Source organism: Rhizobium sp. P1_E6, from assembly GCF_056405875.1.
Genome location: NZ_JBFUBG010000056.1, coordinates 1 through 40,887 on the forward strand (window position 1 = coordinate 1; position 40,887 = coordinate 40,887).

Annotated in this window: 45 protein-coding genes; 22 read left to right on the forward strand and 23 right to left on the reverse strand. The window is 61.1% G+C overall.

The window, feature by feature from the left end:
• Positions 1–996 (forward strand): CHAT domain-containing protein (locus tag AC1D35_RS22855; protein WP_477940173.1); only part of this gene is annotated, 996 nt, incomplete at its 5' end.
• Between the two features lie 16 nt (positions 997–1,012).
• Positions 1,013–2,266: a hypothetical protein gene (locus AC1D35_RS22860; protein ID WP_477853183.1), complete on the forward strand. Its 1,254-nt coding sequence runs from the start codon at positions 1,013–1,015 to the stop codon at positions 2,264–2,266.
• Positions 2,267–2,357: 91 nt separating this feature from the next.
• Here the strand turns inward: AC1D35_RS22860 and AC1D35_RS22865 are convergent, their stop codons facing one another.
• The 8 genes from AC1D35_RS22865 to AC1D35_RS22900 form a co-directional block, all read right to left on the reverse strand.
• On the reverse strand, positions 2,358–4,892 hold the full coding sequence (locus AC1D35_RS22865) for a hypothetical protein (protein WP_113310941.1): 2,535 nt from the start codon (positions 4,890–4,892) through the stop codon (positions 2,358–2,360).
• An 8-nt stretch (positions 4,893–4,900) separates the two neighbouring features.
• Positions 4,901–5,413, reverse strand: a complete 513-nt coding sequence (locus tag AC1D35_RS22870; RefSeq protein WP_113310940.1) for a virion core protein, T7 gp14 family — start codon at positions 5,411–5,413, stop codon at positions 4,901–4,903.
• Positions 5,406–5,900, reverse strand: coding sequence for a hypothetical protein (locus tag AC1D35_RS22875; RefSeq protein ID WP_113310939.1), 495 nt, complete (start codon positions 5,898–5,900; stop codon positions 5,406–5,408). The genes AC1D35_RS22870 and AC1D35_RS22875 overlap by 8 nt, the downstream gene beginning before the upstream one ends.
• Positions 5,881–7,980 (reverse strand): phage tail protein, encoded by a 2,100-nt coding sequence (locus AC1D35_RS22880; RefSeq protein WP_113310938.1) that lies wholly within the window; start codon positions 7,978–7,980, stop codon positions 5,881–5,883. Before AC1D35_RS22880 ends, AC1D35_RS22875 begins: the two co-directional genes overlap by 20 nt.
• Positions 7,973–8,608, reverse strand: coding sequence for a phage connector family protein (locus tag AC1D35_RS22885; RefSeq protein WP_113310937.1), 636 nt, complete (start codon positions 8,606–8,608; stop codon positions 7,973–7,975). Before AC1D35_RS22885 ends, AC1D35_RS22880 begins: the two co-directional genes overlap by 8 nt.
• A 240-nt stretch (positions 8,609–8,848) precedes the next feature.
• Positions 8,849–9,412: a hypothetical protein gene (locus AC1D35_RS22890; protein ID WP_477940177.1), complete on the reverse strand. Its 564-nt coding sequence runs from the start codon at positions 9,410–9,412 to the stop codon at positions 8,849–8,851.
• Positions 9,413–9,565: 153 nt separating this feature from the next.
• Positions 9,566–10,363 carry a methyltransferase domain-containing protein gene (locus tag AC1D35_RS22895; protein WP_113310935.1) on the reverse strand — a complete coding sequence of 266 codons (798 nt, stop codon included), beginning with the start codon at positions 10,361–10,363 and terminating at the stop codon, positions 9,566–9,568.
• A gap of 297 nt (positions 10,364–10,660) precedes the next feature.
• Positions 10,661–11,605, reverse strand: a complete 945-nt coding sequence (locus tag AC1D35_RS22900; RefSeq protein WP_113310934.1) for an AEC family transporter — start codon at positions 11,603–11,605, stop codon at positions 10,661–10,663.
• 124 nt (positions 11,606–11,729) lie between these two features.
• On the opposite strand from AC1D35_RS22900, the gene AC1D35_RS22905 reads away from it, so the two are divergent.
• Positions 11,730–12,623 carry a LysR family transcriptional regulator gene (locus AC1D35_RS22905; protein ID WP_113310933.1) on the forward strand — a complete coding sequence of 298 codons (894 nt, stop codon included), beginning with the start codon at positions 11,730–11,732 and terminating at the stop codon, positions 12,621–12,623.
• A gap of 283 nt (positions 12,624–12,906) precedes the next feature.
• Here the strand turns inward: AC1D35_RS22905 and AC1D35_RS22910 are convergent, their stop codons facing one another.
• Positions 12,907–13,851: a DUF3616 domain-containing protein gene (locus AC1D35_RS22910; protein WP_113310932.1), complete on the reverse strand. Its 945-nt coding sequence runs from the start codon at positions 13,849–13,851 to the stop codon at positions 12,907–12,909.
• A gap of 334 nt (positions 13,852–14,185) precedes the next feature.
• Positions 14,186–16,798: a helix-turn-helix transcriptional regulator gene (locus AC1D35_RS22915; RefSeq protein WP_113310931.1), complete on the reverse strand. Its 2,613-nt coding sequence runs from the start codon at positions 16,796–16,798 to the stop codon at positions 14,186–14,188.
• 152 nt (positions 16,799–16,950) lie between these two features.
• Here AC1D35_RS22915 and AC1D35_RS22920 point away from each other — a divergent pair, with 152 nt between their 5' ends.
• On the forward strand, positions 16,951–17,226 hold the full coding sequence (locus tag AC1D35_RS22920; RefSeq protein WP_113310930.1) for a DUF4242 domain-containing protein: 276 nt from the start codon (positions 16,951–16,953) through the stop codon (positions 17,224–17,226).
• Between the two features lie 375 nt (positions 17,227–17,601).
• Here AC1D35_RS22920 and AC1D35_RS22925 read toward each other — a convergent pair whose 3' ends face one another.
• On the reverse strand, positions 17,602–17,970 hold the full coding sequence (locus tag AC1D35_RS22925) for a nuclear transport factor 2 family protein (RefSeq protein ID WP_113310929.1): 369 nt from the start codon (positions 17,968–17,970) through the stop codon (positions 17,602–17,604).
• A 106-nt stretch (positions 17,971–18,076) separates the two neighbouring features.
• Here AC1D35_RS22925 and AC1D35_RS22930 point away from each other — a divergent pair, with 106 nt between their 5' ends.
• The gene (locus AC1D35_RS22930; protein WP_113310928.1) at positions 18,077–19,012 is read left to right on the forward strand and encodes an AraC family transcriptional regulator; all 936 of its coding nucleotides are present in this window, start codon (positions 18,077–18,079) and stop codon (positions 19,010–19,012) included.
• An 86-nt stretch (positions 19,013–19,098) separates the two neighbouring features.
• On the opposite strand, the gene AC1D35_RS22935 is transcribed toward AC1D35_RS22930, so the two are convergent.
• The 3 genes from AC1D35_RS22935 to AC1D35_RS22945 all read right to left on the reverse strand — a co-directional run bounded on the left by AC1D35_RS22935 (position 19,099) and on the right by AC1D35_RS22945 (position 20,137).
• The gene (locus tag AC1D35_RS22935; RefSeq protein WP_113310927.1) at positions 19,099–19,386 is read right to left on the reverse strand and encodes a hypothetical protein; all 288 of its coding nucleotides are present in this window, start codon (positions 19,384–19,386) and stop codon (positions 19,099–19,101) included.
• A 149-nt stretch (positions 19,387–19,535) separates the two neighbouring features.
• Complete coding sequence (locus tag AC1D35_RS22940) at positions 19,536–19,811, reverse strand: BON domain-containing protein (RefSeq protein ID WP_162748591.1); 276 nt, start codon at positions 19,809–19,811, stop codon at positions 19,536–19,538.
• Complete coding sequence (locus AC1D35_RS22945; protein ID WP_113297028.1) at positions 19,811–20,137, reverse strand: hypothetical protein; 327 nt, start codon at positions 20,135–20,137, stop codon at positions 19,811–19,813. The genes AC1D35_RS22940 and AC1D35_RS22945 overlap by 1 nt, the downstream gene beginning before the upstream one ends.
• Positions 20,138–20,442: 305 nt before the next feature.
• On the opposite strand from AC1D35_RS22945, the gene AC1D35_RS22950 reads away from it, so the two are divergent.
• Both AC1D35_RS22950 and AC1D35_RS22955 read left to right on the forward strand, forming a co-directional pair.
• Complete coding sequence (locus AC1D35_RS22950) at positions 20,443–20,652, forward strand: cold-shock protein (RefSeq protein WP_113297027.1); 210 nt, start codon at positions 20,443–20,445, stop codon at positions 20,650–20,652.
• Positions 20,653–20,774: 122 nt separating this feature from the next.
• Positions 20,775–20,945 (forward strand): hypothetical protein, encoded by a 171-nt coding sequence (locus AC1D35_RS22955; protein ID WP_477834813.1) that lies wholly within the window; start codon positions 20,775–20,777, stop codon positions 20,943–20,945.
• Between the two features lie 460 nt (positions 20,946–21,405).
• On the opposite strand, the gene AC1D35_RS22960 is transcribed toward AC1D35_RS22955, so the two are convergent.
• Positions 21,406–22,488, reverse strand: coding sequence for a MerR family transcriptional regulator (locus tag AC1D35_RS22960; RefSeq protein WP_113310925.1), 1,083 nt, complete (start codon positions 22,486–22,488; stop codon positions 21,406–21,408).
• Between the two features lie 444 nt (positions 22,489–22,932).
• Between AC1D35_RS22960 and AC1D35_RS22965 the strand changes: the two genes are divergently transcribed.
• Positions 22,933–23,364, forward strand: coding sequence for a GNAT family N-acetyltransferase (locus AC1D35_RS22965; RefSeq protein ID WP_113310923.1), 432 nt, complete (start codon positions 22,933–22,935; stop codon positions 23,362–23,364).
• Between the two features lie 215 nt (positions 23,365–23,579).
• Here AC1D35_RS22965 and AC1D35_RS22970 read toward each other — a convergent pair whose 3' ends face one another.
• Entirely contained in the window at positions 23,580–24,287 is a 708-nt protein-coding gene (locus AC1D35_RS22970) for a hypothetical protein (protein WP_162748590.1), read from the reverse strand.
• A gap of 288 nt (positions 24,288–24,575) precedes the next feature.
• On the opposite strand from AC1D35_RS22970, the gene AC1D35_RS22975 reads away from it, so the two are divergent.
• The 3 genes from AC1D35_RS22975 (at position 24,576) to AC1D35_RS22985 (ending at position 26,957) form a co-directional block, all read left to right on the forward strand.
• Entirely contained in the window at positions 24,576–25,334 is a 759-nt protein-coding gene (locus AC1D35_RS22975; protein WP_113297022.1) for an SDR family oxidoreductase, read from the forward strand.
• 138 nt (positions 25,335–25,472) lie between these two features.
• Positions 25,473–25,799, forward strand: a complete 327-nt coding sequence (locus AC1D35_RS22980; protein WP_113310920.1) for a hypothetical protein — start codon at positions 25,473–25,475, stop codon at positions 25,797–25,799.
• A gap of 339 nt (positions 25,800–26,138) precedes the next feature.
• A complete protein-coding gene (locus AC1D35_RS22985) occupies positions 26,139–26,957 on the forward strand; it encodes an arginase family protein (RefSeq protein ID WP_477940187.1) in 819 nt (272 codons plus the stop codon).
• Positions 26,958–27,082: 125 nt separating this feature from the next.
• Here AC1D35_RS22985 and AC1D35_RS22990 read toward each other — a convergent pair whose 3' ends face one another.
• Both AC1D35_RS22990 and AC1D35_RS22995 read right to left on the reverse strand, forming a co-directional pair.
• Positions 27,083–27,415 carry an HNH endonuclease gene (locus AC1D35_RS22990; protein ID WP_477940188.1) on the reverse strand — a complete coding sequence of 111 codons (333 nt, stop codon included), beginning with the start codon at positions 27,413–27,415 and terminating at the stop codon, positions 27,083–27,085.
• 43 nt (positions 27,416–27,458) lie between these two features.
• On the reverse strand, positions 27,459–27,662 hold the full coding sequence (locus AC1D35_RS22995; RefSeq protein WP_477853174.1) for a hypothetical protein: 204 nt from the start codon (positions 27,660–27,662) through the stop codon (positions 27,459–27,461).
• Between the two features lie 231 nt (positions 27,663–27,893).
• Here AC1D35_RS22995 and AC1D35_RS23000 point away from each other — a divergent pair, with 231 nt between their 5' ends.
• From AC1D35_RS23000 to AC1D35_RS23020, 5 genes are all read left to right on the forward strand, one after another.
• Entirely contained in the window at positions 27,894–28,337 is a 444-nt protein-coding gene (locus tag AC1D35_RS23000; RefSeq protein ID WP_477940190.1) for an SRPBCC family protein, read from the forward strand.
• 247 nt (positions 28,338–28,584) lie between these two features.
• Positions 28,585–29,259, forward strand: a complete 675-nt coding sequence (locus AC1D35_RS23005) for a VIT1/CCC1 transporter family protein (RefSeq protein ID WP_113310915.1) — start codon at positions 28,585–28,587, stop codon at positions 29,257–29,259.
• 93 nt (positions 29,260–29,352) lie between these two features.
• Positions 29,353–29,790, forward strand: coding sequence for a VOC family protein (locus tag AC1D35_RS23010; protein WP_477940192.1), 438 nt, complete (start codon positions 29,353–29,355; stop codon positions 29,788–29,790).
• A gap of 257 nt (positions 29,791–30,047) precedes the next feature.
• Positions 30,048–30,569 (forward strand): cytochrome P460 family protein, encoded by a 522-nt coding sequence (locus AC1D35_RS23015; RefSeq protein ID WP_113310913.1) that lies wholly within the window; start codon positions 30,048–30,050, stop codon positions 30,567–30,569.
• Positions 30,570–30,656: 87 nt separating this feature from the next.
• Positions 30,657–31,112 (forward strand): DUF4952 domain-containing protein, encoded by a 456-nt coding sequence (locus AC1D35_RS23020; RefSeq protein WP_113310912.1) that lies wholly within the window; start codon positions 30,657–30,659, stop codon positions 31,110–31,112.
• A 38-nt stretch (positions 31,113–31,150) separates the two neighbouring features.
• Here AC1D35_RS23020 and AC1D35_RS23025 read toward each other — a convergent pair whose 3' ends face one another.
• Together AC1D35_RS23025 and AC1D35_RS23030 are read right to left on the reverse strand one after the other, a co-directional pair.
• Positions 31,151–31,657, reverse strand: a complete 507-nt coding sequence (locus AC1D35_RS23025; protein WP_477940196.1) for a hypothetical protein — start codon at positions 31,655–31,657, stop codon at positions 31,151–31,153.
• A 31-nt stretch (positions 31,658–31,688) separates the two neighbouring features.
• The gene (locus tag AC1D35_RS23030; RefSeq protein ID WP_113310910.1) at positions 31,689–31,874 is read right to left on the reverse strand and encodes a hypothetical protein; all 186 of its coding nucleotides are present in this window, start codon (positions 31,872–31,874) and stop codon (positions 31,689–31,691) included.
• A 306-nt stretch (positions 31,875–32,180) separates the two neighbouring features.
• Between AC1D35_RS23030 and AC1D35_RS23035 the strand changes: the two genes are divergently transcribed.
• On the forward strand, positions 32,181–33,587 hold the full coding sequence (locus tag AC1D35_RS23035) for an adenylate/guanylate cyclase domain-containing protein (RefSeq protein ID WP_113310909.1): 1,407 nt from the start codon (positions 32,181–32,183) through the stop codon (positions 33,585–33,587).
• Between the two features lie 130 nt (positions 33,588–33,717).
• Here the strand turns inward: AC1D35_RS23035 and AC1D35_RS23040 are convergent, their stop codons facing one another.
• Both AC1D35_RS23040 and AC1D35_RS23045 read right to left on the reverse strand, forming a co-directional pair.
• Positions 33,718–34,023: a hypothetical protein gene (locus tag AC1D35_RS23040; protein ID WP_113310908.1), complete on the reverse strand. Its 306-nt coding sequence runs from the start codon at positions 34,021–34,023 to the stop codon at positions 33,718–33,720.
• 27 nt (positions 34,024–34,050) lie between these two features.
• Entirely contained in the window at positions 34,051–34,371 is a 321-nt protein-coding gene (locus AC1D35_RS23045) for a hypothetical protein (RefSeq protein WP_113310907.1), read from the reverse strand.
• A gap of 47 nt (positions 34,372–34,418) precedes the next feature.
• Between AC1D35_RS23045 and AC1D35_RS23050 the strand changes: the two genes are divergently transcribed.
• From AC1D35_RS23050 to AC1D35_RS23065, 4 genes are all read left to right on the forward strand, one after another.
• Positions 34,419–34,841, forward strand: coding sequence for a DUF2314 domain-containing protein (locus tag AC1D35_RS23050; protein ID WP_477853167.1), 423 nt, complete (start codon positions 34,419–34,421; stop codon positions 34,839–34,841).
• 384 nt (positions 34,842–35,225) lie between these two features.
• Positions 35,226–35,624 (forward strand): DUF1236 domain-containing protein, encoded by a 399-nt coding sequence (locus tag AC1D35_RS23055; RefSeq protein ID WP_113310905.1) that lies wholly within the window; start codon positions 35,226–35,228, stop codon positions 35,622–35,624.
• 133 nt (positions 35,625–35,757) lie between these two features.
• Positions 35,758–36,024: a hypothetical protein gene (locus AC1D35_RS23060; protein WP_113310904.1), complete on the forward strand. Its 267-nt coding sequence runs from the start codon at positions 35,758–35,760 to the stop codon at positions 36,022–36,024.
• Between the two features lie 407 nt (positions 36,025–36,431).
• On the forward strand, positions 36,432–36,962 hold the full coding sequence (locus AC1D35_RS23065) for an AAA family ATPase (protein WP_113310903.1): 531 nt from the start codon (positions 36,432–36,434) through the stop codon (positions 36,960–36,962).
• Between the two features lie 403 nt (positions 36,963–37,365).
• Here AC1D35_RS23065 and AC1D35_RS23070 read toward each other — a convergent pair whose 3' ends face one another.
• Positions 37,366–39,315 (reverse strand): adenylate/guanylate cyclase domain-containing protein, encoded by a 1,950-nt coding sequence (locus tag AC1D35_RS23070; RefSeq protein ID WP_113310902.1) that lies wholly within the window; start codon positions 39,313–39,315, stop codon positions 37,366–37,368.
• Between the two features lie 1,158 nt (positions 39,316–40,473).
• Here AC1D35_RS23070 and AC1D35_RS23075 point away from each other — a divergent pair.
• Positions 40,474–40,809 carry a hypothetical protein gene (locus AC1D35_RS23075; RefSeq protein WP_007823108.1) on the forward strand — a complete coding sequence of 112 codons (336 nt, stop codon included), beginning with the start codon at positions 40,474–40,476 and terminating at the stop codon, positions 40,807–40,809.
• The last annotated feature ends 78 nt before the right edge of the window (positions 40,810–40,887 follow it).

Sequence of the window (40,887 nt, forward strand, 5' to 3'; positions counted from 1 at the left end):
GCGCCGGCCCGCTACGTCGACGACTGGGATCTGATTTTCAAGGAAACCGGCGAGGACCTGTCGGACGAGCTCGCCTATTCGGCCGAAGAAATCCGCAAGGGGATCGTCGAGTGCCTGAACTATGTCGGTACGCTGGACAATATTCATGTCCGCTTCAGCCTTCTGACCGACGCGGCAAATCCCTCCCATCCCTTTGTCTACGTTCCGTTCGAGCTGCTCTACGATCAGCCCAAGGAGAATTTCGTCCGGTTTCTTTCTCCGGTAGCGCGCCGCATCTGCCTGCAGAAGGAATCGTTGATCGCCACACCTCTGGCCAGCGCGCAGTCTTTTTCCGGCCCCGTCCTGTTCGTGAAGTCGGATGCGCATGGGGTGCAGGAACTGCCGGGCGTGAAGTTCGGCGGCAGGCCACAGTTGGTGCTGCCCAAGCTTGCAGCGCTCGACGCGGAATTCGAAGGCATAAGGACCGCCCGGGAAGAGGCCGAGCTGCCGCATCCGGAGCTGCTTTTGCTGCAGGCCGGTCCGCTGGATGCATTGACGCAGCTGCGGGAAAAGATGGCCGCGCCGCTGCAGGATGCGCCGTGGCAGATCCTGCATTTTGCCGGGCACAGCGTTCGTGCCGACGATGGCACCGTCTTCCTGGTTTTGCCCGGATCCGCGCCGGGCAAACTGGCGATGCTCGAGATCGGCGCGTTTGCGCGCTGGGCGAGAGAATCCCAGCTGCGGCTCGTCGTGCTGTCATCGTGCCAGAGCAGTTCGCCCGATGCGGTCTTCAGGCTGGCGCAGGCCGGTATCCCGGCCGTGATCGGGTTCCGCTGGGAAGTGGACGATCAGGAGGCCTCCTACTTTACCCAATGCCTCCATCAGGAGCTCGCCAAGAACATCGCGATGGCGCGCGCCTTTCACCATGCTGTCAGCCTGACCCGGACGAATTATCCGAGGAGCCCAACCTTTGCGTCCCCCATGCTGCTCGCCCAGAATGAGGAGTGGACCGTATGATCCCAAGGAGGAGACCGTGTCGTTAACGACTCTGCTCGGCTTCAAGCAATCCATCGACAAGATCCGCTCGGCGCCCAGCCAGCCGCGTCTGGTCGAATGGTTCGAGAATGATCGCGTCACGCATGACGATCTGCCTGCACGGGTCGACGGCCGGGCGTTCGAGCCGGGCGGGTGCTATTTCGCGCTTCGGCTGGCGGGCCTGCATCTCACGGACTCGCGGCGTTATGCGCAAAAGGTGCTGCCGCTCTGCGTCTGCCTTGCGGAGTTCAACCGCGGCGGCAAGCGGGAGACGGTGCCTTTCTCGCTCGGGCCTGACACGATCAGGCAAAAACTGCAGTTGACGCAGCCGGATGCCGGTGACGAGGACAAACCCCAGTCGGGCTGGGTCGAGCTTCGCGATATCGAAATCATTCCGCCGACGCCGGTTTCCCAGGCCAATGTGGAAGCCTTTATCGGCGTCTATGCCGTTCCGGGCGACGATATTGCAAAGACGCTCTTGAATGTGATGGGAACCATCAGCCAGGCTTTCGGCGGGGCGCTGTCGCCGGCGCTGGCGGTGGCCGAAAAAGTTTATGACGGATTTACCTCCCTGCTGGGCGTGAAGGAGGTCACGCCGGCGGTCGAGGCGCTGCATGGAAACCTGCTGCGCAACAGCGGCTATCTCCTCGTGTCAAACGCACCGGAGGATACGCCCCTCAAGGGCAAGCTCTTCGTTTCGAAGGGAAGGCTTCGCCATGGCGCGGATCCGGTTTCCAGGCTGGTCACGGAGTTCGACTATTGCCTGGTCAGCGTGCAGAGGCTCGATTCACTGGTGGAAACCACGGGCACGGCGCCGGATCTGTTCGGTTCTCTCTGGCAGGAGGTGATCGAGGGTTTCGGCGGCGATCCGAGCGCTGCGGCCAATGCCTTCAAGAAATTGCAGCGCGCCGTCTACGGATCGGCGCAGCTGATCCCGCGGGATCGCGACGCGCTCATTGCGGGCTATCTGGTGGAATATCAAAAGGCGGCGCAGGTCTTCGGCGTCGAGGTAGCGACGGCGGGTGCATCGCGCGGCGGCGAACTGGACAGTGTGATGAGCGCGGTCGCAGAGTTTCCGACGATCTATGAGGCTCTCGTCGGTGGCGGCCAGGATCTCAATGAAAAACAGAAAGACGAGCTGAGATCGGGATCAACCGTCTGGAAGCGTGCTTCCGAATTATTTCCGTCGCTCGCGGAGCAGCCGACAGGGCACGTGTCCGATCGGATCGTCCAGGCTGTCCTGGCGAGTTAGCCTGACCTCATCGGCCAGAGAGGTTCAATCAAGGCCCCGGCTGAGCAGCTGCCGGGCAATGCACAGCAGCCGCGTGTCCTCATATCCTACATCAACGATTGAGAATAAATGCTTCATATCCATCCTCAATCTGCTTGCGCGTCGGTCTCGGCTTGCCCGGCTCCGTCAGATCCGCCTCGATCGCCATCCTGAGATCCCGCGGAATATCCTCGTACTGCACCGCAATATCGAAACTGGCGTCGTTGGCGCGGCTGTTGGCTTCGAAGATGTAGCCTGAGGTCTCGCTTGCCGGCAGCCCGCGGCCGTGGCTGGGCATGCTGATGACGATCGGCAGGAGCAGGCGGTTGATCATTTTCTGGACGTCGCTTTGCTGCGGGTTCTGGCCGTTGTTGATCGTTTTGAACTCGTCCATCTGGTCCACCAGCATGGTCTGGAACAGGGCAGCGCGGCGGGGGGCTTCACTCGATGAGAGGAAGCCGGCGTTGTTCAGGAGGCCGAGACCTTCGAGCTGCGGGCGGGCGAGTTCGAAGGCGGTGGTGAGGTCGAGGCTTTCGAGGCGTGCCTTGCGCTGGTTGGTTGCAGCCATCTGTTGCCAGCCGGTGACCTTTTCCCAGTCCTTGTCGGAGAGTTTTGCGCGATACTGGAAGGCGTCGATCTGCGCGAAGGCGGCGGGGTCGTTGGCGAACTGCATCTGCAGATCGTAGAGGGTGTGAAGATCGGTGGTCGGCTGGCCGTAGGCGCGGACTTTTTCCTTGTAGTCGAGAAGCGTCGACATGCCTGTGGGGCCAATGGCCTGGCGGATGTGGACCGGCAGTGCCCTCGGGTCGAAGTTGGGGTCGGCGATCACCTGGTTGTTGGCCCATTCCTGCATCTGTACGCGGTTCGCGTCCACCGCCTTTTTCTGCGAGATGCAATAGGATTCCAGCTGCGCGGCAGTGGCGGCGCGCAGGCTGGGATCGGTGATCCCGTTCAGGCCCTCGTCGATCGCTGCAAGGCCGTCGGGGTTGTAGTTCGGCAGGTTCATCGTCTTCTCGTCGACGATGCCGGATGTGCGGAAGCCGATGACCTGATTTGCAGCATGGGCGGTCAGCGCGGTTTCGCCCGCACGTCTGGGATCGGGGCCGAGCACGAGAATATTGCCGTCGGCATCGTAGCCACGGAAGAAGCCGATATGGCCCTTGTCTTCGTTGTTGTTGTTGTTGCTGTTGCGAGTGCCGCTCGTGGTGCCGGCCTGCTGTGCCGTGCCGAGGACGACGAGGTCGCCCGGGCGGGGCGTTTCGGTCGGCAGGCCGAAGCGCAAGAAGGCTTTGGATGCGAGCGTCGCGGCTTCGATGGCGGTGCCGGCAGGGGCTGCTGCGCGCAGAACGCGTGTGGCAAGCGTAGCCAGCCAAGGCTTGAGCGAGGGATCCACCGAGGGGCCGGCGGCGTTTTTCACGAAACCTGCGAGTGCCACGTCGTCCTTCGCCTTGCCGGGGAAGGCGAGCGTGCCTGCGACGGTGCGGAAATCTTCGGGGCCACTCGGCTGGCGGGAAGGGGCCGGAGGGGCAGCGGTCTGAGCGCCGGTGGTCTGCGAGGCCGTGTTCTGTGAGACTGCGGTTTGAGATGCTGTCGTCGGCGAATTGGCCGGACGGGTGCCCGCGGTGCTGTCGCCGGCGTCCTTTACCTCGAGGCTGCCGGCCTGTCGGCCACTGGATTTTGTGCCTGCGCCGGCGGGCTGGCGGTTATCTGTCTCGCCGTCGGCCGCCTGGGGCTCGGCCTGCGCCGAACCGGGCGAAGCGCCTGTGTCCGGCGCGCCGGTATAGGTCGGGGGAAGGCCGGCGATGATGTCGGCGGCGTTGCGCTTGCCCTTCTCGTTGGTGACGGCAGGTTCCAGTGATTTCAGCAGTTCGGTCTGGTCGGCGGGCAGCAGGCCGGGGGCCGTTCTGGCATATTGCTCGGCCTTGATGGGGCTTTCGTTCGCCATTCGCAGCACGACTTTCTTCGTCGTGTCGGAGACATATTGCGCGCTCTCCCGGGCGAGCTTTTCCTTGCTCCAGCCCTGCATGCGGCCCTGATGCTCGATCTCGGTGATGCCTTTGTGAATGGCGGCGGTGACCTTGGCCGGGTCGTTATAGACGGCGACGGCATCCTCGGCCGAGGACTTGATGCTCTTTTGGGATGTCTCGGCAAACCAGGCCTTGCGCTGGTCGAATGTGTGGCGGATCGTGCTGTCCAGCAGGGTGCTCATGCTGCTGCGGGTGGCCTCCTCATAGGCGCGCGCCGCACCGGGCCTCAGGCCCTTGCCAAATTCGGCGCGTTTCTGCTCGGCGAGCTTTTCGAAGGCGGCGCGGCCCTCAACGGCGGCGCGGCCGGTCAGCGTCAGGAAGCCGTTCTTGCCATGAAGCGCCTCGCGCTGCCAGTCGCCCAATTTCGTTTGGCGATCCTTGGCGGCGTTGGCATTGTCCAGCTCTTCGACCGTCACGACGGCATCGGCCAGCGTGCCGAGGCCGGTGGCGGCATTCTGCATGCCGCGGCCGATGGCGGCGCCGAAGGCCTCGGCATCAGCCTTGACCGTGAAGCCCTCGGTATATTCCGGGCGAAGTGCTACGTGCTGCTGCGTATCCTGATAGGTTGGAACGGTCGGCATTCATCACCTCACTTGAAATAGCCGAGGGCCTGGCCCTGCGTATAAACCTTGCCCGAGCCGCCGAGGATCGTTCCTACGGCATCGAGGTAGCCACCCTTGACGGCGGCATCGGCGCGCATGCGGTCGAGCTTGGCGCTCGCCAGCTGGTTGGTGCCCTGCATCCTGTAGCCATAGGCTTCGCGATAGGCATTGGTGCGCACGTTCAACGCATCGATCTCGCCCATTTTAGCCGTGTCGACGATCGTATCGAGCGGTGAGCCGAAGGTGAGGTCGACGCCGTTTGCGGCCATCGCCGCGCGCTGGCGGCCTTCGAGTTGCGAGGTCTGCAGGCGCTTCTGTTGCTCTTCCTGCTTGCCGCGTTCGATCGCGTCCTTTGCCTGCTTGTCGGCAATCTGGGCATTCATTTCGGCGACCTGGGCGTTGTATTTGTTCGCCTCGCTGGTCGCCTTTGCCTGCTGCACCTGACCGGCTGCGCCGAGAAGCGTCGAGCCCAATGTCAGTGCAAGACCAAGATCACACATCGGTCTCTCCCATTTCAAAGAGTTGGCCCATTTCGAAGAGCCGGAATGGATGCCCGTTGATCTCCACAGGCTCGAAAAGCCGGAAGCCCAGCCATTCGAGCCAGCGCAGGGAGACCGTGTTGCGCGCATCCACGAAGTTTCTGATCACGGCATAACGGCTCAACAGTTGAGCAGGCCAATCACGTGAGATCCGAAGAAAGGCACGGAAGTTTTCCTCCACCGCATCCGTGCCGAGCAGCCAGGGCGCGCCGATGCCGGTGAGGATGTTGATATCGCCGACACCCCACATCACCTCGGGCCGGCCATCGAAAAACGCGGTCCAGGCGAGCGACGAGTGGCGGTAGGAGAAGGAGAGCGCCGAGATCGGCGAGCGGCCCGAGGCGGCGAAGACTTCGTCGCGGTCGGCGGCCCGCATTCGCGCAGCAATCTCTCTGATATGGTCGGGCCTCGCCGGCATGATCGCGATCTCAGCGGCCAAGGGTGACATCCGGCATGATGGAGAGGATCGTCATCGGCAGCGGGTCGAACTGTTTCACCCACATGGCGCCGCTGGTGTTCCAGTCCCAATAGGGGGTGATGGTGAGATCGCCGGTATAGAGGCTGATCGCCTCGTTCCAGTTTTCGTTGCGGCGCTGCTTGTATTCCACCAGCACATTGCTGTCGCGTTCGCCATCCTGCGGCCCGGTGAAGATGCCGCGGGTGTTTTCCACCCGGAAGGTCACTTCGGAGACGGATTTGGTGCGGCCCTGCACGGTGCCGAGGCCCTGCACCTGGCCGACATCGAGATCGAGCGTTTCGATGGCCGCCGTCACCGGCAGGCCGATATGGATTTTCGAAGCGGCGTTCTGCAGCCGCACGCTGCCACCGCTGACGGTCAGATTGCGCACCACATTGCCGTCGGCAAGCGCCACGACGGCTTGACCCTCGAGATGACCAAGTCCGGTGATGGTCGCGGCGGGCGGACCCTGATAAGTCAGTCCGCAATCGACGAAGAAGGCATCCTCGACAGCGTCGAAGGCGCGGCTGTGCAGCCGCTCGATATAGCGTTTCCGGGTGCCATTGACCGTGCGGCGCACGATGAAATAGGGCACATCCTCGCCATTCTCCTCGATGACGGTCACATCCTCGAAGAAGGCGTCATTGCCGGGGCCGCTTTCATGGCGGGTCCAGGCCCAGACATCCTGCTCCTTCATGTAGGTGAGCGACACCAGTGCGCCGTCGTCGAGCACGACCCAGACCACGGAGTCGGGCGCCTGCGCATAATCCCAGGCTGATATCTCGCGGCCCTTGAAAAGGTGGCGGGCAAGGATGGTCAGGTCCTTCCCGACATAGCTGTCCTGCGTATAGTCATAGGAGAAATCGCGCACCACGCCGCCAAGGCGCTGGGCAAAGAGCACAGTATTGCCGACGACGATCGGCTGCACCTTGGCGGCGCCACGATAGCCCTGGTTATCGAGCTTGATGGCGGAGGGCGAAATCGCATCCGCGGTCGAGCCGCCGGTGACGATCCATTCGGAACCCGATGTCAGCAGCAGCAGGCCGCGCACCGAGATCATCGAGCGGATCTCGTTCACCTGCCGGGCGCGGATGCGGAAGGTCACGGCATCGCTTGCCTTGGCGGGCGAGGAGACGCTGAAATTTTCGTAATTGGCGGATTGGCTGAGCCAGACGGCCTGCGGATCGCTGGAGGTCGAGGCGAAGGCGAGCCGCTGCTCGATGAAGGTCACACAGCGCGGATAATTGCCCGCCGCATTGAAGGGGTTGCGGCCGGTTTGCGGCGTGTCTGAGAGGTCGGGCGTGATGTTCTCGTCATCGAAGGTGAGGCCGGTCGTGCCGCCGACATAGCCGAAGATGCCGTTATCATCGCGATAGACGATGTAGCGCGCCGCGCCCGTGACGGCGGCCCAGGCGACACGGTTGATGCCGCCCTGGATGGCGAGGTCGTTGACGGTGGCGCCGGCATTGGAGGGCAGGCTTTCCTCGCCGCTGTCGGCGACGGAAGAAATGCAGTAGCGGTATGTGGTTGCCACATAGCCGGGCTTGCCTGATGTATCACCGGGCTTGGTGACCGAAGGCGTGCCCGCCGGCGGATTGATCAGCGGCTTGAACAGGACCGTCGTCAGCGTCCAGTTATTGTCGGCCAGCCGCCCGAGCTTTCGCACGGGGTGATTGACGTGGCAGAGATAGAGCACATCGGCTTCCTGCACGAAGACCAGATCCTGCACGTCCGCTGCCGTATAGGCGGTCACGACCTCGTAGGGAGCGGCGCCGGTCAGCACCAGCCCGCCATCGCGGAAGATGCGGATATATTGGTGGCCGAATTCCAGGATATAGGTCTGCTCGGTATTGAACTGGAAGCGGATCAGCCGGGCCTGTTTCGTGCTGTCCTTGATCTCGTGGATGAATTGCAGCCCGGCCCGGTTCGACACGCCGCCATGCGGGTGCACGAAGACATTCAGCGCCGTGCGCAAGCCGCTTTGATACTTGGTGAGATCGACGCGGGCGCCAAGTGCCGGCGAAAGCTCGCCTGCGGTGAAGGAGGGCTGGTAAGCGCGAAAATCAGCCATGGGCGCGCACCGCAATCAGTTCGCTGACGAAATTCTCGCTCGTGTGCCTCACCTGATTGGCCTCGGCCTGTTCGGCGGCGGCCCGCGTGCTCTGGGCAATCGCCATCGCATCGGCGCGAATTTTCGGATCGCGCGTCAGCGGCATGGCAAGCCGCACGGCCAGATGCCAGGAGAGCGCTTCGACGAAGAGCGGCGAATATTTCGTCGGGTCGGTCAGGCGGCAGGTATAGCGCAGGAGCACCGGCGAGAGATCGCAATAGAGCCTGTCGCCTTCGAGCGCGTAAGGGTACTGCAGCTCGCGCCCGGCCTCGTCGAGATCGGGGTTCAGCGCTTCGGGCGTCGCGGCGGCATCGGTGGAATAACGCGGCCGGATCCAGCGGATCTGCAGGCAATCGGCCGGCCGCGCATAGGAATGGCGCCAGACCCCCGGCTTGTCATTCTCCAGTTCGCCCAGCGACAGCGTCTTGCCGGCGGCCTGCCAGGAAAAGGACTGCAGCAGCACATCGCGCGTCTGCGCATAGAACTGATTGCAGGCGCGCGCTTCGGCGCTCTTTTCGGTGAGATCGTTGATATTGTCCTTGCCGATATTGGAAAGGGCGAGATTGCAGATAGAGACGACAGTAGCCATGAACCAACCTCTTGAGTTGGGCTAGGGCTAGCGTGGGGATGGTTGTTGGGGTGAAGTGGCGCTACACCTTCACCGTGACGACGCGAACAGAAGAGCCCGCCCCAAAGCCGCCGGCGTGGGGAACTTAACGTGCCGCGACCGTTTTCCACATCCTTGACCTATCGGGAGAGCGAGACGGTGCCACAACTTTGTCCCTCCCAGAATCGTTTCGCCCAAACGGCATTGGCTGGCTCCCACCTATCAGGAGTCGCCAATCATACTGCAGGTGTACTTGCTGTAGGTGCCATAGTCGGTGATCCAGCCGTTGTCTTCGAAATACCGGTTCTGGCCAGGTCCGGAAATGACCGTCACATCCTTGCCGGTACGCTGCAGGATATTGTCATGCACCGTCTTTGCCGTTTCCGGAAAGGRGAAGCTGTAATAGAAATCCGACATGCAGCCGCCGCCGGCATTCAGGGCGTAGATCGGCAGGCTGAACTGGTTGAACCGGCTTCCGAAATATTCCCCGACCGTGTTGACCACCACCGCTGGTCCTTCGTTCGAGATGCAGGTCGCCGATATCCCGCTTTCCATGGCCTTCAGGCTTTGCCTGGTCGCGTCGGGCAGGGCGAGGTTGTTGATGAGCATTTCCTTGTCGTCGGCATTGTAGGAAAGTCCGCCCTCGGCAAAGGCGCAATTGACAGGGTCGGGAAAGAGTGTTTCCGCCCATTTGTCTACGGCAATTCTTGACGTCGGAAGAAGAACAGTCGTCGAGAAAAGCATTGCAACTGACATGCCGTGAAAATTGAAAAGCAATGACAACATCTATATTCGCCCCTAACCCCACATGCAGGTTGCATGGCAGGCGCGAATTTTCAACATGGATTTTCCTGCAAAATCTCGGCAACTGATTTCCGCTGCGATGGTGCTCCAAACTTGTCGGGTGGCTGACCTGGCAATGAAGGAGAGACAAGCCACTCACCCCGCATTGCGGCTCACAAACAACCCCGTCTCCTTACCCACCTCCAGTACACCGCCGCCCGTGCGAAACGCCTCCGAGATCGCCGCCCGAAAAGCCGCAAGCTCTTCCTCGCTCGCCCTGTCCCCCGGCGGATAGGATGTCAGCGCCAGGAACACATCCTCCGGCTCCGTTATCCGCATATGGGCCGGGTGCTCGGTCATCGTCACATTGCCGAACTGCGCCTGCATCAGCCGTCCCGCCGTCTCATAGCCGAAGGCGGCACCCGCGGGGTCGTAGGGCGGGCTGCCGAACACCGTCGTCAGCTCGTACATGCCCCGCATGTTGTTGGCACCATTGGTGGTCACTGCAAGGTGACCGCCCGGTTTCAGCACGCGGTGCATTTCGGCAATCGCCTGCGCCTGATCGGCGACGTGGTAGAGCATGTGCATGGCGACGACGGTGTCGAACGTCCCGTCGTCGAAGGGCAGGGCGGTGGCGTCGGCCTGCTTTCCGGTGACTTCCGCGAAGGCGAGCGAGCGGCAGCGATCGAGTCCTTCCTGCAGCATGCCGGGGGAGAGATCGGCAAGCGTGAGATGCAGATCGTCGGGCAGTTCGGTTGCCACGGAAGCCCAGAACCAGGCGGGGCCGCAGCCGATATCCAGCACCTGATCGCCTGACTTGAGGGGAAGCTGTCTTGCCACCCAGGGAAACCAGCCGGTTTCGGCGATCGTATATTCGCGGTTCAGGCGCCCGCGCGCGGCAAGCTTGCGGCTGTCGCTATATTGCTCGTTATTGCCTGTGGTGATGGATGACATGGCTGGCCCTGCTTCCCTCAATGTCAGATGGAATGAATCCGGCGGCTGATCCTGCATCTTTGCCGCGAGTGGGGCAATTGCGATATCTGGCCTTTGACGGGCGGGCGGTTGCCGCGCTCAACCGCACCTGCTACCTCACCCCTCAGCCATCGCCGGCCTCGAAGGAGAAACAGTGAAGAACCCCATCTTTCTCGTCATCGCGAGCCTCTTCATTCTGGTGGCGATCGCCGGCCTTGCGATCAGCTCGGCGCGGCTGATCGGCCTGTTCGGCTGAGCAGTGACAGGGAGCGGCTGCGTCTAGACCTTCCCCGCAAGCGCCAGATAGGCCGAGATCGTCAACACCGAAAGCACCGTCGAGGCGAGCACGACGCGGCCGGTGAGGCTTGCTTCGCGGCCGTAGAATTCCGCCAGCATGAACGGGCCGGTGCCGGTCGGCAGCGCTGCGAGCAGCACGGCGGTATGGGTGGCGGCCGGCGGCAGGTTGAGCAGCGGTGCGGCGATCAGCCAGGTGACGACGGGCTGGGCGACCAGCTTCAGGCCGACGAGAATGCTCGCAGTCGTCGCCCGGGCGCTTGCTTCGCCGGCCCTGTTGCCGGCCAGAAACAGGCCGAGCGCGATCAGCGCGCAGGGTGAGGCTGCCCCGCCCAGAAGCTTCAGGAAGGCATCCATGGGAGCGGGGAGCGAGACACCCGAGAGCATGACCAGCGCGCCGAGGGCGGGGGCGACGAGTAGCGGGTTTTTCGCCAGCGACCGGGCGGTCTTGATGGCGATATCGCGCCGCCGGGTTTCGGATTGCAGGCCGCCTTCGATGAGGATGATGGCGACGGCGAAGAGCACGCAGACGGTGAGGATGGTCGAGATCAGCGTCGGCGCCATGCCGGTGTCGCCGACGAGCGACAGGACGAGCGGAAATCCGATGAAGCCGGTATTGGCATAACTCGCGTTCAGCCCGTCGATCGCGGCATCGGCGAGATGCCGGCCCTTGGCGACGCGCCAGCAGAGTGTGGCGCCGAAGATGACGGCGCAGCCTGATGTAAACGCGATAATGAAGCCCGGCTGCCAGATCTCGGCGGGCCTGGCATTGGCCATGATGTCGAAGAGCAGAGCGGGCAAGGCGAGGTAGACGACCAGTCGGTTCACTTCCCGCGTGGCATGTTCGCCGAGCGCCCCGGTCTTGCGGGCGATCCAGCCGGCGAGGATGAGGGCAAAGATCGGCAGGACAATCGAGAGATTTGTCAGCATTTAAGGTAACTCGGCGCGATTCTTGGCTGGGGCGATCGATGCCTGGCGTGATCATTGCCTAACGTCCCGGATCAAGATAATCCAATGTCATCTTGAGCACTGATTGATACTTCTGGGGTATCGAATGGACACTCGCCACATGCGCATTTTCGTGGCGCTGGCCGAAACGCTGCATTTCGGCCATGCGGCCGCACGCATGAACATGAGCCAGCCGCCCTTCAGCCGGCAGATATCGGCGATCGAAAAGACGCTCGGTGTGACGCTCTTCGAGCGCAATTCGCGCAATGTGGCGCTGACACCCGCCGGCCAGCATTTCCTTGCCGATTGCCGCGTCGTGCTCGAAGGTTTCGATGCCGCCTGCCGGGATGTGCAACTGGTCGCCAGCGGCATGAAGGGCGAGCTGAAACTCGGCTTCATGATGCATGCCGCCCATAGCGTCATCCCGGCGCTGGTGCGGCTCTACTCCGAGGCGCGACCGGATGTACGGCTGATCCTCGAAGAGCGCATACCCACCGATATCGAGGACATGCTGGCCGAAGGGAAACTCGATGCCGCCGTCACCTTCGGCGGTGGCGCCGCGCCGCATCTGAGAACATTGCTGCTTGCCCGCGACCGGTTGTGCCTGATTGCACCGTCAGGCCATCGGCTAGCCGAGGCCGATAGCATCGGCCCGCAGTCGCTGTCGGGCGAAAAGCTGATCGCCGCGCCGGCAACCGTGGCGCCGACGCTGCGTTCGGCAATTTCCCTCTACTGCGCCGGTGGCGGCGTCATCCCGCATTACGCCTTCGAGCCGCGCCTGCAGCACACGATCATCCGGCTGGTGCAGGAGGGGCTCGGTGTGGCGCTGATCCCGCAATCGCTTTGCAGTGACCTTGTGGAGGGGGTGGTGTCGAGAGCGCTCGACGCTGCGCCGGAATTCGATGTCGTGCTCTGCGCCTCGCGGGCTGCCAGGAACCCGGCCGTGCCGCAACTGTTCGAGGTGGCGGCTGGCGCGGGCGGGCGTCGAGGAGAGGGATGATGTTTTCGGCAGGGGCGCCCTTTCGATTTTTCGGGATTGGGCCCCTGCGATTGAAGGATCCGCCCCAAACCCCTCCCCATACAGGGGAGGGGCCTAACCTGCCGCGCCGCTCCTGCGCTCTTCACCGTTTCAGGATAGGCGAGGCGGTGCCGCCCCTGGTCTCTCCCCTTTTTGGGAAGGTTGGGGCGGTGTTTTTGACTCCACGTGTCCTCGTAAACCGGCTTGATGAGGGGAAAAGGTTCTGGCCGCCGCCTCGCCTCTCGATTTCGCGTTGCCGAAGCGCTCAGAATTTCACTTCGACGGCGGGAAAGAAGGCGTCCTTGGGCGGATCCTTGTCGGCGCATTCCGCGCCATTCACCAGCGCACCGCCGCTATCGCTCAGGATTTCGCCCTCGTGATCGCTCCAGACCACGATTGCCTCCGGCGTCATTCCCGAGAAATCAGCGTCGGGACCGGGCGTCACCTTGCCTTCGGCATTTCCATCCCACCAGAAAAGTTTTGGCGCAGGTTTGCCGCCATCGGGCTCGGAGCCTGCCAGGACGAGATATCGGCTGCCGACCCGCGCAATGTCGCGCACGCCACGGCCGGTCGTTCCCGCTCCATCGGAAAGGTCCATCGTGACGACACGGGTAATTTGCGCAGATCCCGTGTCGCCAGGTCCCAGCTTGACCAGCTGCAGTGGATTGGCGAGCTCGAGCAGGATGGCGCGGTCATCGGGCACCGGCCCCCGCAAGCCGATCAGAAGATGCCCGTCGGGCGTTGCTGCCAGACCTTCGATGTTGACGCGGGTTTTCAAACTGTCTTCGCTGCTGCCGAGCGCCTTGGCCATGTCCGCACGAAGATTGCGATAGACCTCGCCCGAGTTGGACAATGTCCCATCGGCCGACACGCTGGTGGCAAATAATTCCTTGCGCTTTTTCTTGTCTTCCCCGCTGCTGTTCAGCGAATGGGATGTGAGCCAGAATATGGTGTCGCCGATACGGGCGCTGCCTTCAATGTCCGTCACGTCATCGACCGCGAACTTGGAGACCGGTTCCGGCTTTCCCTGCTGATAGATCATGATTGCAGAGAAATCGTCGCTTGCGACCGCTACATGCGACGCATCGACCAAGGCTGCGGCCGAGGCCTCGCAGATGCCACGATATGTGTGGTTTCCTGCATTGACCGCCAGCGGGCCGGCGAGCGAAGAAAGTACGGCCAAAAGGATCACGCGGCTGCTATTGCTCATGCGACAAGCCCCCCGTCTCGACGCCTAGCCTCCCGGTTAGGTGGCAAGTCGGAAAATAAACTCTCTCGGAAGGTGCATGTCAAGATAATCTTTAATAATTAATCACGGATCGACTGTTGTGGTTGCTGCAAAATTCAGTTCTGCCTTTTCAATTATAGACCGGTTTGATTTTCATAAATAACATTCATCTTAACGAGTTCTGTTCTGCATGCGTCACGATCAGAATAGCTTTGCATGGCCCGCCAATTTTCAAGATGAAGTATATTTATTCTTGAGAACATTGTGGGAGCTTCCTCTGAAGTGCCGGTGCGGGCAGGTGGCCGGAACGCGTGACCTATTGCAGCAACCCCAGCTTCCGCCCTTCGGCCGCCGCCTGGCCCCTGGATTTCGCGTTCAGTTTGGCGAGGATCGAGGAGATGTGGTGATCGATGGTTTTGGCCGAGACGAACAGGCGCGCGCCGATTTCGGCATTCGAGCGGCCCTCGTCGATCAGCCGCAACACGTCCATTTCCCTTGTCGTGAGGCCGGCGGCGTTGGCCTGGGTGCTGGCCCTCGGGCCGCGGGTCGCAAGCCGACCGTTGCGCTTGCGGATCATGTCCTTCACATGGGCAACCACGGCGGTGGCGTTGAGTGCTTCCAGTAACGTCAGGGCACGGTAGAGCGCATCATTGTCGCCGTCGAGCAGGGCAAGTGCTGCGAGATAGGGCGCGCGGCGGTCTGTCCAGATATCGGCGGCTTCCTGCCATCTGCCCTTGAGCATGGCAATCACGGCAGCGTCGCCCTCCATAGTGTCAGGCGCAAGGCCGGTAACGCCCAGAATATGCGCCCAGAAGCCGATCATCGAACCTGCCGCATCGTCGCTGCAGAGTGCGGCGGCCTGTCGAAGACCGGCGAGTGCCTCGTCCCGGTCGCAGAGGCCGAGCCAGGCGCGCTCGGCCATCAGCGCGGCATAGGCCGACAGGCGCTGGAATTCGAAGGTGTTTTCGAGGAATTTCGTCATTTCCTGCAGCAGCTCGTCCGTTGTTTCGCCGCGCCGCGTTCTGAGTGTCGCCAGCGCCACGAGCGAGGGATAGCGGGAAAGGGCCGGCGCATTCTGGTTGTCGACGACGGCCTGCGCCGCCGCTCCTGCTTCCTCCCAGCGGCCGAGGAAGGTCAGCAATTCCGCAAGCTCACCGCGCATATAGTCGCGCCAGGTATCGAGATCATGCTCGATGCAATAGGCAATACCGCGCGTCAGCACATCTTCGGCCGCAGTCGTGGCATGGAGCTGGATTTCCACCCAGGCGCGGTTGGTGAAGGCGCGCGCCGCATGTTCCTGGAAGCCATGGTCGAGGGCGATTGCCAGTGCCTCTTCCAGCGTCTGCCGGGCGCGATCGGGCTCGCGCCAGCAGATTGCGGTGCCGACATTGTTCAACGCGTGGCAGAGCACCTCGGGCCTGGCGATATCGTCCGATGTCACGAGCGCGATGGCGCGCTCGCCGTAAAGCGTCGCCGTCTCGGCGTCGCCCGCCAGCATGCCGAGCTGCGAGAGGTTGGAATAGGCCATGGCAAGCTCGGCAGGCGCTGCTGCCTCTTCCAGCGCTTCGACGGCCTCGCGCCCGAAGGCATCGGCGCCCTTGCGATCTCCGGCGAGATAGCTCAGCCGAGACAGCCAGCGCAGGTTGTCGCCGATATGCCTGATATCCCCCAGGGTCCGATAGAGCGCCAGCGCGCTGGTCTGCGCCGCGATAGCCCGTTCCATCTGGCCGATCAGGTGGCATTCGAAGGCATAACCCTCATAGAGGCAGGCGCGCTCGGCATCRCTGAGGGCGCCTGCATGGGCGAGCGCCAGTTCGTAGTGGCGCACGGCCTGACGGTGGGCTCCGAGCCTTCCGGCCTCGCTTGCCGCCTTCGGCGCAAGTTCAGAGATCGCGGCTGCGTCCTGCGCCTCGTTGGCATGGTGGACCATGCGCGCCACGGACGCATCGCCGCTCTGGCGGAAATAGGCGAGCGCCTTTTCATTCAGCGCGCGGCGGCGAAGCGGCGGCAGCGATTGCTCGATCGCCTGACGTGCAATCTCATGACGGAACATGAAGAGGCCGCCTGCCGGCACCAGAAGCCCGCAGGCCGTACAGGCCTCCAGTGCCGATCGCGCAGAGGTGCCGCAGATCGCCTCGATCAGTTCGGGGGCAAAGGCATCGGGCGAGGTGGAGGCTGCCCAGAGCGCCTCTCTGTGGGCCTCGTCAAGTATATCGGCACGCGCCAGCACGGCATCGCGGATCGTTGTCGGCAGGTGGTCGCGGCTGAGAGGCGGCAGGCAATCGCTGCCCGCGCAATCCACGAGTTCACTGACGAAATAGGCGTTGCCGCCGGTGGCGGAAAAGATCGCCTCGCCATCGAGCCCCTTCGGATCCGCAAGCTCCAGTACGGCGGCTTTCGACAGCGGCGGCACGGCGATGCGCAGCCAATGGGCCGGCGGGATGTCGGCCAGCAGCCGCCGCAGCCGCGTCTGGCCGGGCGTGTCGTCGTTTCTCGCCGTCAGGACTGACAGCAGACAAGTGTTGCGGATACGCCGGCCGATATAGCGGATCAAGTTCAGCGTGGCGTCATCGGCCCAGTGAATATCCTCGATGACGAGCAATGTCGGCTGGCGCTCCGCCGTCAGCAGGTCGAGCACTTCGGAGAAGAGGGAAATCCAGTTGCCGCCTGAAACCCGCGTCAGAGTCCAGCGCGCTTCCCGCGCAATATCCCGCCAGGGGCCGAGCGGCTCGGCCGTGCCGAAATTCTCGCAGGCGCCGGAAAGAACCCGCGTGCCCTCGGGAACGGCACGGGCGAAGGCTGCGGCGAGAGAGGACTTGCCGGCACCGGCTTCCCCTTCCAGGAGGACGACCCTGCCATGGCCGTCGGCGGCATCGCGCAACAACGACTGCAAATGATCGAGATTGGGGGCGCGCTCGATTAGCCGCATGGCGGATTATTGCCAGCATCGCTGCCGGCTGGAAATAGCAGCGTGTCAAAATAGGGCAGGGAGGCGCAGAAAATGGGGAGATATCCCGATGCGGCGCTCTGTCGCGCGGCATAGCGTCCGTCCCGTCACTACCACGCGAACAGGAGGTCGCCATGCCGAAATATCTCATCGAGCGGAACGTTCCCGGTGCAGCCAAGCTCACACCCGAGCAGCTGAAGGAGATTTCCGCCACGTCCAACAAGGTCGTTGCCGGCCTCGACCGCCCCTATAACTGGATCACCAGCTATGTCGCCGGCGACAAGATCTATTGCGTGCACGAGGCCGACAGCGCCGAAACCGTCTACCGCCACGCCCGCGAAGGCGGCTTCCCGGCTGATCTCGTCACCGAGATCGCCTCCGAGATCGGCCCCCAGACCGCACGCGCCTGATCACCCGCGCCGGTCGTTTTGCGAGGGGCAGCGGCCGGCGCTTACCTCGTTCCCTCCTCGGGTTCGGCTCGGGGAGGGGATGGGGGAGGAAGGGAGCACAACCCGCTAGAGCATTTCCGTTTTTCTTCGAATCACGAAAATACTCTATCTCTTTGTTTTCACGCAATTCCGTACGCAAAACCGCTACACACTTTTGCTGGAATTGCTCTAAAGACCCTGTTGATGACGAAGATTTCGGTGTGATGTCCCAGATGCCACCAATGGCAGCTACAGGGCCCTTTGCAGACCTTCCTGGATCGCCGACGCAAATGGCGATGAGGCTTGCCAACCTGAAACAAAAAAGGTTGCGTCAGTCCGGCGACCCCATCTCAATCTTCAAAAGAAGCCTGCCATATAGACGAACCTTCCGTCACTGTCTGCGCGCACGAAATTATACCCGGTAGCCACCTTCGTTCCGTCCTTCCTATGCATCGACCAGATCGCCATGAGTTCGCCATGGTGGACGAAGAGCTTGTCCGTATTGAAATACGTTCCTGGCATCTTTTGCTGAAAACCGTCGATATGCGCTATCAGCCCAGCGCGGGTCTTGCCTTCTCCGCCGGGGTTCGTAAACACCAGATCATCGGCAACGCTCAGCTTGAGAAGCCGCTCGCGTTCTTCGTCAGCCATTGGAGCATATGCGGCCAGATATGCGTGCCAATGTTGTTCGAGCCTTTGCGTGGTCATAATAGATTCCTTCGTCATTCAATCTCTCGTTCACCGCGTTGACGCGGCATGGATCACATTTGTAACGTGCCAATTTTACACGGTCGATAATTCAGACCCCGGAAGAGTTTACCTATAGTACAAAATGGACCCGTTTCTTGAACTGATAGGGCTGTTACGACCTCGCGCCACCTTATTGGGCGGCGGTCTTGATGCCTTTGGACGATGGAGCCTTTCCTTTCGCAAACGGGACGATCTTCTGTTCTGCTGGGTCGAGCGCGGCGAGTTCCAACTGATACGCCCTGACGACGCGCCCGTTCACATCAGGCAGGGAGACTTTTTCCTGATCCGGACCTTCACCCCGTTCACGATGACATCGGACCCATCCATCCATCCTATCGACAGCGAAACGGCGGTGGCGACTGCGGGGAGCAAGCGCCTGACGCTGGGGGAAGGCGTGGACCGACCTGTGACGCTGCACGCGGGCAAGTTTGTGTTCGACACAGTCAATGAGGACCTCCTTGCCGGCCTGCTTCCAACCTTCGTCCACATAGCCGAGGAGGACAAATCCCTGGATCGAGTGCGAGTACTTCTGACGATGAACGAGAACGAGGCGCGACAACCGGGTCCCGCCAGCGAATTCATCGTCACGCGGCTGGTTGAACTCATTCTGGTCGAAATACTGCGGGCGAAACCGCTGCATGTGGACGAAGACCAGGCTGGCCTTCTTGCTGGACTGAGCGATCCGATCACGATGCAGGCGCTGTCGGCGATACATAGGGACGTTGCCTACGGCTGGACCGTCGCCGGACTGGCGAAGCTATGCGGTGTATCGAGGTCTACGTTTGCCACCCGGTTTCGCCAGGTCGTGGGAACTGGACCGATCGAGTATCTGATGCATTGGCGGATGGCGCTCGCCAAGGATCAACTGGCCCGCGGAGCACGTGGGATCGGCGAGATCGGATTGGCTATCGGCTTCCAGTCTTCGAGTGCGTTCAGCACTGCATTCACGCGGGAGGTGGGATGTTCGCCCAAGCGTTTCATCGGTGTTGCGGCGAAACTCGGCCCTAAGCGGTCATAGCGAAGTCGTCCGGAAGATTTCGGTGGGCGCCCTCGCTCAAAGCAACCGCTGTTGCGCTCCGCGCTGACGGCCCGGCGGTGCCAATGTCAGCAGGAACCCGTACGGGCAGATGCCGTGGCGCCGGGAGATCTGGATTGCAGGCGGGAGAGCAGGCGCAGCGCTGCGGAGACGGCGAACCTGGCGGATGCCGGATCGGCGGCGGAGATCTGTTGGCGGCAGGTCTTCAGCCGTCCCGAAACCTCGCCGATTTCGGCATGCAGCGAAGTATTGCCGGCAGCCGCCGCGTCGGATGAGGCCGTGTCAAGATGGACGACCAGCAGCTCGATGACGGCGAGGCGTTCTTCCTGCGGCATGGATTCGAATTCTATCGGCATGTCACAACCTTATGGAGGGCCTTCTCCAGAGGCGCTATCCAGAGAAAAGATGTGCGAGCCGGCGACGAACACTCACCCCGTGACATCGCCGATATCAGGCAATTACGGTTGCGACCCTGCCGGGGCAGTCCAGGCAAGGCCAAGTCAGGTCAGAGCGAACAGGACAGCTCGTTGAGAACGTGCCTCACGCCGTCGACGCCCCGCGCCACATCGGCCGCCCGGTCGATCTCAGCGTAGAGCGGCACCCATCCTGCGAGGGTGACGTCACCATCCTGCGCGGATACGAAAATATAGGTCGCGTCTATACCGCCTGCGCGGTGAAGGGATGCCGACACCTCGGATTCCAGATCGGCCGCATTGGCCGGTCTCGAATGCACGAGATGCAGATGCCGTTCCCGCACGGGCGTATCTGTTCTCTTGCGCATCATACTGCCGTCGCGATGCCTGCCTGCGGCAGGCCCTGAATGGCAAAGCGGCCCTTCACATAGGGATCGGCCGCGCCGGAATAATCGCCGGCGTTCTGAAGCGCTGCCATGAGGATCGTTTCATGGCGGATGCCGCTTTTCAACAGCGAAAGGATCTGTGCTGCAGCGTGCACGAACAGCTTCGGTTCGACTGCCTGGTCATATCCGGCTCGATCGAGCACGCGGGTCAGCAGGTTCATATCGTCGCTATCAAGGACGATTTCGCTCGGTGAAGACACCAAGACTGGGGACGCCAAGACTGGATGCGGCGGGATCGCGGAAGACATTCAGTCCTCCTTTCGGTCGGGGCCAGGGTGTGAACGCCCTTAACCAACAGCGCCCGTGAAAATGCTGCTGACAGGGCCAAGATGCGCCCTTTTTACTGCTGCTACAATAGTCGACAAAATTAATAAAAATAAAATATACCTTGTTCTGAACACAAACACTCCCTATGTTCAGGCTATCGAATTTGCTTCGTCAGCTTCGTTTCTGCGTAAGATGCGCATTGGCTAATCTTTCCTCTCAAGCTCGACCATTTATCACCTGCACGTCGCGGGGATGGTAATTCTTTTGCGATTGAAAGGAAATCGTTATGAATACTGGTATTGTAAAGTTCTTTAACTCGGCCAAGGGCTTTGGTTTCATCTCGCCGACAGACGGCTCGCCGGATGTGTTCGTTCACATTTCGGCTATCGAGCAGTCCGGCATGTCCGACCTGCGCGAAGGCCAGTCGGTGACGTTCGAACTGGTGCGCGACGCCCGGAGCGGCAAGAACGCAGCGCAGAACCTCGCTTCTGCATAACAATCGGCTCGCACCCCCGCTTTGACCACGGATGTACTGGCACTGCGGACATGCGAACCCTGGAAAGGTCGGGCCAGTCCCGGCCTTTTTGTTTTCAAGCCGGCTTGTTCAGGAGAAAAACAATGACGAAAACAGATGCTACGATGCTTCTCAGACGTGCCATGCGCCAGGTGGCAAACACCAGCGGCGGCGGACACTTGGGCGGCACCAATTTCGGTCAGGCGCTTGACGCAAAGACATCTTCCGCCAGCGGCAAGAGCGACAAGGCTCGCAGGCCGCCACGCGGCAAATAACAGCTTGGCGGGTGAGAACCCGTCCAGTCGAAGGCGCTCAATCATACGAGGTGATTGGGCGCTTTTTTTATGGGTGTTTTTTGACGAGGTCATCCCGTCTCTCGCCCTTGCCAGGGCGCCAATGTCACGGGCTCGCTCGTCACCGGCCTGCTCAGCACGAAATGGTGGGACGGGTCAGGGCCTTCATCAATGGCTGCCTCCGTCGTGCCTGCATCGGAGCGGTGGCGGATGCAGAGCAGGTGCAAATCGAGGAGCAGGCGTGAGGCCGCAGTCGGAAGCGTATGTCGACTGTCGTTCGCAAATAAAGACCCCGCCCCAAACGCCTCCCCACAAGGGGGAGGAACTTGATTTGACGCGCCCGCATTCCGTATCTTCGACGCTTGGGGGAGGAGTTGAGGCGTTGCCCGAGGTTAGTCCCTCGCCGTTGTGGGAAGGGGTTTTCAGGCGAGAGCGGCACCCGTCACATCATCGGTCGAATGAAGATGCCGCCGAATTTTCCGTCTGCAGCCAGCGCGAAACTCCATTCCAGATGGCCGTTGTCGAAGCTCACGTCGTAAACATCCCAGCCTTCCGCGGTGACGCCCTTGAAGGATATGTCCTTGAGCGACCCCATGCGATCGAGATCGGCCTTGATCATTGCAGCTTGTTCGCGTGCGAGGGCGGCGAGCGGCGGGCTCATCCGCTCATAGTCGGGTTCGCCGCGCTGGTGCTGTTCGATGACCTGCTCCAGCAGCGCCTTGCTGTTTTCCACCGGCTGCTTGTCGCGGATGCGCGCGGCAATCGCCTCTTCCAGATCGGTCGCGGCGCGTTCATCGATACGGGATGCTGCCTGTTCATAGCCGTTCTGGTGCAGCACGAGGCCGGTGACAGTGCCGCTTTCATTGCGGGTAAAGGTGATCTGCGCCTGCACCGCCCTGTAGAAGAAGCGGTCGATATCTTCGGCGAAGATCTCGAGTTCCGGCTGGCCGGTCAGCCGCGTGAAGATCCGCCCGTCGCGCAGGCTTACCGCATAGGCCGACGAACCCAGATGGTAGTGTCCGGCATAGTCGGCGTAGAGCGCCGGGTCGATCTTCTGTTCGGTGCGCGGCCGTGCCTGCTCATAGCGGCGCCAGGCGATGGCATCGGCTGAGGTATCGGTCATGTTGGTATCCTTTGCGAGCTTCAGCAGTTCATCGATCGACAGAATGTCGCCTGCGGCCATCTTCGCCCGCAGTGCGTCGACGATGGCGAGGCTGCGCTGCGTGCGGGTCAAATGGTCCTGCAAGGCGAGGTTCTGCATGGCGAGCACGCGGTCGAGATCGGTCGCGTGGCCGGCGAGCAGCCGGGCGATGTCCTGCAGGCTGAGCCCCAGCCGCTTCAGCGCCAGGATCTCGTTCAGCCGCGCAATTTCCCTGGCGCCATAGAGCCGCCAGTTCTTTCCCGTCCGCGGCGGCCGGATGAGGCCGGTCTGCTCGTAGAGTCTCAGCGCACGCACCGTCATGCCGATGCGCGCGGCGCATTGCGCCGCCGTCAGCAAGTTCTCTTCCCGTCCCTTGGCGTCCATCAAGCCTCCCGCGATGTCTCGGAACCCTTCTAAGCTATGACGCTGGGTCCGGCTCAAGAGGTTTTTCGCGGGTTTTTTCGGTTTCGGCTTGATGCCTGCCAGAGGGTACTGGGGATGCCGCTGGAAGCGGGTCAACAGCATCGGTCCGAAAATCTTCGGAAAAACCTGAATGCACAGTTTCAAGACGCACGGCGCTCTGGCGCGCGTCGGAAATTGAAGCGGACAATATCGCGGGCGCCAGCGGCCAGGTTTCCTTCGGAGAGGTTGCCGGTAGTGTTGCGGGACGGGCAAGGCTCAGGTGATCGTGACGAGAAAATATCGGTTCATGGGTCGCTGACCGATGTTGGCCAGAGGAGTCTGTTGCAGGACAGGGTGGGGTAAGTACGCTACGGCAAATCCATGCGTAAATGAGGTTGCGATCAAAATGGCGGAGGCAAGCGGGCGATGAAAATGCAGCTGCTGCAGGTGCAGGACAGAAACCAGTGGCAGGTGTATCACGCGATCAGACGTCACGTTCTCTTCGAACTGCGTGGCCAGGCTGACTATGATGAGGGTCACCCGGACGAGCATCGGGAAAATCATCTTCCTCTGCTGTTCATCTACGACGATGTCCCCGTTGGCACTGTCAGGCTGGATATCGGGCTCGTGGGTACCGACCCCGGAACCGTGCGCCTCGTCGCAATCATTCCGCAGTATCAGCGGCAGGGAATTGGCAGAGCCATGATGCACGCGCTTGAACGGCTCGCCGCCGACAAAGGCATCACGCGGTTGGAAGTTCACGCCGCACCGGATGCGGTGGCCTTCTACGAAAAGCTTGGTTGGCTGGTCGTCGATGCGGACAGAGCTGTTCCGCTCCTTACAAAGCAGATTTCCTGAAGCGGCATCTGCGCCGGAGCCGCCCTTCGCAAAGCAAGGCGAAAGAGATTCGAGTCGTATATCGGTGGCACCACCCGAATGGACGCACGGCGCTCTGGCGCGCGTCGGCGCGGCGAACGGGAATTGCAAGGGGAAAGAGATTATCCTGCCCATGGGAAACCCACGACAGGTGCAATCGATCCGCCGGGTATGCAGCCCGGCGGATCGAGTGGCCGTTAATTCCCTGTCGAGGTCGGGGCGGAGTAGGACAGGGATTCACGGATCTGGTCGATTTTGCCGTCGGCCTCTCCGACGCCGAGGATGGTCTTGGCTTCATCGAAGGCTGCCGGGCTGACCTCGCCGCTCCGCGTTGCTGCGGCCAGCGCATCCTCCAATGCCGCGTCGCCGAGTACCGGATCGTCGATTGCGGGCTCGATACCGTTATCGAGTTCAAACCGGGCATAGGCCATGGCGTAGGCGGCGATCGCGGTCATCCGCGGATCGGACGTGTGCATATAGGCCTTATAGCTGCGGTTGAGGGAGTTCAGGCCCGCAAGCTGCGAGGCCGGGTTCCTTTGCCTGATATCGGCTGCGGCGTTTTTCGCGGACAGCGATTTCACCTTCGCCTCGCCGGATTTGCCCTTCGCTCTGCTTCCTGACTTCGAACCGTCGCGCGATGATTTGCCAGTCTGGGAACTGCCAGGCTGGGAACTTCCGCTCTGGTGGCCGCGATTTTCGTGACTGCCGCTTTGTCCGCCGCCGTTACCGCCACCATTGCTGCTGCCGCTACCGCCGCCGTTGCCTCCGCCATTACCGCCGCCGTTGCCGCCACCGTTTCCACCGCCCTTTGCCATGGCGGCGATATCGAAGCCGGTGGTCGTCAGCGGGCTGGAAGCCATGATCATCGAAAGTGCAGCTATGGACGCAAAAGTTGCGATACGCATCCGTCTCTCCTTCGCAGGGCAGGTTTCACAGAAACTCATGGGATCGCCGACCCGGGAAGGCGACCATCAGGATGGTGACGATGTTAGGTGCGAATTGCGGAGCGTGCATCGGACCGAGGTCCGGTATCCGCCGGACCATGGTCCTAGAGAACGACAGATGGTTAACAGGTTTCGCCGCCGGGCCGTTCGTCGGGTGCCGCCGGCCGGCGGGTGCCGATCCGGAATCGGGTGGCTGCCGGTTCCCTTATTTCCTACCCCTCCATGACCATCAAAACAGGAGGTTTGGACATGGAACTCAACGACAAGGTCATCATCATCTCGGGCGCAAGCAGCGGCATCGGAGCGGCCGCTGCCCGGCTGTTTGCGGGGAGGGGCGCAAAGCTCGTGCTCGGCGCACGGCGGGCGCAGAACCTCGCGGAGCTCGTTTCCGAGATCATCGAAATGGGCGGCATGGCCGTGTCACTGGTCGGTGATGTGCGCGACGAGACCTACGCGCAGGCGCTGGTCGACCGGACGCTCGATGCCTTCGGCAGGCTCGACGGCGCTTTCAACAATGCCGGCATCGTCGGCGAAATGGGCGCGTTTTCGGAGATGAGTGCGACAAACTGGGACGCCGTGATTTCCACCAACCTGACGAGCGCCTTCTGGGCACTCAAGGCGCAGCTACCCGTGATGAAAGCGCAGCGCAGCGGTTCGATCGTGTTCACCTCGTCCTTCGTTGGCTACAGCAATGGCGGCTTGCCGGGGATGGGGGCTTATGCGGCGTCGAAGGCGGGCCTGATCGGCCTCGTGCAATCAGTCGCCGCCGATTACGCGGCCGATGGTATCAGGATCAACAGCCTGCTGCCGGGCGGTACAATCACACCCGCCGGCGGCGAGAATAACCCCGAATTCCTCGACTATATCTCCGGCCTGCATCCGATGAAGCGGATGGCCGCCGCCAAGGAGATCGCGCAGGCAGCGCTCTTCCTGCTGTCGGACCAATCAAGCTTCATGACCGGCAGCCCGATGATCGTCGACGGCGGCATGTCGGTTCGGCTGCTTTAGCAGACGTGGCCTCGGGCGGTGTTGCACCGCCCGAGGCGGGGAATTTCGCTGGTGTCCCAGGGGGTCACCAGCGCTTCACGCCGCGCTCGATTCCTGACATATTTCCAGAGAGACAGCCAACGTCGTGGATATTGCCTCATGAACTCGCAAACACCTGAAAAAAGCAAGATGCGCGCACCGACCGGGTCCGTTACAGGGCTTTGCTCTGCGTCCGCCACCATGTTTGCAGTAGGAATGGCCTTTCTGAGTTACTGGGGGGTGTATGATCAGGGGCGCTGGAATCCAATCGATTATCTTGTGATGATTGTCGCTATCATCGGGTTTGCGGCACTTGGTTGCGTGCCCTGGATTGTGACCACACCTGTCGCCGAGGACGAGGCAGACAAAGTCGCCGTCGCCAGGCGAGCGATGGCATTGGGGACGGCGTTAATCTGGACGGCCGTCTGTCTTACCGTATTTTCCTGAGTTGCCCTGCGTGACCCAATACGACCGCAATGGATCCATTTGAAGCGATAGGGCTTGCTGAACTGTCGATGCCTCGCTGGACGACATCGGCATGTGTGGTCAGTCCGAACTTGATCTGCGGCAGGAAGGTCGTCTCGATGACGAATTCGGTGGACATGGTCGTCAGGGCCGGCAAATCGCGCGCCTCCGGTTGCGTTCGATCGGATGCCGAAGAAATCGCGAAACCCGGTAGCAAATTCCACCAACCCACAAAGGCTGCTTTGCGCCAAAAGAAGGCCTCCTCGCTTTGCGCCAGAGAACCAGCTAGAAGACCACGAGATATGTTCGGAGGTGTTGGCTTTGGCAAAACTGACTGAATATACTGTGTTTCAAGGGCGGGCAGGCGATCACAATGATCTGGCAATACCCGGCGCGTGGGCGATAGGCGAAGAGCTGGCGCGTCGCTGCGGCGTTTCCCCTGATGTCATCGGAAGACCGGAGCCTGCGTCGAACATGGGTTGGCGCGAAGAGCTGGACGCAGCCCTGCCTACGCTCAAGGAAATGCAATTGCGATTGGACGATGTCTTTGCCCGCGGCGGTATTTCCATCGCCGCCACGAGTCGATGTGCGGTCTCGCTCGCAACACTTCCAGCAGTGGCAAGGCATTATCCTTCCGCTTGCATAATTTGGTTCGATTCCCACGGCGATCTGAACCCACCGGAAGCCAGTATTTCAGGCTATCTCGGTGGCCTTKCACTTGCAGGACCCGTCGGCCTCTGGGATTCAGGTCTGGGAGCCGGTTTGCGTTTGGATCAGATCGTTTTGGTGGGCCAGCGTGACCTCGATCCTTATGAGCTGAACTTAATCACGCAACACCGCATTCCGCACATCAAGCCCGAAGACGACCTGGCGAATGAGCTTAGGAAAGCAATCGCCGGTCGTCCCGTCTACGTCCATCTTGATTGCGACGTGTTGGAACCGGGCATCGTGCCAACTGACTACAGATGTGAAGGCGGCCTGTCGCTCGATGATCTTCAGTCCTGCTGCGAAGTCATTGCAGAACATGAATTTGTAGGCATCGAAATCGCCGAGTTTCAAAACGCATGGGAGACTGACGGCCCGCCCGTCTCCCCGAATGCACTGCTCGACGCATTGCGCCCTCTTCTGGCACAGCGCTAGTCCTGGGGAACAACGGCCGTAATGGGCCGATAGCCGCCGTGCGGCAGGCATCGGCCACATAATCCCGGGAAATCACACAGTAGGGCTTTCCGCGCGGTCGATGATCAGTGGCAATACCATTTCCCTCACTCCCGCCGACGGTTGCTGCGCCGCGTGCCGTCATAAAAGCCCGGCGGCTTCTTCCTCACCCAGGCGACGAAGGTCTGGATGGTGGGATGGGCGAGGAGGGCCTCGACGGTCGGATAGGACTGTTCCAGCTCCRCCTCGCTGAACTGCGCATGGATCTGGCGGTGGCARATGCGGTGCAGGATCTGCGTTTCGCGTCCGCCGCGGCTCTTGGGCACGAGATGATGCTCGTCCCGCTGCTCGGTCGGCACGATGCGGCCGCAGAGCGGGCAGATATCGGGCGGCGGTGCCTGATACCAGGAGATGACGTCTTGGTTTCTCTTTCGCGCCATCAGGCAAGATTAGCCGCAAGCCGGACCGGCAGGCAACCGGCCATTACCAGCCGTCGCCGTGCTCGATCGCCTCGATGAACGCCTCGAAAGAGCGGCCGAGAACGCGGACTTCATTCAGCCAGTCTCCGGCAAAGACGAAGGGAATGGAGATATAATCGCCTCTGACGAAGCTATAGGCCGTCGGCCCGCCATTCGAGCCGATCAGCAGCTGGTCGTCGCATCCTCTCTCGCTGACCGTCCCGCGCAAGAGATAGGACGGGTTGGAGACAGGGCAATGACGTAGCGGGAGGTTGGAGGGTGAGGAGTGGCGGGAAGGCGCTCCCGGTCGTTCACGACCTTGGTCATCGTCGTGATTTTCGAAAGGTTGGTCTATGATCGCCGATAGGGCGGGAGCAAAAAAATTAATCGCAGTGTCGGATCGGCGAGACGCAGTTCGTCCTGGAGGCATTGCCAAAGTTCATACAAAGGGAGAATCATCATGCCGAGCACAATCAAACTTCACCGCGTCCTGGCGACCACCCCGGACAAGGTCTATCGCGCCTTCCTGGAAGCCGATGCCGTGGCCAAGTGGCTTCCGCCGAACGGCTTTACCTGCACGGTCCACCATCTGGMACCGATCGTGGGCGGAACACACAGGATGTCTTTCCGCAACTTCACGACCGGCCACAGCCATTCCTTCGGCGGGGAGTATGTGGAACTCGTTTCCGGCCAGAAGCTTCGCTACACCGACAGATTCGACGACGCCAATCTGCCCGGCGAAATGGAAGTGACGGTGACACTGACGAAGGTCTCGGTCGGGACCGAAATCAATGTGGTGCAGGCCGGCATCCCCGATCTGATCCCGCCGGAGGCCTGCTATCTCGGCTGGCAGGAATCGCTGCGCAATCTCGCCCGTCTCGTCGAGCCCGATATCCAGCAATAAGCATCCAAGCCAGGGAAAGGCCGGGTCTGGAATCTGTTTCAGGCCCGGCCTTTTCTTTGTTATCCCCTTCCAATCGGATCGGCGACAAGCGCTCATTGTCTGGGTCTTGATTCAAAGCAATGAAGAGATCCGCCACTTCGATCATAGTTCTCCGGTTGCGACCTGGCCCGTGCCGAAGCGCTATCCGATGCGACCGGAGGGCTGCCGGAACAGCAGACGATGATCTCTATGGTGCGGGAACCGTTCGATGAAACCGAAGGGGATCTTTTCTATCTTCGAAAATCTCGATCCCGGCGATGCGCTCGGCGAGGTGCTTTTCGGGCTGATCATGGCGCTGACCTGGACCATCGGTTCAAGGCTTGTCCTGCGCGAGGAAGGACTTGTCGTGCGCGACCTGGTGGTTGCGACAATCGGATGCAACGTTGCCTGGGGAATTATCGACGCCGTATTGTTCACGCTCGGTACGACATTTTTCAGGAGCAGACGTCTGCGCCTGTTTCGGCAGGTCAGGGCGGCCAGGGACGAGGGCGCCGCACTCGCAGTACTCGCGAAAGAATTTCCAGTCGAAGGGACGTCTCTCTCCGCAAAACCCGCCGACGCGGAGGCGCTTTACCGGTCGCTGCTTGCGCTCACAGGTCGCGCCGAGCCGGTGAAGGTGCCCTTGACGAAAGACGATCTGTCTGCGGCAATTGCCATCTTTCTGCTGGTCTCGGCCACCGCCCTTCCTGCCGTCATCCCCTTCTTTCTGATCGACGATGCCCACCGTGCCTTGAGAGCGAGCAACCTGTTTCTGATCGTATTGCTGTTTGTGACGGGCTATGCATGGGCACGTTTTTCAGGTGGCCGGCCGTTCTATGCAGGAATCACGATGACCTGCCTCGGATTGTTTCTGGTTGCAATCGCGGTCGCTCTGGGCGGCTGAGCGCCGTCTGAAAAAAACCGCAGGGCAATGTCGGTTTTCGGGAGCTTCATCCGTCATTTCCTTGATTGAAACAACATCCTGGAGATTGGAAACATGGCGCTCAAGCGAATGGACAATGTAGGAATCGTCGTCGAAGATCTCGGCGTGGCGATCGATTTCTTTGCCGAACTCGGCCTCACGCTCGAAGGGCGGGCGACGATCGAAGGAGAATGGGCCGGGCGTGTCACCGGGCTCGGCAATCAGCATGTCGAGATTGCCATGATGCGCACGCCTGATGGCAATATCCGGCTCGAACTCTCCCGCTTCCTCGCGCCCCGTGTCATCGCGGATCACCGGAATGCCCCGGTCAACGCGCTCGGCTACCTCCGCGTCATGTTCACCGTTGATGACATCGACGACACGCTTGAAAGGCTGCGCGCGCGCGGCGCCGAGCTCGTCGGCGAAGTCGTCCGGTATGAGGACGCGTATCGGCTCTGCTACATCCGTGGGCCTGAAGGGCTTCTCATCGGACTTGCCCAGGAACTCGGCTGAGGGCAATACGAAGACACATGGCGAAGAGGGGGCAATGACAGCGAGCGCGTCCATAGCCGGCAAGGGGCCCTTGGCGGATATCCGTCGCTGCGGCATTGGCCATTCCCATTTGATGGCCTGCCGGCTGCCAACAGCTTTTCATCGCCAACACGATAAGCGCATTCGCTCATCCGTGATCTCCTAGATCAAAGTATGATTTCGCCTGCCGGAATATCTGCCAGGATCGCTTCGTCGCTTGATGGCAGGAGAGTATTTCGATGAAGCAGATTATCGTGGTGTCGTTGGCGGTTGGTCTGGTGACCGGTCTGATCGGTTACAATGCCACCGCAGCCGGAGAGGCCGATGCCGCGCGCATGCCGGCCCTGGCTGAAATGCCTGGCGGTTACCGCGACTGGCCTGTTATCGCCGTGGCACATGAAGAGGGCAAGCTCAACGATATCAGAGCCATCCTCGGCAACGATGTCGCGATGAAAGCCTTTCGGGCAGGGGCCGCTACCTACCCTGACGGTACGATCATTGCGCGCCTGGCCTGGGATTATCACCCGCTGGAAGAAAGCAGGCAAGCCTTTGGCGCTCCCCAATCCTTCGTCGCCGGATCGCCCAAGAACGGCGTGCAGTTCATGATCAAGGACGCCAAAAAATATGCGTCGACCGGCGGCTGGGGATATGTCGAATTCGACAATGGCAAGCCCTCCGCCACGGCAATGCCCGAGGCCTGTTTTGCCTGTCATTCGATCGTCAAGAACCGCGACTTCGTGTTCAGCCGGTACGCACCCTGACCGGCTTATCTGTCCCGAAATCGATTATCCGCTATAAAGGCCCATGCCATCTATAAGGGCGTCCGGGCGGCGCAGTCGAGGTTGGATATGAAGCTCGCCGCTTGTCTTTTTGCCATATGCTCTTTGGGTAGCGCCGTCGCGACGCCGCTTATGGCGGCGTCCGCCCGCATCCCGGAAGCCAAGGTGACGGCGCGGGATTGCGGCGATTTCCTGGCGCAGATGCAGAAGAAGCCCGCTCATGTGTCATATGTCGGGTGCAGCTATGCGCCGGATCGGCAGGGCAAACCGCTTCAGGCGACATACCGCCTGTCCGGCCGGTACGCGGCTGCCACCGAAGCCTATCTCGCCAGGACCGTGGGTTTGAACCGTCTCAAGCGCTCCTGTTGCATATGGGATTCGCCCGCCCGCCAGTTCCGCGATTCAATCGGCCGCGATTTTCAGATCTCCATGGGCTCGGAGGAAACCTTTGTTTCCAGCCGCAGTGAGTGGCACCGGATCGGCGTGTTCGCGATCACGGTGGAGACGTTTACCGAGGAGATCTGACGAGCAGCCTCAATCCGCGGAACCGATGTGCCGGACAATCATTCGATCTGCATGTCCAGTTGCTGCGCAACGGTTTCGTAGTGGCGGGACGAGGCTGCATTCCCCTGTTTGGCATATAGCGCGGCGACTTCCCGGGCTGCCTTTGCGGCCGCGCGGAAAGCGTCGAGCCTGACCTGCGATTCCAGTTCCGCATCGCCGCCGATATCGCCATTCTTGAACTGGCCGACACGATAGCCTTCGTCGTCGATCACGCCGATGACGGGCATTCCGGCCTGCATGTCCCCATAAAAAGCGGGCCCGGCGCGATCGCCGTCGCGGCGTCGCAGCATTCCAGGTCCGGACGCCTTGTTATCAGCACACGCGCCGGTCCAGTATGTTGGACCTGTCGTCAGGGACACGGGAGACACGAATTCGCAATGGCTGGCCGGATCCTTGGACCATGTCACACCGCCCGCCGGCTCCTGCGCCTGCAGGGACGGCGCGTACCACAGGGATGCGACGACCGCCAGGGTGGATGCGATCCTAAGTAACTTTCGCTGCTGCAATTTTGTTATCCTCTTTTTGGGTCCGGCGTGATCAGGTTGGGAGTGGCTGCTGCCGCTGAGCGAGTGTCGTCTTGAGCCCTTCCGACGACCCCTGCGACTGTGCCAGGGTCTCGGCAGCGCGCTCTGCCTGCCATAGACCGAGGCTGAAAAGGAGCGCCGGAACGAGGATCAGCCAGATCGCAAGGCTTACAGCCTGTGGAAGCTTGAGTTTCCGCATCATCCCTCCCGGATCGGGTGCCCAGCAACCAATAAGCCGGCCAATAAAGTGCCCCCTGATATTGCCGTATCAATTGTACGGCGAGTGACTGATATCAACTCCACCTTGAAAAAAATCGGCATAATTGTTGCCGGTCAGGCACGCGCTCCCGATCGGCAAAGGATCAGTTCAGCACGCTCCGAAGCGACCGATCCGGCGCCGCGCCGCATCCAGGCGTTCCGATTTCTATCATGAGATTCCGTGATATAATTCCGCCCTGCCGGCGGCGTTATCATCCGTGGCGTTCCGTGCACGGAGACCTGTCTGATGAGCGAAGTGGACGTGCTTTTTACAGCCCTGCGACAGGCGGCCGACCCGCAGGCGGTCGAGTGCATCGAAAATGCGGTCAGGCGTGGTTCGGATCGCGAACTCAACCGCATCAATGCGCTGGCCTTCGCCGAGGCGCATCATCTCGACGAGGAGAAGGTGATCGCGGCGTTTCTGCATGCGGCCCGCATCGGCGCCTTCGAGATGACCTGGAATGTGCTCTGCCCGGGATGCGGCGGCGTGCTCGACACCGGCGCCAGCCTCAAAGCAGTCGACCGGGAGGCCTATCATTGCGCGCTGTGTGCGGCCGGATACGAGCCGACGCTCGACGAGATGGTCGAGGTCACCTTCACGGTCAGCCCGCGCGTGCGCAGGATTGCCGGCCACGATCCCGACCGGCTGTCCTCGCTCGAATATTACCGGCAGGTCTTCTTCAGCTCCGGCGTCGATCTGCCCGATGATCTCGAGGCGCGGTTTTCGCGCATTCAGCTTGAAATGATCGAGCTGGATCCCGGCGAGAAGGCTTTCGTCTCGCTGCAATTGCCGGCGCAATTCGTCATCATCTTCGATGCGGTGACGCATTCGGCGCAGTTCATCGATGTGCAGGGCGAGCCGACCGAGGAGCGCCAGACCCTGTCGATGGTCCTCAGCCAGGGCCATGCACCGAACGAAACGCTGACGCTTCGCCCCGGCCTGCTGCGGCTGACGTTGGAAAACCATACCGATCGCCGCGTGCTGCCGAATGTCTGCATCGCCGGCGACGAGCTGCACGATATACTCGGCCACAGGCGACCGTTCCTGACGGCCAAGCGGCTGTTGACGAACCAGAGCTTCCGCGACATCTACCGGACCGACACGCTCGACGTCGACCAGCGCCTGAAGATCACCAGCCTGACCTTCCTCTTCACCGATCTCAGGGGCTCGACCGCTCTTTACGAGCGCGTCGGAGATCTCGCCGCTTTCGATCTGGTGCGCACGCATTTCCGGGTCCTGCACGAGATCGTCGCCACCGAGGCCGGGGCGGTGGTCAAGACGATCGGCGATGCCGTGATGGCGACCTTCCCGAGCCCGGACCGGGCGGTGTCGGCGGCGCTCCGGATGCGCGAAGCAATGCTGCGGCTGAACGCCGAACGCGGCAGCGAGGATCTCCTCCTCAAGATCGGCATCCATGAGGGACCATGCCTTGCCGTCAGCATGAACGACCGGCAGGACTATTTCGGCCAGACCGTCAATATCGCCTCCCGCGTCCAGGGACTTGCCGAACCGCAGGTGATCCTGACAACGGAGGCCGTTGTCGGCAACGAGCAGGTTTCGGAAATATTGCGGGACAGCGGCATCACCTCGGTGTCGCGGATGGAGGAGCTTCAGGGGATCGCGCGGGAGGTGAGGATATTTGCGCTGTCGTGAGGGGCGGGTGCTCGTTGATGTCGTGTGAGTTCGGGTGGTTTTCGCTGGCGGGGGCGGGCGTTGGATGCCTATCACTTAACGATGGGGTGATGGGTCTCCGGTGGTAAGCAGATGACCTACGACGCGAACGTCACTTTCTCTTTGATGAGATATTGGCTCTCGCATACTGGCCACGCTGGTCTTCTCGGACGGCTTCAATATTGAGAAACTTCTTCAGCAACGAGCATACCTGTGGGGCCGGCATACTTTCCAGGTCATTCAAGCTGTGAATCTCAGCTTCGCTTAGTCCTAAATCGTTCGTCACCACTTCATACATCTCGGCGATGTCCATCCTGGCTTTTGGCTCACGATTCTTACCGTCCTCATAGGCAAGGCGCTGGGACTCCATGTACTGCGAATAGACGTGCTTCTCGTCGAGAATTGACTCCGTTTTCAAGGACAGATGTTGATGAGCAGCTTCAAGTCAACCCTGCGGATAGCTCTCGCTGAGGGCGTCGATCACCTCGTTTATACTCTTCACCACCGCGACCGCCGCTGCGGAACTCGTCTGTGAGAATGCGATATTTCGAAACTTCCAGAGGACTTCGGCCATTTCTTTTTGCGCGGCCTCTTCGTCCCCGGCCTGCAACAATCGATCAATGCTTCCCGCTTCGGGCGCATGGTCTTTAAGGACCGCATGAAGCACTGGGTCGACAGCCTTTATTTCGTCGAGCCACACGTACTGTGCGGACGCGCTTGTAGCGAATAGCCCCACGATCAAAAACAGCGAAAACCTTACCGTCATATCCCCTCCCGATACTTTAAGAACGCCCCAGATGCTATGTGACTACCATGTTTTTTTTCAATGAAAGCACACCCCACTCAAGGATGGTTGGGCGGCGTGGGGGTGGGGATGATGATGCGGCGGGTTGTCAGGGAGCGGCTTCCGTCAACTCTGCGATGAGCGCAGACAAGGCTGAGGGTGTGGCACTGACGACGGATGATCAGACGGCGCAGAAGGTCGAATTCATGTGGGTCGATCAAATACAGCGATCAGACGACCATTTTACCGCTATTCTTGGTGATACGCCGGAATATATCCACAACATCAAGCCCGGTGATCGCGTCGAGTTTGAGAAGTCCGATATTTTCGACTGGCTCTATATCGAGGGTGGGAAGGTGAGGGGAAATTATACCGCTTGCCTATTGCTACTGGCCGGTCCGAAAGAGCCCTTGGAAGAATATCGCGTCAATTACGGCATTGTTTGCGATTGATCGCGATATCGCTCAGTCAATGAGGGCGAACGCTCAGGGCACGCTCCCTGAAAGTGCTTGAGACGTTCGTGCCACTTTGGAGGAGCCGCCGGTCCAGCTGTCGCTATGGGCGGTGGAAGTCTGGCGGTATCTATTGCTTCGAAATCGATTTCGCTTCCCTCAGCCTGCGGGACCGGATTCATTGCGTCTCGCTTTCGTCCCGCCGGCTAGCCTAGCCGCCACCCCAACCAACTCCCAGATATCGCCATCTCAGAGCGCCCCTCCCAACCTCCGACCTTAGTCTGGGTCACCCCCGGACTGAGGTCGCATGGCGGGAACAGCGAAGGATTCCTGTCGTTGGTTGGGCAGCGGTCAAAAAGGCCGCTTGAACAAAAGGAGGATCAGATGCATTCCAAACTTATCGTAGGTGCAGCCGCGGCCGCGGCCCTGATGTCGGGCGTTGCGTTCGCGCAGTCTTCGACGGTTAACGGCGCTGCAGGCGGCGCAGTCACCGGTGCGATCGTCGGCGGCCCTGTTGGTGCTGCCGTCGGTGGTGTTGCTGGTGCCATTGTCGGCACGGTGATCGATCCGCCGCCGGAAAAGGTCGTCACCTATGTCCGTGAGGCACCTGCACCGTCGACCCGCGTCGTGGTCAAGGAGAAGGTCGTCGTCGGTCAGCCGCTTCCGCAAGCCGTCGTCGTGACACCGGTTCCGGAAAATTCGAAATATTCATATGCAATCGTCAACAACGAGCGCGTCATCGTCGAACCGTCGTCGCGAAAGGTGATCCAGATCATCAACTGACCGGGTCCGTATGCGGCTTGAGCCGCGTAGGCCCATCCTCGACAAAAACGACGTCCGCCGCACATCTGCAGCAACGGCGGCGTCACCTTTCTCCCGCCGGATTTCACGGTCGGGGACCAGCTAGTGGATTATCATGTCAAACACGGAATCAGACCGGGTGCTGTTTGCCCGGATTTGGGCTCTCGGCGCCAAAGCAGTGAAAGACAACCGCATTTCCGGGCTGACCGATGTCACGCTCAGTACGCCTACCCTGGACGAGTACCAGAATAGCCGCGGCGAGCGGATGGCGGATCTGATCAAAGTCGTCCAGCTCGGGATCCTGCAACTCCGCGACAGCGGCGAGCTCATTGAATGCGAGCAGGTGCAGACGACCCGGCGACCGGTGAGAAGCCGGGCTTGAAACATCGTTCGACAATGGCGGGGAGGTTGGGACTTTAGTCCGATTGAAGTCCACGATCCGCCCGCTAATTTCTGTTCCGCTGATGCCTCCAGAATCAGCACGAAAAGGGTGTCTCTTCCTGGCCCCGAGCACCCTTTTCAACTTCTTCCTCTAAAAAGCCGCCCACGTCCCTCGGCATCTTCTTTCCGTTTTCCCGTGCTTCCGGCAGCTCGATTGCGGGACGGATTAAGCCGCCAGTTCCCACGCAGTTTCTGGACGGTCGATCTTGGCAAACCGTTAGAATTGAAGGGTCGGAAATCCATTACAATTCTGCGCATAAGGCGCTAGGGGTAGTTGACCCGAGGGTGCTCGGCGCCAAGGGTATTTGGCGATTGCCGAGAGCGTCCGGTTGATCGAACGAGAGCGAAATGGGTGTCAGGAACTATCTGATCGAAGGCGTTTCCGGGACCGGCAAGACCACAGTCGCCACCGAATTGCAGCGGCGCGGCTACGACGTTATCCACGGCGACCGTGCGCTGGCTTACAAAGGCGATCCGCAGACGGGCGAACCGCTAGATCGTGCTGCGCTGGAGCAGAACATTCTCGACGTGACCTTCGCGCACAAGCACCACCTTTGGGATGTCGGCAGGGTCCGGTCGCTGGCGGCCGATAAAAGCCATCCGGTCTCCTTCTTCTGCGGCGGCTCAAGGAATTCTCATCACTTTATCGACTTGTTTGACGGAGTTTTCGTTCTCGATGTCGACCTGGAGACGTTGAAGAACCGGCTTGCCAGCAGACCGGAAGACGAGTTCGGCGGGAAACCGGCCGAACGGGACGTTGTTCTGCGACTGCATGCAACGAGAGAAGACAATCCGGAGAATGCCACGACCATTGACGCCACCCTGCCGCTTGCCTCCGTTGTCGACGATATTCTGTCGCGATGCGGAGTGGTCGGCTAAACGTGTCGTGATCTTTCAGGTACTCCGGCTTCTCGGGTGTCTGCAATCGCGCGATGCCAGGCCACGCGATTTGGATTGGACGAATTGTCTTCGATCTGCCACAAGCGCCGGAGGACGCGACTGCCGTTATCTTTAGAACGGGGTCGGGCGACCGATTGACGTCACGTCGCTGCCGCGAGATCACGCTGGCCGTCCTGAAGAAGCTCGTTTGAGGCTGTTGAATGTGTGAGCCTCGATAGCGGCCATTGACCCCCATCAAATGATGATCGGGCGGTGTGGGTTCTGGCCTCCCATCGTGCACGAAGCAGAACAGTGGCGTCTCCCGTGGAAAACCTGGACCTTAATGCTTCCCTCCGTCCAAGGCCCGATGCGCAGGCGGGGCAAGCCAGTCAGGGTTACCAAGTCACTTTAGGTTCTGTCTTTCATTGCGCCGGCTAACCTGGCCGTCACTCTCCCCGACGAGCTCCCACAAATCCACCCTCTCGGCGCGCCCCTTGACCTGTGACAGACCCAGCGGCCGAAACTCGAAGCGATCTCCCACCGCGTCATGAATAGCCGCACTCACCAGGATCGACGTGCCGAAGTCCTTGTTCAGCCCTTCCAGCCGTGACGCGACATTGATCGTATCGCCCATGGCCGTGTACTGCTGGCGCGAAATGGCGCCGAAGCTGCCCACGACGGCGGGGCCGGTGTGGAGGCCGAAGCGGGTGAAGAGTTCTGGGCGGCCGTTCCGGCGGTTCTCCTCGTTCAGGGTGTCGATCGCCGCTTTCATGGCGAGCGCGCAGCGGCAGCCGTGTTCGGCGTGGCTGTCATCCTGCACGGGTGCATTCCACATGACGAAGATGGAGTCGCCGAGATATTGCACGACGGTGCCGCCATTGCGCTCGGCGATGGTGTTCAGGAGTTCGAAATAGGCCGATAGCGTATCGACCACGTCTTCGGGTGAATTCCGCTCGGATATGGTGGTGAAGTCCCTGATGTCGGTGAAGAGCGCGGTCACATCCTGCCGCGTCGCCTTGACGACCGCTCGGCCCTCGGGACTGACGATGCGCCGGACGACTTCGCGCGGGACATAGAGGGCAAACTGGCTGATGGCGTGGCGGCTGGCGGCCAGCGCGCTCGCCAGCGTGTTGATCTCCGATATCCAGGAATGCGAGACGGCCTTCTCGCTGACATCGAGATCGCCGATCCTGCGCGCCTCGTCGGCGAGGCGATAGAGAGAGCGGCTGACCATGCGCGAAAGCAGCACGGATGCGGCGACACCCGCGATGACGAAGGCGGCGGCAATCAGCAGATTGCGCACGAGCAGACGGTTCGCCTCCGCCACCAGGTCCTCCATCGGCACGACGATGGCCGCCACACTTCCCTTGAAGAGACCGGAGACGCCGACGGGGGCGATCTGCACGAGCTGGCGTTCGCCATCGAGTTCGATCCGCGCCAGGCCGCCATTGGCAAAGGCCGGATCGCGCCTGAGCCTCGCCACGGTTTCGACGCTGGTGTCGAAGCCGTTGGCCGTCGCATCGAACGCACCCGATGCTCTCGACCATATTGCGATGATCCTGCTCATGATATCGGGGTCGGAATGGGCGACGAGATCATCGCCGGCATCGATGATGTAGGCGCGCGCACGCGGCGAAATTCCCTGCGCATTCAGGAGGGCGCTGACGGTCTGCAGATGGATGTTGATGCCGACGACCACCCGGCCGTTGCCCCGCATGGGTGCCGCGATCGTCAGCGTCGGCACCTGCAGGGTTCCGGCGACATAGGGGCCGACGGAAACCGGCGCGCCATCCTGGATGACGGCCTGATACCAGGGGCGCTGGCGCGGATCGAAGGATGCATAGTCGATGTCCCGCCCGCTGATCTCTCTTGCCTCGCTGTCGAGAAAGCGAAGCGTCGAGATGACATCGGCGGTTTCCCGCCCGGCAATCGTCCTGATCGCGAAAGCCGTCCCGTCAGGTGCGGCAAGTGTGCGGCGAACATCCTGCCTCTGCGCGTTGATGACCTGCAGGTAGGAGCCATCGGGATAGCCGGTATAGATGCTCGTGGCATTGGGGATGTTTCGCAGAACTTCCAGAAGGAATTCCTGTTTCGCCTCGATATCCCGAGGCGGCGGGGAGGCGAGCTGCGGCAGGGTCGATGCCAGCGCCACCGCCTCCATGCCGCCCTGCAGCGTATTGCGGTATCCTTCGATCAGCCGCAGGCTCATCTCGCGCATCTGCTGCACGCCGGCGCTGACCGCGGCATCGCTGCCGCGGCTGAAGGCCAGCCAGATGATCGGCATCGACGTGCACAGCAGCGATGCGACGACCAGAACGCCGAGATGCAGTCTTAAGGGTCTGGACCAGCGCACGAGACTTCCCTCGAAATGCGGGCGCGTTTCAGCACGGGCATCGTCTCGATACTATCCGGCCGTGCAGGAATGAGCGTACCCAACTGGCGCAGCTAACTGCTTTTTGAGGCGTTGCACAAGGCGCTGGCGGCAGGAGCCCGCTCGGGCCCGCCAGGCTGGAGACGGTATCGATGGGATGAATAGCGCTTCCCGAAAGTGCGCCTTGCCGGAAAGGGTCGGGCATCGGACTTTGGTCCGATTGAAGCCGATCCGCTCTCTGCTACATACTTTCCCGCTGACCCTGAAAAATTCAGCGCGAAAAGGGTGTCTGACCCTGACCCGGCGCACCCTTTTCAACTTTCTCCTGTTAGCCGCCGATGCCCCTCGGCGGCTTCCTTTGCGTTCTCGTGCGACGCCTTCCCCCCGGTGGATAGGGGCGTAGCGGCGTGTCACGCACTTTTCACGCGACTCTTGCTCCCATCCATGATTATTTCACGCGCCTAACGCGTTTTTGGCGGACTGAGCAGGTATAAGGGCTCGCATATGTATTGAGTGGCGGCCCTTGTAACTGGCCTCAAAATCAGGAGGTTTCGGCCTCTTTCGGTCCTGATTTCTCGCGGCACGGCGGCCCTGTTCGATGGCCGCATCCCACATCACCATGACCATAACCAGCGATGCTGACAGGCCCCACGGCTGAGGCGGCCAACGGCTTGGGGCGTTCGCTATCTCTTCATGATGAGGTGTGTTCGCTTCCGGCCGGAAGCGGCATTGATCATCCATACGCACCGTTCAAAGCACGGCCTGGAAACAAATGAAGGGCTCCCACTCAATACTCGGCGAGCCCCCCGCATCGGTTTCGGTCCTAGTAATCCTACTACCGCCGCGCATGCACTTTCGTCGCGGCGCAGCCGATTCGCAATTCATCCAAAAGGGTTAGGTGGAGGCGCGGTCACGCGCGCTCATGGGGGCTTGCGATAGGCATCCTGTCGAGGGGTGACAGGTGCAATGATTTTGCCCGCTCAAAGCCGCCGCTCTCCCTCCATCACTGGGTGAGGAGATCGCCCTCGCCAATATCAGGCCAACGGGCGCGCCTGAGAATTCTTCTGTGGTTGTTCTTGCGCGTTACTCGCGCCAGGCGGGCGGCAATGCTAGGAATCGCCTGCCAACTGGGGTTGTCCAATGAAAAAACTCATTCTCGCCGCGGCACTTGCCGCAGCGCTCACGTCCTGCGCGAAAAGACCTGACGCCATCGTGCAGGCCGATATCCCGATGCAGGCCTACACCAATCTCAGTTGTCCGCAGATCGCTAGCGAACACAGCAAGGAAAAGGTGAAGCTCGACGGCCTCTCGAAGCAGCAGATCTCGGCGGCCAATGGCGACGCGTTTGGTGTGTTCCTGGTGGGAGTGCCGATCGGCAGCGTGGCCGGTGGGGACAAGGAAGGCGAGGTTGCGGTGTCCAAGGGCAAGGTTTCGGCGATGGAGAGTGCGGCGCTTTCGAAGGGGTGTAAGTTGTAGGTGAGGGGTAAGGAGTAAAGAGTGGGAAGTCGGCGGCAAGGGCAGCGGCTGGCTACCTCTCCATCGTCATCTCTGTGT

Bases quoted from the DNA above. Each gene is read 5' to 3' on its own strand.
- AC1D35_RS22940 (WP_162748591.1), bottom strand. From the start codon at position 19,811: ATGCGCAAGAGAACAGATACGCCCGTGCGGGAACGGCATCTGCATCTC.
- AC1D35_RS22875 (WP_113310939.1), bottom strand. From the start codon at position 5,900: ATGTCACCCTTGGCCGCTGAGATCGCGATCATGCCGGCGAGGCCCGAC.
- AC1D35_RS22870 (WP_113310940.1), bottom strand. From the start codon at position 5,413: ATGTGTGATCTTGGTCTTGCACTGACATTGGGCTCGACGCTTCTCGGC.
- AC1D35_RS22880 (WP_113310938.1), bottom strand. From the start codon at position 7,980: ATGGCTGATTTTCGCGCTTACCAGCCCTCCTTCACCGCAGGCGAGCTT.
- AC1D35_RS22950 (WP_113297027.1), top strand. From the start codon at position 20,443: ATGAATACTGGTATTGTAAAGTTCTTTAACTCGGCCAAGGGCTTTGGT.
- AC1D35_RS22975 (WP_113297022.1), top strand. From the start codon at position 24,576: ATGGAACTCAACGACAAGGTCATCATCATCTCGGGCGCAAGCAGCGGC.
- AC1D35_RS22925 (WP_113310929.1), bottom strand. From the start codon at position 17,970: ATGACGAAGGAATCTATTATGACCACGCAAAGGCTCGAACAACATTGG.
- AC1D35_RS22980 (WP_113310920.1), top strand. From the start codon at position 25,473: ATGAACTCGCAAACACCTGAAAAAAGCAAGATGCGCGCACCGACCGGG.
- AC1D35_RS22955 (WP_477834813.1), top strand. From the start codon at position 20,775: ATGACGAAAACAGATGCTACGATGCTTCTCAGACGTGCCATGCGCCAG.
- AC1D35_RS23055 (WP_113310905.1), top strand. From the start codon at position 35,226: ATGCATTCCAAACTTATCGTAGGTGCAGCCGCGGCCGCGGCCCTGATG.
- AC1D35_RS22885 (WP_113310937.1), bottom strand. From the start codon at position 8,608: ATGGCTACTGTCGTCTCTATCTGCAATCTCGCCCTTTCCAATATCGGC.
- AC1D35_RS23005 (WP_113310915.1), top strand. From the start codon at position 28,585: ATGAAACCGAAGGGGATCTTTTCTATCTTCGAAAATCTCGATCCCGGC.
- AC1D35_RS23035 (WP_113310909.1), top strand. From the start codon at position 32,181: ATGAGCGAAGTGGACGTGCTTTTTACAGCCCTGCGACAGGCGGCCGAC.
- AC1D35_RS22960 (WP_113310925.1), bottom strand. From the start codon at position 22,488: ATGGACGCCAAGGGACGGGAAGAGAACTTGCTGACGGCGGCGCAATGC.
- AC1D35_RS22895 (WP_113310935.1), bottom strand. From the start codon at position 10,363: ATGTCATCCATCACCACAGGCAATAACGAGCAATATAGCGACAGCCGC.
- AC1D35_RS23015 (WP_113310913.1), top strand. From the start codon at position 30,048: ATGAAGCAGATTATCGTGGTGTCGTTGGCGGTTGGTCTGGTGACCGGT.
- AC1D35_RS22905 (WP_113310933.1), top strand. From the start codon at position 11,730: ATGGACACTCGCCACATGCGCATTTTCGTGGCGCTGGCCGAAACGCTG.
- AC1D35_RS22920 (WP_113310930.1), top strand. From the start codon at position 16,951: ATGCCGAAATATCTCATCGAGCGGAACGTTCCCGGTGCAGCCAAGCTC.
- AC1D35_RS22900 (WP_113310934.1), bottom strand. From the start codon at position 11,605: ATGCTGACAAATCTCTCGATTGTCCTGCCGATCTTTGCCCTCATCCTC.
- AC1D35_RS23030 (WP_113310910.1), bottom strand. From the start codon at position 31,874: ATGCGGAAACTCAAGCTTCCACAGGCTGTAAGCCTTGCGATCTGGCTG.
- AC1D35_RS23060 (WP_113310904.1), top strand. From the start codon at position 35,758: ATGTCAAACACGGAATCAGACCGGGTGCTGTTTGCCCGGATTTGGGCT.
- AC1D35_RS23010 (WP_477940192.1), top strand. From the start codon at position 29,353: ATGGCGCTCAAGCGAATGGACAATGTAGGAATCGTCGTCGAAGATCTC.
- AC1D35_RS22935 (WP_113310927.1), bottom strand. From the start codon at position 19,386: ATGCCGATAGAATTCGAATCCATGCCGCAGGAAGAACGCCTCGCCGTC.
- AC1D35_RS22945 (WP_113297028.1), bottom strand. From the start codon at position 20,137: ATGTCTTCCGCGATCCCGCCGCATCCAGTCTTGGCGTCCCCAGTCTTG.
- AC1D35_RS22970 (WP_162748590.1), bottom strand. From the start codon at position 24,287: ATGCGTATCGCAACTTTTGCGTCCATAGCTGCACTTTCGATGATCATG.
- AC1D35_RS23045 (WP_113310907.1), bottom strand. From the start codon at position 34,371: ATGACGGTAAGGTTTTCGCTGTTTTTGATCGTGGGGCTATTCGCTACA.
- AC1D35_RS22965 (WP_113310923.1), top strand. From the start codon at position 22,933: ATGAAAATGCAGCTGCTGCAGGTGCAGGACAGAAACCAGTGGCAGGTG.
- AC1D35_RS23050 (WP_477853167.1), top strand. From the start codon at position 34,419: ATGTTTTTTTTCAATGAAAGCACACCCCACTCAAGGATGGTTGGGCGG.
- AC1D35_RS23065 (WP_113310903.1), top strand. From the start codon at position 36,432: ATGGGTGTCAGGAACTATCTGATCGAAGGCGTTTCCGGGACCGGCAAG.
- AC1D35_RS22930 (WP_113310928.1), top strand. From the start codon at position 18,077: ATGGACCCGTTTCTTGAACTGATAGGGCTGTTACGACCTCGCGCCACC.
- AC1D35_RS22865 (WP_113310941.1), bottom strand. From the start codon at position 4,892: ATGCCGACCGTTCCAACCTATCAGGATACGCAGCAGCACGTAGCACTT.
- AC1D35_RS23075 (WP_007823108.1), top strand. From the start codon at position 40,474: ATGAAAAAACTCATTCTCGCCGCGGCACTTGCCGCAGCGCTCACGTCC.
- AC1D35_RS23020 (WP_113310912.1), top strand. From the start codon at position 30,657: ATGAAGCTCGCCGCTTGTCTTTTTGCCATATGCTCTTTGGGTAGCGCC.
- AC1D35_RS22910 (WP_113310932.1), bottom strand. From the start codon at position 13,851: ATGAGCAATAGCAGCCGCGTGATCCTTTTGGCCGTACTTTCTTCGCTC.